A 47431-nucleotide genomic window follows, 5' to 3' on the forward strand; every position below is an offset into this window, starting at 1 on the left:
ACGAGATAGGTCCCCTGGAGGACGCGAACGGGGTACGGCGCAAGGTCACGCTCACCCAGCGGCTACGGGCAAGCATGGCGAAGGGCATGTTCGGCCCGGACACCCACATCCCGAAGCCGACGAAGGAGGAGTACCGGGAACTTTCCCACGGCGAGCACTGAAGCGCGCCCCAAAGGGGCGCTGGGGGTACCCCCCGGCCGAAGGCTGGGGGAGGAACTGCGCGACCAGCCCCCACGGGCCCGCAGCCTAACGACGACCGAGAACCACCCCTCTGCACTCATCCGGCGTTCCCCAAGCCGCCCGCAGCGCCCGTGCCTTGGTCAGCCACAGCGACAAGTCGTACTCGGCGGTGTAACCGATCGCGCCGTGCAGCTGCAGGGCAGCCGCCGCACCCGTACACGCCGCCTCGCACGAGCTGAGCTTCGCCGCGGCCACATCCGACGCCGTCATCGTCACCGCCGCCCCGAAAACCATCGGCCGCGCGAACTCCAGCGCGATCTTGACGTCGGCCAGCCGATGCCTGACCGCCTGGAACGACCCGACGGGCACGCCGGCCACCGTTCTGTCGAGCAGGGCCAGCCCCACCCCCAGCGCCTGTGCGGCCGTGGCCAGCCGGGCCCAGGTCAGTGCCTCCGCCCACGGCGGCTCCGCGCTGAGCAGTTCACCCACCGGAAAGAGCGGGGCGAGCCGGCGGGCGGGGTCCAGGGACCGGCGCAACGCCCCCGCGCCGGAGGACAGCCGCAGGCCTTCCGGCGTGGCCGCGAGCCGCACGTCCGCCGCGTCCCCGTCCAGCGCCGACCCGTACCCGTGCTGCTCGAACGCCACCGTCGCCAGCGACTCGCCCGACGCGATCCCCGGCAGGAACCGCTTGGCGAGGCCTTCCCCGTCGTCGAGCAGCACCGCCGCCGCGACCGTCTCCGCCAACGGCCCCGGCACCGCGTACCGCCCCAACTCGACGAACGCCACAGCGAGGTCGACGGGCAGGCGGCCCACTCCGCCGTACTCCTCCGGCACCGCGAGCCCGAACACCCCCGCCTCGCCGATCCGGCCCCACAGCGCCCGCCCGCTCGCCTGCTCGCCGCGGCTCCAGTCGCGTATCACCGCCGGCGTGTCCGCCGCCGTCAGCAGCGCCCGCAGGGCGCCGGCGAAGTCCCGCTGCCCGGTGTCGAGGAGGAAACGCATGTCAGCGGCGTCCCTTCGGCAGGCCGAGCAGCCGCTCGGCGATGATGTCGCGCTGGATCTCGTTGGTGCCCGCGTAGACCGGACCGGCGAGGGAGAAGACATAGCCTTCCGACCACGGCGTGTCGGCCAATTCGCCCTCCGCGCCCAGCAGGTCGAGCGCCGTCTCGTGCAGCGCCAGGTCCAGCTCCGACCAGAACACCTTGTTCAGGCTGGACTCCGGGCCGAGCGACTCGCCGTCCAGGAAGCGGGCGGCGGCCGCGTAGGTGAAGAGCTGATACGCGCGGGCGCCGGCGACGGCGTCGGCCACCCGGGTCGCGGCCCACTCCGGTTCGCCCCGCGCCTGCCAGAGCGCGCGCAACCGGTCGGCGGCGGCCAGGAACCGCCCCGGCGACCGCAGCGTCAGCCCTCGTTCGTTCCCCGCCGTCGACATCGCGATCCGCCAACCCTGGCCCGGCTCGCCGATCACGTCCTCGTCGGGCACGAACACCTCGTCCAGGAACAGCTCCGCGAAGGCCGGCTTCCCGTCGAGACGGCCGATGGGGCGCACGGTCACCCCCGGCGCGCGCAGGTCGAACATCAGGTAGGTGAGCCCCTGATGCGGCTTGGGTGCCTGCGGCTCGCTGCGGAACAGGCCGAACGCGCGGTCGGCGAAGGCCGCCCGTGACGACCACGTCTTCTGGCCGGTGAGCAGCCAGCCCCCGTCCGTCCGCACGGCCCTGGAGGTGAGGGCGGCCAGGTCGGAACCGGCTCCGGGCTCGGACCACGCCTGCGCCCAGACCACCTCTCCGGTCGCCATCGGCGGCAGCACCCGCGCGCGCTGTTCCTCGGTCCCGTGGTCGAAGAGGGTCGGCGCGAGCAGGCTGATGCCGTTCTGGCCGACCCGGCCCGGCGCGCCCGCCGCCCAGTACTCCTCCTCGAAGAACAGCCATCGCAGCAGACCCGCGTCCCGGCCGCCGTACTCCTCGGGCCAGGACACCACCGACCAGCGGTCCACGGCCAGTTCGGCCTCCCAGGCGCGGTGCGCCGCGAAGCCCTCCGCCGTCTCCAGAGAGGGGAGCGGGGCGCGCGGCACACGGGCCCGGAGCCAGGCGCGGGCCTCGGCGCGGAACTCCTCGTCCGCCGGGCTGTGGGTCAGGTCCACGGTCGCCGTCACCGTCCTTCCCTAACAAGTGTTTGGTAGGTTAGCGTGGGTCCATGACAGGCGTCGAGAGTCCGGAGTACGTGCCCGGGCACGGGCTGCTCGAGGGGCGCACCGCCGTCGTCACGGCCGCGGCCGGGGCGGGGATCGGCGGGGCGACCGCGCGCCGCTTCCTGGAGGAGGGCGCCCGCGTGCTGATCAGCGACGCCCATGCGCGGCGCCTGAAGGAGTACGCGGCCGAGCTGGCCGGCGAACATCCGGGCGCCGTGACCGCCTTCCCGTGCGACGTGACCGACGAGGTCCAGGTCCGCGGCCTCTTCGACACCGCCGTACGGGAGCACGGACGGCTGGACATCGTCGTCAACAACGCGGGGCTGGGCGGGACATCGGCCCTCGTTGACATGACGGACGACCAGTGGACCCGGGTCCTGGACGTCACCCTGAACGGCACCTTCCGGTGCTCGCGCGCCGCCCTGCGGCTCTTCCGCGAGAGCGGGCAGGGCGGAGTGATCGTCAACAACTCCTCCGTCGTCGGCTGGCGGGCCCAGGCCGGCCAGGCCCACTACGCCGCCGCCAAGGCCGGGGTGATGGCGCTGACCCGGTGCGCGGCGATCGAGGCGGCCGGGTACGGCGTGCGGGTCAACGCGGTGGCACCGAGCCTCGCCATGCATCCGCACCTGGTGAAGGTGACCTCGGCCGAGCTGCTGGAGGAGCTCACCGCCCGCGAGGCCTTCGGGCGGTACGCCGAGCCGTGGGAGGTGGCCAACGCGATCGTCTTCCTGGCGTCCGGCTACTCCTCCTACCTCACCGGCGAGGTCGTCTCCGTCAGCAGCCAGCACCCGTAGGACGAGAATGTACCCGTGCCGACCCAGAAGAAGCCCCAGGTGACCGCGGCGAGCAGGCGTGCGGCTGCCGCCGCTCCCGCTCGACGCCGCGAACTCCTCGAAACCGCCGCCGAGGTCTTCGCCGAGCAGGGCTACAACGCCACCACCGTGCGCAGCATCGCGGACCACGCGGGCATGCTCGCCGGCAGCCTCTACTACCACTTCGACTCCAAGGAATCGATGCTGGAGGAGATCCTGCAAACGTTCCTCGACGAGCTCTGGGACGGCTACGACACCGTCCTGGCCGCCGGGTTCGGTCCCCGCGAGACCCTCGAAGCCCTGGTCACCGAGTCCTTCCGGGAGATCGACCGGCACCGCGCCGCCGTCGCCATCTACCAGAAGGAGAGCAAGCAGCTGGTCGCGCAGGAGCGGTTCGGCTTCCTCGCCGAGTCGCAGCGCAGGTTCGAGAAGGCATGGCTGTCGACGCTGGAGCGTGGGGTCGCCGCGCGCGTCTTCCGCGCCGACCTCGACGTCCGCCTCACCTACCGGTTCGTGCGCGACACCGTGTGGGTCGCCGCCTCCTGGTACCGGCCCGGCGGACAGCACAGCCCGGAGGAGATCGCCCGGCAGTACCTGTCGATGGTGCTGGACGGGATCGCCGTCCGTGAGTAGCCCACCCATTCGTTGAAAGCCCCTTTCTGCCGAGGGAGTTGCCGAGATGGCCGAGGCCTACATCGTCGAAGCGGTGCGCACACCCGTCGGGCGGCGCAAGGGCGGACTGAGCGGGGTCCACCCGGCCGACCTGGGCGCCCATGTGCTGACCGCCCTGGTGGAGCGGTCGGGCGTGGACCCGGCCGCCGTCGAGGACGTCGTCTTCGGCTGCCTGGACGCGGTGGGGCCGCAGGCCGGCGACATCGCCCGGACCTGCTGGCTGGCGGCCGGGCTGCCCGAGGAGGTGCCGGGCGTCACCGTCGACCGCCAGTGCGGCTCCTCGCAGCAGGCCGTGCACTTCGCCGCGCAGGCCGTCCTGTCCGGCACCCAGGACCTGGTGGTCGCCGGCGGCGTCCAGAACATGTCCCAGATCCCCATCGCCTTCGCCTCCCGCCAGGCCGCCGAGCCGCTGGGGCTGACCGAAGGCCCCTTCCTGGGCAGCGAGGGCTGGCGGGCCCGGTACGGCAGGCAGCCCGTCAACCAGTTCGCCGGTGCCGAGATGATCGCCGCCAAGTGGGGCATCAGCCGCCGGGACCAGGAGGAGTTCGCCCTCAACTCCCACCGGAGGGCACTGCGCGCCATCGACGAGGGCCGCTTCGAGCGGGAGATCGTGCCCTACGGCCCGGTCGCGGTGGACGAGGGGCCACGCCGCGACACCTCCCTGGAGCAGATGGCCGCCCTGAAGCCGGTCGTCGACGGCGGCACCATCACCGCCGCCTGCTCCTCCCAGGTCTCCGACGGCGCCGCCGCCATGCTCCTCGCCTCCGAACGCGCGGTCCGCGAACACGGGTTGCGCCCGCGGGCCCGCGTCCACCACCTCTCCGTCCGCGGCGAGGACCCCATCCGGATGCTCTCCGCGCCTATCCCGGCCACCGCCCACGCCCTGAAGAAGACCGGGCTCACCGTCGACGCGATCGACCTCGTCGAGATCAACGAGGCCTTCGCCCCGGTCGTCCTCGCCTGGCTCAAGGAGACCGGCGCCGACCCCGCCAGGGTCAACGTCAACGGCGGCGCGATAGCCCTCGGCCACCCGCTCGGCGCCACCGGCGTCAAGCTGATGACGACCCTCCTGCACGAACTGGAGCGCACCGGCGGCCGGTACGGCCTCCAAACCATGTGCGAAGGCGGGGGGCAGGCGAACGTGACGATCATCGAGAGGTTGTGAGCCCTCACTTGAGGGCCATGAGCCGTTCCCGTGTCTCCTCCGCCTCCGCCATGGTCCGTCGCACCAGCTCCGCGCACGACGGCAGGTCGTCGATCACCCCGGCGACCTGCCCGGACGCCATCACCCCGAGATCCGTACGGCCGTCCACCATCGCCGACCTGAGCAGCATCGGCGTGTTCGCGGCCAGCAGCACCTGACTCCACGACAGTTCCTTGCCGTGCCGCAGGGCCAGGCCGTCCCGCACCATCTGCGGCCAGCTGAGCCCGGACAGCTTCCGGAACCCCGCCGCGCGCCGTATCGCGTGCAGCAGACCGCGGGCCCGGCCCGAGCGCTCCAGGGCGGCCACCAGATCGGTCCGCAGCATCCGGTGCGGCAGCCCGTCCACCGCCCTGGTCACCGTGACGTCCCTGACCGTCGCCGCCAGATACCTCGCCTTCACCGCGTCCGGCACCGGCGAGTCCGAGGTGAGCAGGAACCGGGTGCCCATCGCGATCCCCGCCGCGCCGTACGCCAGTGCCGCCACCAGCCCCCGGCCGTCGAAGAACCCCCCGGCTGCCACCACCGGTATCCGCACCGCGTCCACCACCTGCGGCAGCAGCACGCTCGTCGCCACCTCGCCGGTGTGCCCGCCGCCCTCGCCGCCCTGCACGATCACCGCGTCCGCGCCCCACGCCGCCACCTTCTCGGCGTGCCGCCGTGCCCCCACGGACGGGATCACCACCACGCCCGCCTCCTTCAGCTCGGCGATCAGCCCGGGGGAGGGGGCGAGCGCGAAGGACGCCACCCGCGCACCCCCGTCGATGATCAGCCGGACCCGGTCGCCGGCGTCGGCCGCGTCCGCCCGCAGGTTCACCCCGAACGGGGCGTCCGTACGGCACCGCACCTCGGCGATCGCGGCCCGCAGCTGGTCGAGCGTCATCGTGGCGGAGGCCAGGATGCCCAGCGCCCCGGCTTCGGCCGTCGCCGAGACCAGGCGGGGGCCCGCCACCCAGCCCATCCCCGTCTGCACGATCGGATGCCGGATCCCGGCCAGCCGGGTCAGTGCCGTCTCCATCAGCCGGCGACCTCCTTCGTCCGCGCGCCGGCCGGATCCAGCACCTCGCGGATCAGCCGCAGCTCCTCCGCGCCCGGCTCCCGGGTGTACGGCACCTCGTCCGGGACGGCCAGTTCGAAGTCCGTCGCCTCCCGTACCTGGTCGACGCTCACCCCCGGATGCAGCGCGGCCAGCCGCATGGAGCGGTCCGGGGTCTCGAAGTCGAGGACGCCCAGGTCGGTGACGACCCGCGGGATCCGGTGGAAGCGCCCCGTGCCCGGATGCGCGGCGACACGGTCGTACCCCACCCCGCACACCATGTCGACCTTCGCCACGAACACCCGCCGGGAGTGCTTCGGGACCCAGTAACTCGTCGGGTTGTTGAGGGTGTTGAGAGGCGCTCCGCGCACCCCCAGCAGCTGGCGGCGGGGCCGGGACCAGTCGCCGATGCAGGAGATGTTCTGGTTGCCGTACCGGTCGAGCTGGCTCGCGCCCATCATCACGTGCCGGCGCCCGCCGGACACCAGGGCGAGGTGCTGCCGGTAGGGCAGCCAGCCCTCGGGCGTCCCGTCCGGGCGGACCAGCAGGGCCTCGCCGTCGGTCAGGAGCAGGTCCGGCGCGAAGGTCAGCCGGGCCAGCCGGGCGCCCAGCGAGGGGATCAGGCCCATCGGGCTCGCCAGGATCTCCCCGGAGCCGCGCCAGGCCTCGGCGCAGGCGATGACGCAGTACTCGGAGCGCAGCACCTGCGCGTGCGGTGTGTCCGTCACCCCTGCCCCTCCTGCCAGTTCCGCACCGCCGACCGGTACGCGTGCTCGTCCCCGGCCAGGAACCGCCGGGAGAACTCCGCCCAGGGCGTCGTCGCGTACAGCCGCTGGAACGCCTCGTCCCGGCCGTAGTCGGGCGCGCAGGATGTGAAGTGCGCGCCGCCCGGCGCCTCCACGACCCCCGTCACGTTCAGCCGTTTGACGAGCAGCGACTGCGGGGCCGCCTCCTTCGTCAGCTCGGCCGTGTCCACGATCCGTTCGCAGGAGACGTAGGCGGCGTCCGCCGCCTCGCAGAACAGGTCGTCGAAGTAGGGGTCCGGGCCCAGGTACTGCCCGTTGCCCAGCCGGTCGGCGCGGTTGACGTGGACCAGGGCCGCGTCCAGGCGCAGGGCGGGCATCGCCACGAAGGTCTCCCCGTCGTCGTACGGCGAGGTGACGGTCCGTAGGCCGGGGTTGACCCGCAGCACGTCCGAGCCGAGCCCGGCCCGCACCGGCAGGAACGGCAGCCGGTTCGCGGCCGCGTGCAGGCCCCACATGAACATGCCCTCGTCGACCTCCGTCAGCTCCAGCGCCCCGCGTTCGCGGGCCGCGCGGTAGTGCGGTTCGAGCGGGACGGAGTCGAGGGTGACGAAGGCCGTCACCAGCCTGCGCACCCGGCCGGCCGCGACCAGCATGCCGACGTCCGGGCCGCCGTACGCGACCAGCGTCAGATCCTTGATGCCGCTCCGGAGTACCGCTCTGACCAGGGACATCGGCTTGCGCCGGGAACCCCAGCCGCCGATGCCGAGGGTCATGCCGCTGCTCAGCCGGGCGACGGCCTCGTCGGCGGTCATCGTCTTGTCAGTCACTCCCCGCACCCTCCTTCCCGAAGGTGTCGCGCACCCGGTCGGCCACCCCGCTGAGGGCGGCCTCGAAGGTGAAGCCCTGTTCGAAGCGGTAGCCGCGCCGCACGTCGACGGGGTCGATGCCGTTGATGGCGGCCTTGGCCAGGCGCAGCAGCCGGCCGTCCTTGGCGGCAATCTCCCGCGCCAGCTCCAGTGCCGCGGAGCCGAGTTCCCCGCGGGGCACGACCCGCCACACCGAGCCGTGCGCGTGCAGTTCGGCCGCGGTCGCCGTGCGCGAGGTGTAGTACAGCGTCCGCATCAGGTGCGGCGGGACCAGGCGGGCCAGGTGGGTGGCCGCGCCCAGGGCGCCCCGGTCCAGCTCCGGCAGCCCGAAGACGGCGTCCTCGCTCGCCACGATCGCGTCCGCGTTGCCGACCAGCCCTATCCCGCCGCCGAGACAGAAGCCGTGCACCGCGGCCACCACCGGGGTCTCGCACTCGTACACCGCCGCGAACGCCTCCGCGCAGCCCCGGTTGGCGCCGAGCAGCGCCGCGTTCCCGTCCGCCTGTATCTCCTTGATGTCCACGCCCGCGTTGAAGCCCCGGCCCCGCGCGGTGAGCACGACACACCGGATACCGGGGTCGCGGCCGGCCGCGCGCACCGCGTCCGCCAGCGCGAACCAGCCCCGCACCGGCAGTGCGTTCACCGGCGGGTGGTCGACCGTGACGAGGGCGATGCCCTTTTCCGGAGACGAGGTGGAGACACCCATGGACGCATCAGCTACCTTCGCAGTCAGCTGCCTTTCCACCAAACATTTGTTAGGTGTGAGGCTTCGAAGCTAGCAGCCGGTGCGGACGAGCGGGAGGCCCTGTGGATAACTCGCCGAGCGGCAGGACGGTCGTCGTCACCGGCGGTACCAGGGGGGTCGGCGCCGGGATCGCCCGCGCCTTCGCCGAGACCGGCGCCCACGTCGTGGCCTGTGCCCGCCGGCCGCCTGAACAGCCCCTCGAAGGCGTCAAGTTCACCCCTCTCGACCTGCGCGACCCGCCCGCCGTGCGCGCCTTCTTCGACGCCCTGCCCCGCCTCGACGTACTCGTCAACAACGCGGGCGGCACCCCCTACCGGCGGCTCGCCGACGCGGACGCCGAGCGGCACGCCCGGGTGATCGAGCTGAACCTCCTCACCCCGCTGACCGCCTCCCTCGCCGCGTACGAGCAGCTGCGGCGGGCCCGGGGAGCGGTGGTGATGATCGGCAGCGTCAGCGGCGGCCGCCCCTCGCCGGGCTCCGCCGCCTACGGCGCGGCCAAGGCGGGGCTGGAGAACCTCGCCCGGTCCATGGCGGTGGAGTGGGCGCCGGAGGTCCGGGTCAACACCCTCGTGGTCGGCATGGTCCGCACCGAACTGGCCGACCTCCACTACGGCGGGCAGGACGGCATCGACGCGGTCTCCCGCACCGTTCCGGCCGGCCGCCTCGCCGCCCCCTCCGACGTCGGTGCCGCCGCCGTCTTCCTCGCCTCCGAGGCGGCCGCCTACATCAGCGGGGCGAGCCTGCTCGTGCACGGAGGCGGTGAGCGGCCCGCCTTCCTCGGCGCCGCGACTGCCAACAAGCCGTTGGACAAGGAGGACTGAGATGAGCGGAATCTGTGCGGGCCGGGTCGTCGTCGTCACCGGCGCCGGGCGCGGGCTCGGCCGGGCCCACGCGCTCGCCTTCGCCGCCGAGGGCGCCCGGGTCGTCGTCAACGACCTCGGCGTCGGCCTCGACGGCGGGCCGGGGCAGGACAGCCCGGCCAGGGCCGTCGTGGACGAGATCCGGGCGGCCGGCGGCGAGGCGGTGGCGCACGGCGGCGACATCGCGACGGACACCGGCGCCCAGTCGCTGGTGGCGGCGGCCCTGGACGCGTACGGCCGCCTCGACACCCTCGTGAACAACGCCGGTTTCCTGCGCGACCGCATGCTTGTCAACCTCGCCGAGGACGACTGGGACGCGGTCGTGCGGGTGCACCTCAAGGGCCACTTCCTGCCGCTGCGGCACGCGGCCGCGCACTGGCGGGCCGAGGCCAAGGCGGGCCGCACCCCGGTGGCCCGGATCGTCAACACCAGCAGCGGCGCGGGCCTGCTGGGCTCGGTCGGGCAGGGCAGCTACAGCGCCGCCAAGGCCGGGATCATCGGTCTCACCCTGGTCGCGGCGGCCGAACTGGCCCGCTACGGCGTCCAGGTCAACGCCATCGCCCCGGCCGCCCGCACCCGGATGACCGAGCAGGCCTTCGCCACGGCCATGGCCGCCCCCGACGCCGGTTTCGACGCCATGGCCCCCGGGAACGTCTCCCCGCTCGTGGTCTGGCTGGGCTCCGCCGCGAGCACCGGAGTCACCGGGCGGGTGTTCGAGACGGAGGGCGGCCGGATCACCGTCATGGAGGGGTGGCGGCCTGGTCCGACCGCCGACAAGGGGGCCCGGTGGAGCCCCGCGGAGGCGGGGGAGGCGGCACTGAAACTGCTGGCCGAGGCGGCGGCGCCCGGGGCGGTGTACGGAGCGTGAGACCAGGGGCGCGGTTCCGGCGAGACGGGATCTAGGTGTCGCACTCCAGTACCGTCCGGCACAGTGAGCACCGGGCCCGGACCCGGCCCCGCACCGGCACCCTGATCCGCTGGTGGCAGGTCGGGCACGGGAACGAGACCCGCAGCCGGCCCCCGCTGTCGGGGGAGAAGGCGTAGGAGGCACCGGGCTGCGGGGGCGGCGCGCCGGGGGCGTGGCGGCGGTCCCGGGCGTAGCGGCGGCGGCCCGCCCAGCCGGCGGCGCTCAGCGGCGGCTGCTCCTCGTCCTGGCGGGCCCGGGTCATGCCCTTCTGGTACGCCGTGTAGGCCTGCGGGCTGGTGAACCACACCGACGGGTCCTCGTGGAAGACGAGGGCGCGCTTGGCCAGCACGTAGCCGAACTCCTCAGGGGTGAGGTAGCCGAGCTTCTGGGACGCCTCGCCGTGCTCCCGGTAGGCGTCCAGGAGCAGCCAGCCGGCCCCGAGGTAGGTGGTCGCCGTGTCCGTGAGGATCTCGTTCTCCCGGACGCCCGGGAAGGACAGGTCCAGGCGGTGCAGGTACACGTGCATCACCTCGTGGGCGAGGGCCGCGCCGATGTCCCTGCGGTGGGTGCGGAACCGGTCGTTCAGCTCGATGAAGTACTCGGGGCCCGCGGTGAGTTCGACGTTCGCCGCGTGGGTCATGTCCTTGAAGCCGACGATCATGCGGGCGTCGGGCAGGCGGAAGTGCCGGACCATCTCGCGGGCGACGCGCTGCGAGCCGAGGTGGAGGTCGTCGGTGTCGCAGAACGCGACGTCGGCGGGGAGGACGCTGGTGGCGAAGGTCTGGACGGTGTCGTACGACAGGCGCCGGTACAACGCCGTGATGGCGGCCCGCACGGTGTCCAGGTGCGGGTAGCCGTGTTCCACCGGGCCGCCGTTCGCCACGTCAGTTACCCCCACGGACGCCGCTGGAGCTGTCTTTCACAGTATGCGGGGGATGGGCGAAAACGGGGACAGAAGGCTGTTCGGACACCGCGGGCCGGTGGGGGCTGATCGCGCAGTTCCTCCCCCAGCCTTCGGCCGGGGGTACCCCCGGCGCCCCTAAAGGGGCGCTACCTGTACCGTTCCTTGATCAGTCCCCTGGAGCTCCAGCACCCACACCTCGTTCTCGCCCTCCCTCAGGACCGGGCCCGGCACGTAGAGCGACTCCTGGGGGCCCGTCGACCAGTAGCGGCCGAGGTTGAAGCCGTTGATCCAGACGAAGCCCCGGGTCCAGCCGGGGAGATCCACGCGCGCGTCCCCGGCGCCGCGGACCGTGACCGTTCCCCGGTACAGGCCCGGTGCGCCGTCCTCCGGAAGGGGGCCGAAGGACACCGCCGCCACGCCCCCCTCGAACGCGTCCAGGTCGAGTCCACGCGCGCGTACCCCGTGCAGGAACTGCCGCTCGTGCAGGATGCCCCCGGTGACGCCCTTCGGCTCGCCCGAGCGCGGGCCGTAGTTGACGCGGCCCAGGGACTCCACCCACAGCTCCACGCGCGCGGGGCCGGCGACCGGCTTCTGGAGCTGGGGTTCCTCCTCGGTGAGGACCCCGGCCCGCTCGCCGTCGACGTACACGACCGCGAGGTCGCGCAGCCCCCGCGCGGTGAGCGGGTACGGCTGGCGCGGGCCCGGCACGTCCACCTCGTAGCGGACCAGGCCCCGGGCGATGTCCAGCTCCTCGAAGGTGGGCGGGACCGGGTGGACGCGTTCGGGAGTGCCGAGGGACTCCAGGACGCCGCTGAGCGGGGCCCACGCGGTCACCTCCGCGTCCGCCGGTGAAGCGAGCACGGGCGGGGCCGGGGGCAGTTCGGGCAGCGGGGCGTCGTGGTAGCCGGCGAGGACCTCGCGGAAGCGCCAGAACTTCTCCGTGGGGCGGCCGTACTCGTCGATCGGGGCGTCGTAGTCGTAGGACGTCACGTCCGCCTCCAGCGGGCCCTCGTGGAGCTCGCCGCCGGGGCGGTTGGCGCCCGCCCAGCCGGCGAAGTTGGTGCCGCCGTGCGCCATGTAGACGTTCACCGACGCCCCGCACTCCAGGATCTCCCGCAGCGCCGCCGCCGCGTCCCCGGCGTCCCGTACGACGTGCTCGCCGCCCCAGTGGTCGAACCAGCCGCACCAGAACTCCATGCACATCAGCGGGCCGTGCGGCTGGTGGCGGCGCAGGGTCTCGAAGGCCTCGCGCGCGTGCGAGCCGAAGTTCACGGTCGCGAGCAGCCCGGGGACCGAGCCGCCGGTGAGCATGTGGTCCTCGGGGCCGTCCGAGGTGACCAGCGGCACCGTGACACCCTCGGCGCGCAGCAGGTCGGTGAGGTGGGCCAGGTAGACGGCGTCGGAGCCGTAGCTGCCGTACTCGTTCTCGACCTGCACCATGATCACCGGGCCGCCCCGGTCCAGCTGCCGGGACACGACCTCGGGCAGCAGCCGGCGGAACCAGCGGTCCGTGTACCGGAGGAACCGCTCGTCACGCGTGCGTGCCGACGCGCCCAGCTCGCCCGTCACCCAGTGCGGCAGCCCGCCGTTCTCCCACTCCGCGCAGATGTACGGCCCCGGCCGCACGATCGCCCACAGGCCCGCCTCCCGCGCCGTGTCCAGGAAGCGGCCGAGGGCCTCGACGTCGCGGAAACCGCCGGGGTGCGGCTCGTGCAGGTTCCAGGGGACGTAGGTCTCGACGCAGTTCAGCCCCATGGCGCGCAGCAGCGCCAGCCGGTGGCCCCATTGCTCCTCGTGCACCCGGAAGTAGTGCAGCGCGCCGGACAGCAGCCGTACCGGCCGGCCGTCCAGCAGGAAATCCGTTTCGCCCACCGTGAAGTCGCTCATACGCTCACCTTGGCCTGCTGGCGTGCGCCGACACCATGGACAAAGATCAGCAGCACTTGGACGGAAGATACGCACGGAAGATACGCACGGAAGGGGCGCGCAGTGCCGCAGGGAGCGCCGGTCTTCCGCACCTGGATGCGGTTCTTCACGCCCGGCGCCGTCCACCACCGGCTCGGCCTGGTCTGCCTCGGCGTCGGCCTCCAGCACGGCGCGGTGCCCGCCGTCGGACCGCGCGTGCTGGACGGGCACGTCGCCGTGGTGATCAGCTCGGGCCGGGGCTGGTACCGGATGCCCGACGGGCGCCGCACCACCGTCACCGCGCCCGCGCTGGTGTGGCTCACCCCCGGCGTCCCGCACCACTACGGCCCCGACCCGGACAGCGGCTGGGACGAGGCGTTCGTCACCTTCACCGGACCCGACACCGCGACCTACACGGAACTCGGCTACATCGAGCCCGAGCGGCCCGTGGTCCCGCTCGCGGACGCCACCGGACCCCGGGACGTCATCGCCCGTATCGCCCGCGCCGCCCGCCATGGCAACCCCCTCCTGGAGGTCGAGGCCGCCGCGGCCGTGCACGAGCTCCTCGTCGCCCTGCGACGCGCGCGTGCCGACCTCGCCCCCGACGGTGACCCGGTGCTGCACGCGCTGGCCCGGGACGCCTGCACCGGGATGACCGTCGCCGACCACGCGGCCCGGCACGGCATGACCCCGGCCGAACTGCGCACCGCCGTCCGCCGGGTCGCCGGGTGCAGCCCCAAGGACTACCTGATCGGCATCCGCCTCGGCCGTGCCCAGGAACTCCTCGCCACCACCGGACTGTCAGTCGCCGCCGTCGCCCGCCGCGTCGGCTACGACGATCCGGCCTACTTCTCCCGCCTGTTCACCCGCCGGGTCGGCACGGCCCCGGTGCGCTTTCGCGCCCAGCAGAGCCGGGCCGTGCCCGACGACTGGAACGAGGGCCTCCAGGAGGACGGCGAACCGGGTCCGCCGGCGGCCGAAACCGCCGACGGCCCTTAGGGATCACCCCGCCGCCCCCCTTAGGGTTGACGCCCATGACCACCAGCAACACCGGTACCGGTGACGTCGACCCCGCCGTCCGCGAGGAACTCGGCCGGCTGCGCGACAGCATCGACAACATCGACGCGGCCGTCGTCCACATGCTCGCCGAGCGCTTCAAGGCCACCCAGCAGGTCGGCCACCTCAAGGCGGTCCACCGGCTGCCCCCGGCCGACCCGGCCCGCGAGGCCCGGCAGATCGCCCGGCTGCGCGCCCTCGCCGAGAACGCCAAGCTCGACCCCGCCTTCGCCGAGAAGTTCCTGAACTTCATCATCGCCGAGGTGATCAGGCACCACGAGTCCATCGCCGAGGACACCGTGAACGGCCGGGAGCCGGACGGGCACTGATCCGGGGAACCCGCAGCACGCCTCGAAGAGCGTCCGGCACCGCAGGGGGACCCCGTGCGGTGACGATCACCGCAGGGCGACCCCCGCGCGGTGACGAGGCGCTCGAACAGGCGCTCCAGGCGCAAGGGGGCGCTCACCAGCGCCGTCTCGGGCCACCCCACGCCCCCGGGCCGGACATATGCCGCGTACCGCTCCCGCCCCTGTGCGTTGCCGGTGTCATCAGGCAGCATGGCCCGCATGTCCGTACTGACTCGCGACGAAGCGCAGAGCCGCGCCGAGCTCCTCGACGTCCACCGCTACACGATCGACCTCGACCTGACCACCGGGGACGAGACCTTCGACTCCCGCACCGTGATCCGGTTCACGGCCCGGTCCGACGGCGACACCTTCGTCGAGATGAAGCCCGCCGACCTGCGCGCCGTCACCCTCGACGGACAGCCCCTCGACCCCGAGACGCTCGACCTGGACCGGCTGCCCCTGAAGGACCTCACTGCCGGGGAGCACGAGCTGCGCGTCGAGGCCACCATGCGCTACTCGCGCACCGGCGAGGGCATGCACCGCTTCACGGACCCGACGGACGACGAGGCCTACGTCTACAGCCAGATGTCCATGGAGGACGCACAGCGCGTCTTCGCCGTCTTCGAACAGCCCGACCTCAAGGCTGTCTTCGAAGTGACGGTCAAGGCCCCCGAAGGCTGGACCGTACTGGCCAACGGCATCACCGAACACCTCGGCGAGGGCCGCTGGCAGGCCGCTGCCACCCCGCCGATCTCCACCTACCTCGTCGCCGTCGCCGCCGGTCCCTGGCACTCCGTGCGCACCGACCACCGCGGCTTGCCCTTCGCCATCCACTGCCGCCGGTCCCTCGCTCCCCACCTGGACGCGGACGCCGAGGAGATCTTCGAGATCACCAAACAGTGTTACGACCGCTACCACGAGAAGTTCGACGAGCCCTACCCCTTCGACTCCTATGACCAGGCCTTCGTCCCCGAATTCAACTTCGGCGCCATGGAGAATCCCGGCCTGGTCACCTTCCGCGACGAGTTCGTCTACCGCTCCGCCGTCACCGACACCGAGCGGCAGACCCGCGCGATGGTCATCGCCCACGAGATGGCCCACATGTGGTTCGGCGACCTCGTCACCCTCCGGTGGTGGGACGACATCTGGCTGAACGAGTCCTTCGCCGAGTACATGGGCTACCAGACCCTCACCGAGGCCACCCGCTACACCGACACCTGGGTCGACTTCGGGGTGGCCCGCAAGGCCTGGGGCTACGACGCCGACCAGCGCCCCTCCACCCATCCGGTCGCCCCCGAGGCCGTCGACGACACCGCCGCCGCCCTGCTCAACTTCGACGGCATCTCCTACGCCAAGGGCGCCTCCGCGCTGCGCCAGCTGGTCGCCTGGATGGGCGAGAAGGACTTCCTGGCCGGCATCAACATCCACTTCCGGCGGCACCGGTTCGGCAACGCCACCCTCGCCGACTTCATCGACTCCCTGGCCGCCGCCACCGAACGCGACGTGCACGCCTGGGCCGACACCTGGCTGCGCACGACCGGCGTCGACACCCTCACCCCGGCCCTCGCCACCGCGGCCGACGGCACCCGCACCCTCACCGTCGAGCGCACCGGCAGCCGCCCGCACCGCATCTGCGTCGGCGTCTACGACCAGGACCTCACCGACGAGGGCCGGCTCACCCTGCGCGAGCGCATCGACCTCGACGTCCCGCAGAGCACGCCCCAGGTCCTCGGCAAGCGCCCCGCCCTGCTCGTGCTCAACGACGGCGACCTGACCTACGCCAAGGTCCGCTTCGACGCCGAGTCCGCCGCCACCGTCCGCGCCCACCTGTCGGGCCTGCCCGACCCGCTGACCCGCGCGGTGGTCTGGAACGCCCTGCGGGACGCGGTCCGCGACGGCGAGCTGTCGCCGGCCGCCTACCTGGAGACCGCCCGCGCCCACCTCCCGCACGAGACCGACCTCGCCCTCGTCCAGGGCGTACTGGCCTTCACCGCCGTCCACGTCGTCGACCGGTACCTCAGGCCCGAGGACCGCCCCGCCGCCCTCGGCACCGTCTCCGCCCTGTGCCGCGACTTCATCCGGCGCACCGAGGACGGCGACAACCCCGGACTGCGCCTGATCGCGGTACGGCACTTCATCGCCGCCGCCGCCCACCCCGACACCATCGCCGCCTGGCTCGCCGAGGGCACCGTGCCCGGCGGACCCGAGCTCGACCCCGAGCTGCGCTGGCGCATCATGACCCGGCTCGCCGTCCTCGGCGCCGTCGACGAGGACCGGATCGCCGCCGAACTGGCCCGCGACCCCAGCGCCAGCGGCCAGGAGGGCGCCGCGCGCTGCCGGGCCGCGCTGCCCGACCCGGAGGCCAAGCGCGCGGCGTGGGAGGCGATGTTCAGCGGCGACGAGCTGTCCAACTACCTGTTCACGGCCACCGCCGAAGGCTTCTGGCACCCCGAACAGGCCGACCTGGTCCGGGACTACGTGCCGCGCTACTACCGGGACGCGGTCGCGGTGGCCGCCCGGCGCGGCCCCCGCATCGCCACGGTCACCGGCCGGCAGGCCTTCCCCGCGCACGCCGTCGACGCCGAGAACCTCGCCCTCGGCCGGGCCTGTCTGGCCGACGCCGAGCCGGTGACGGCCCTGCGCCGCCGCCTGGTCGACGAACTGGACGACCTGGAAAGGGCGTTGCGGGTCCGCGAGGCATAGGACCCGGGTCCGCGAGGCACAGGCTGCGGACGCACCACGAAACGGGCGCGGCCGGTCCGCAAGCACGATGCGGGGACCGGCCGCCGCTCCTAGGCTCGGTGCCGGAGAAGCACCACAGACCCAGGGAGAGACCCGTGATCGTAGTCACCGGTGCCACCGGCAACGTCGGCCGCGCCCTCGTCGCACGTCTCGTCGCCGGCGGGCAGCCCGTACGGGCGCTCACCCGCGCCCCGGAGACGGCCGGCCTGCCCGACCAGGCCGAGGTGGTGCGGTTCCGGGCGGAGGACCCGGCCCCGCTGCTCACGGGGGCGACCAAGGTCTTCCTGTACGTCCAGGGAGCGGGCGGGCGGCTGCCCGAACTCCTCGCCGCGGCCCGCACGGCCGGGGTGCGCCGGGTCGTCCTGCTCTCCTCCGGGATCGTCCGGGAGGGCGCCGACGAGACCCACCCCATCCACGTCATGCACGCCACCGCCGAGCGGCAGATCCGCGACAGCGGGCTCGCCTGGACGTTCCTGCGCCCCAACGCGTTCGCCACCAACGCCCTCCAGTGGGCGCCCCAGATCCGCGCCGGGAACACCGTGCGCGGCGTCTTCGCCGGCATGCTCACCGCACCCATCCACGAGGACGACATCGCCGCGGTCGCCGAACGCGCCCTCCTCGACGACGGCCACGAGGGCGCCGCCCACCGCCTCACCGGGCCCGCCGCCACCACCAACACCGACCAGATCGCCGCGATCGGGCGGGCCGTCGGCCGCGAGCTGACCTTCGTCGAGGTGCCGCCGCAGGAGGCCGCCCCGCTGTTCCCGGGGACCCCGCCGGAGTTCCTCCAGGGCCTGCTGGAGACCTTCGCGGCCACCGTCGGCGTGCCACCGGAGATCACCGGCACGGTCGAAGAGATCACCGGCAGCCCGGCCCGCACCTTCGGTCAGTGGGCCGCCGATCACGCGGCCGACTTCCGCTCGTGAAGTCCCTGCTCTTCGACCGGCCCCGTCAGCCCGCGGACAGGCGCAGCTCCGCCCGGCGCACCCCGCCCTCCCGCGGCCCCGCCCGCCGGTTCCCCACCTCGGCCGTCCGGGACGTCTCCGCTCCCAGCGTGAAGCCCAGGCGCTCCAGGAAGCACTCCCCGGAGCGCCAGCCCGGTGGCACCGACGCCGTCACCAGGGACACCCCGCCGGCACGCGCGAGCAGCGACTCGGCCAGCGCCCGCCCGAGGCCCCGGCCCCGCGCCCAGGGCGCCAGCAGGAACAGCCCCACCGCGACCGCGCCGGGCGCCGGATGGTTCCGCACCGCGTCCACCAGGCCCGAGACCACCCCGTCCCGCTCCAGCACCAGCAGCACCTTGTCGTCGGGTGCGGCGCCCTCGGGCAGCCCGTAGAACAGGCTCTGCACGTCCCCGGGCCCCGACGGCAGCCCGGTCGCCGCCACGAACCAGTCCTCGCAGGCCTCGAAGAGGTCCAGCAGCGGCGCCTCGTCCGCGGGCCGCGGCTCTCGCACCAGCACCCGCTCACCGGGCACGTCGATCATCCACGCGTCAACCACGCGACCGACGTTAACCCCCGGTCAGCCGTGGTCTCAACGCCCTTTCACCGCTTGCTCCGACGCGCCCGGGGCGCACCGCCCCGACAGGTTTTCCCCGCACGGCAGTACCCACTTTCGGGTTTCGATCGTTGAACTTTGGGGGCGCGCAGACCCAATCCCGTACAAGCTGGAACTCCCCCCGCGGACAACCCCTTTCGGCCGGCGCCCCGAGGAGATCCCATGAGCACGCCGCCTCTCGCATCCGGACCCCAGGGCCCCGACGCCCTGCGGCCTCTGCTGGACACCGTGCTCGACGCGCTGCGCGACGGCGGCCGGGCGCGCGGCGGGCCGCTGCCCGCGGGCGGACCGGAGGCGGTGGCCGAGCGGGTCGCGGAGGCGGTGGGGGACGTCCTCCCGGACGACGGTGACCCCGACGCCCTGCGCACCCTGGTGGCCGCCCTCGCGGAGGGCGCCGCCGACCCCGCCGACCCGCTGTGCGCGGCGCACCTGCACTGCCCGCCGCTGGCCGTCGCGACCGCCGCCGACCTCGCCGCGAGCGCGCTCAACCCGTCCCTGGACTCCTGGGACCAGGCCCCGGCGGCCGCCGCCCTGGAAGCACTGGTCACCCGCACCCTCGCCCACACCATCGGCCTCTCCGACGCGGTGGTCACCACCGGCGGCACCGAGTCCAACCAACTCGCGCTGCTCCTGGCCCGCGAGGCCCTCGGGAGCGGCCTCCGGCTGGTCTGCGGGGCCAACGCCCACCACGCGCTGCCCCGCGCCGCCTGGCTGCTCGGCCTGCCCGACCCCGTCGTGGTCCCCGCCCCGAACGGCACCCTCGACCTGGCCGCGCTCCACGACGCCCTCACCCACCTGCCCCGGCCGCTGCTGGTCGCCGCCACCGCCGGCACCACCGACGCCGGGCTCATCGACCCGCTCCCCGAGATCGCCGGGCTCTGCGCGGCCCACGGCGCCCGGCTGCACGTCGACGCCGCCTACGGGGGCGGCCTCGCCTTCAGCGACCGGCACCGGGACAAGCTCGCCGGTCTGGAACGCGCCCACACCGTCACCCTCGACCTGCACAAACTCGGCTGGCAGCCGGTCGCCGCCGGTCTCCTCGCCGTCGCCCGGCCGGGCGAGCTCGGCGTCCTCCACCACCACGCCGACTACCTCAACGCCGACGACGACACCGAGGCCGGCTACCCCGACCTGCTCGGCCGCTCCCTGCGCACCACCCGCCGCCCCGACGTCCTCAAGATCGCGGTCACCCTCAAGACCCTGGGCCGCACCGGACTCGGCGCCCTGGTCGACCAGGTGTGCGCACGCGCGCGGGAGTTCGCCGTCCTGGTCCGCGAGCACCCCGGCTTCGAGCTCTACGACCGGCCGAACATCAGCACGGTGCTGTTCCGCCCCACCGGCGCCACCGACGACGACGTCGCCGAGGTACGGCGCAGGCTGCTGCACGACGGCCGGGCGGTACTCGGCCGGGCCCGGCTCGACGGCCGGCTCTGGCTCAAGGCCACCCTCCTCAACCCCCACACCCGGCCGGACGAACTGGCCCTCCTCCTGAAACTCGTGGAAGGAACCACCCCCAGATGACCACCCCCCCACGTCACGAGCCCGAAGCACCCCGCGACCTGGTCGGCGTCGGCATCGGACCGTCCAACCTCTCCCTCGCCGCACTCGCCCACCCGCTCGCCGAACTCGACGCCGTCTTCTACGAGCAGCGTCCGGGCTTCGACTGGCACGCCGGGCTCCTGATCGACGGCGCCACCATCCAGGTCCCGTTCCTCGCCGACCTGGTGACCCTCGCCGACCCCGCGAACCCCTGGTCGTTCCTCAACTACCTCAAGGCCCGCGACCGGCTCTTCCCCTTCTACTTCGCCGAGCGCTTCCACATCCGGCGCGCCGAGTACGACGCCTACTGCCGCTGGGTCGCCGAGAGCCTGCCCGGACTGTGCTTCTCCCACCAGGTCGACGCCGTCCGCTGGAACTCCGAACGCGACCTGTTCGAGGTCGACTTCACCCGGCTCGACGCCGAGGGAGAGGCCGAGTCGCTCGGCCGTACGTACACGAGGAACGTCGTGCTCGGGGTCGGGACCGTCCCCCACGTGCCCGATCCGCTCAGACCCCTCGTGGAGTCCCCGGGCGTCCCGGTCATCCACGCGGCCGACTACCTCGACCACCGCGAGGCCTTCCTCGCCGCCGAGCACGTCACCGTCGTGGGCTCCGGGCAGTCCGGCGCCGAGGTCTTCCTCGACCTGCTGCGCAACCGGCCCGCCGGCCGCGAGAAGCTGCACTGGATCGGGCGCGGCGAGGCGTTCGCACCCATGGAGTACTCCAAGCTCGGGCTGGAGCACTTCACCCCTGACTACACCCGCTACTTCCACGCCCTCACGGAACCCGTCCGCGACCGGCTCGTCGCCGCCCAGTGGCAGTTGCACAAGGGCATCGACGCCGGCACCATCGCCGCCATCCACGACGAGCTGTACCGCCGCACGCTGCACGGCGGCTGGCCGGAAGCCGTCCTGACCCCCGGTGTCCAGGTCCGCACCGCCGGACGCGTCGCCACCACCAAGGTCGAGCTCCACCTCGAACACGTCCAGCAGGGCATCCGCTCCCGGCTCACCACCGACGCCGTCGTCCTGGCCACCGGCTACCGCGAGCGCCCCCTCGGCCGCCTGCTCGCCGGGCTCGACCCCTACCTGCGCCGGGACAACAGCGAACGCCCGCGCGTGGACGAGCGGTTCCGGCTCGTCCTCGACCCGTCGGTGACCGGAGCGGCGTACGTCCAGAACGCCGAACTCCACACCCACGGCGTCGGCGCCCCGGACCTGGGCCTGGCCGCCTGGCGCAGCGCCACCATCCTCAACACCCTGACGGGCAAGGACCCCTACCCGCTCCCCGCGCGCACGGCCTTCACCAGCTTCGGCCTGGAGCGGCCGGAGGAGAGGGTCCCGGCGCAGCAGCAGCCGCGGCAGCTCACCCCGCTGGTCGACTGAGCGCTTCGCCGACCGGTCCGAAGGGCGCTGGTCCGGGGACCGGCGCCCTTCGGGACCGCTCAGAACACCGGGGTGCCGTCGCGGGTCAGCTTCCAGTCCACCGACGCGAAGTCCTTCGGGTCCAGGACGCCCTTGGCGGTCACCCACTCGGCGATCCGGGTGCGGATCTCGGTCGACTCCGACCACAGCTCCTTGGCCGAGGCGACGTGGGGGAAGGCGCCGCCGCCGTTGGCGCGGTAGTTGTTCACCGCGAGCACGAACGGTGCGGCGTCGTCGAGGGCGGCGCCGTCGTAGGTGAGGTTCCTGATCCGCGAACCGGCCGCCTGTGCCACGTCGATGTCGTACCGCAGGCCCGAGACGTAGTCGTAGTTGTAGTCCGGGCGGCCGTTCGCGTTGGTCAGCTTCTCCACGTCGACCGCCGCGTCCGCCGCCGTCCGGACGTAGTACTCCGCCGAGTACTCCAGGTACGCCCGGATCTGCGCGCCCGTCATCAGCTTGGCGACCAGCGTGTTGTCGTACACGTACAGGCCCGACAGGTCCCGGACGGTCACGTCGCCGGCCGGGATCTCGGAGGTCCGGGAGAACGGCGAGGCCTGCGCGAGCACCGGCAGCGACGCGTACTCCGTGCCCGCGAGGGCCGCCTTGACCACGTCCTCCTGGACCTTGGTGATCAGGTCGATGATCGGGGCGTCCCGGTAGCGGGCCTCGACGGTGGTGAGGGTCTCGGTCGCGGTGCCGACGACCTGGTTGACGTACGCGACGACCTTCGCGTGCTCGTCCTTCAGGAGCCGGGTGATCTTCGGGTCGTCGGCGACCGTGTTGGAGTTCAGCAGCGAGGCCGCGACCGACTCCACCTCCCACCCGCCGTTGCTGAACACCAGCTCGATGTCGAAGAGGGAGAGGCGCTCGGCGTAGCAGAGCGGCTCGGAGAGGACGACGGTCTTGCCGGTGGCCTCGTTGACGACCTTCAGCTCGGGGATCTCCACGTGCGCGTGGCCGACCAGGACGGCGTCGATGCCGGGCACCTGCCTGGCCACGTTCGCGGCCGCGTTCTCGACGTACGGGACCTGGTCGCCGTAGGAGGAGGTGCCGGAGGAGCCGGAGTGGGCCGAGACCACGACCACGTCCGCGCCCATCGCCTTCAGCTTCGGCACCCACTTCGCGGCCTGCTCCTCAAGACCGGGGAAGGCCAGCTTGCCCTGGACGTAGGCCTTGTCCCAGATCGCGATGCCCGGGTTGGTCAGGCCGAGGACGGCGACCTTGACCGGCGGGGCGCCCGGGACGTGGAACTTCTTGATGAAGTACGGCGGGAAGGCGGGCTTCAGGGTCTTCGCGTCGACCGCGTTGGCGCCGAGCAGCGGGAAGTGCAGCTGGTCCTCGAACCTGCGCAGCGTCTCGATGCCGTAGTTGAACTCGTGGTTGCCGAGCGCCGCCGCGTCGTAGCCGATCGCGTTCATGGCCTGCGCCATCGGGTGCACCGGGCCGCCTTTGGCGGTGATCGGGTCGACCTTGGCGTAGTAGTACGCCAGCGGGGTGCCCTGGATGGTGTCACCGGCATCCAGGAGCAGGGTGTTGCGGCGGCCCTTCGCCTTGCGCACCTGGTCGACCAGGGTCGAGATGCGTGCCAGGCCCATCGCGTTGCCGGCCTTGTCGGAGTACTCCGCGTCCTTGAAGTAGTCCCAGTTGAAGACGTGCCCGTGCAGGTCGGTGGTGCCCATGACGGTGAGGGAGTACCGCCGGGGATGCCGGGCCGGCCGTACCGACGCCCGTGCCGGGGCCGCCGCCGCGCCGGCGATCGCCACGCCCGCTCCGGTCGCGGCGGACTTCTCCAGGAACTTCCGACGGTTCAAGGGCATCTTTTGCTCTCCTTGTGATCAGGTCAACGACGCGCGTAGATTCTGACCTGGTCGTGACCGTCGGCAACAGGCCTGGGAGGTTTCGATCCGGTGACCTGAGCACGCCGCATTCAACAAGTGCGAGATGCTCATAGGAGCGGCCTGCCGCACAATTCAACACTTGTCAATAGGCCTTCACCCAAAGGTTGTTGGGTCGTCATGTACGGCCAATTCTCTACCCGCCGGTAAGGCCTAGGCTCGAACCATGCGCCGAGCAAAGATCGTTTGTACTCTGGGGCCCGCCACCGACTCGTACGACCAGATCAAGGCCCTGGTCGAGGCCGGAATGGACGTCGCCCGATTCAACCTCAGCCACGGCGGCTACGCCGAGCACGAGGAGCGCTACCAGCGTGTCCGCAAGGCCTCCGACGAGACCGGTCGCAGCGTCGGAATGCTCGCCGACCTTCAAGGCCCGAAGATCCGGCTCGGCCGCTTCACCGAAGGCCCCGTACTCCTCGAACGCGGTGACACCTTCGTCATCACGGTCGAGGAGGGCGCCGAGGGCGACCGGCACCAGTGCGGAACGACGTACACGGGTCTGGCGGGTGACGTCACCCCGGGTGAGCGCGTCCTCGTCGACGACGGCAAGGTCTGCCTGGAGGTCACCCGTGTCGACGGGCCCCGGGTGCACACCACGGTGGTCGAGGGCGGCATGGTCTCCGACCACAAGGGCCTCAACCTCCCCGGCGTCGCCGTCTCCGTCCCCGCCCTGTCCGACAAGGACGAGGCCGACCTGCGGTGGGCGCTGCGCACCGGCTTCGACGTGATCGCCCTGTCCTTCGTCCGCAGCGGCCGGGACATCGAGGACGTCCACCGCATCATGGACGAGGAGGGCCGCCGCCTCCCCGTGATCGCCAAGGTCGAGAAGCCGCAGGCCGTCGAGAACATCGACTCCATCGTGGCCGCCTTCGACGGCATCATGGTCGCCCGCGGCGACCTGGGCGTGGAGATGCCGCTGGAGCAGGTGCCGATCGTCCAGAAGCGCGCCGTCAAGCTGGCCAAGCGCAACGCCAAGCCGGTCATCGTCGCCACCCAGATGCTCGACTCGATGATCGAGAACTCGCGCCCCACCCGCGCGGAGGCCTCCGACGTCGCCAACGCGGTCATCGACGGCACGGACGCGGTGATGCTCTCCGGCGAGACCAGCGTCGGCAAGTACCCGGTCGAGACCGTCCGCACCATGGCGAAGATCGTCGAGGCCGCCGAGGAGGACATCCTCGCCAAGGGGCTGCCGCCGCTGACCGAGACCAACAAGCCCCGCACCCAGGGCGGCGCGGTCGCCCGGGCCGCCGCCGAGATGGGCGACTTCCTGGGCGCGAAGTTCCTGGTCGCGTTCACCCAGTCGGGAGACACCGTCCGCCGGCTCTCCCGCTACCGCTCGCCGATCCCGCTGCTCGCCCTCACCCCGGATCCGGCCACCCGTTCCCAGCTCAACCTCACGTGGGGCGTCGAGACCTTCCTCGGCCCGCACGTCGACTCGACGGACAAGATGGTCGACCAGGTCGACGAACTGCTGCTGAAGTACGGGCGCTGCGAGCAGGGCGACATCGTGGTCATCACGGCGGGATCCCCGCCCGGCGTCTCCGGATCCACCAACATGGTCCGGGTTCACCACATCGGTGAGGACGACAGCCCCAAGTGACGTGCGAAGGGCCCCTCCGGCCGACGGAGGGGCCCTTCGGCCACGCAATTACGCGACCTTGGAATCCAAGGAAAAGTGCCCCGGGTCGGACTCGAACCGACACTGTACGGGTTTTGAATCCGTTGCCTGCTGCCAATTGGGCTACCGGGGCTCGAAGAATCCAAGGTGATCCCCGACCCTCCGCGCGTCCACCATACCGTAGCTAGGTAGGCTCTTGTCAGCAGTACCCCTGCCCTGAACGAGGAGCCCCCGTGACCGCCGCCGAGTCGCCCCAGCCAGTCGACGCACCCGACGACAAGTCGCACGTGCCTCCGATGACGACCCGTGTCGTCATCGCCGAGGACGAGGCCCTGATCCGGCTCGACCTGAAAGAGATGCTGGAGGAGGAGGGGTACACGGTCGTCGGCGAGGCGGGCGACGGCGAGCACGCCGTCGAGCTGGCCCGCGAGCACCGCCCCGACCTTGTCATCCTCGACGTCAAGATGCCCAAGCTCGACGGCATCTCGGCGGCCGAAAAGATCGCCGCGGAGTCCATCGCCCCGGTCCTGATGCTCACCGCCTTCTCGCAGCGCGACCTCGTGGAGCGGGCCCGGGACGCCGGCGCGATGGCGTACCTGGTCAAGCCGTTCAGCAAGAGCGACGTCGTCCCGGCGATCGAGATGGCCGTCTCCCGCTTCAACGAGCTGCGGCAGCTGGAGAAGGAGGTCGCCGACCTCACCCTGCGCCTGGAGACCCGCAAGCTGGTCGACCGCGCGAAGTCCGTCCTGCAGACCGAGTACGGCCTGACCGAGCCCGCCGCGTTCCGCTGGATCCAGAAGACGTCGATGGACCGCCGCATGTCGATGCAGCAGGTCGCGGAGGCGGTCATCGCGGACAGCGAGGAGAAGAAGTCCAACAAGGGCTGATGCGACGCGCACGTAGGCCCGCGCCCCGGAGAAACGGGCGCGGGCCTACGTTTTCTTGGGGGCGCTGGGGGTACCCCCGGCCGAAGGCTGGGGGAGGAACTGCGCGACCAGCCCCCACGCACCTGCAGCCGACCGACTGCCTAGTCCTCGCCCAGGTAGGCCTTACGAACCGACTCGTCGTGCAGCAGATCCTGCCCACTGCCCGACAGCACGATGTTGCCGACCTCCATGACGTGCCCCTGGTCGGCCAGCGACAGCGCCGCCTGCGCGTTCTGCTCGACCAGCAGAATCGTCGTCCCCTGCGACTTCAGCTCCACGATCGTCGCCATGATCTTCTGCATCATGATCGGCGACAGCCCCATCGACGGCTCGTCCAGCATCAGCAGCTTCGGCTGGGACATCAACGCCCGCCCCATCGCCAGCATCTGCTGCTCACCGCCCGAGAGGGTGCCCGCGGCCTGCTTGCGCCGCTCGCCCAGGATCGGGAAGAGGTCGTAGGCCCGCTGGATGTCCTTCTCGATGCCCGCCCTGTCCTTCCGGAGGAACGCACCGAGCTGGAGGTTCTCCGCGATGGTCAGGCGGGGGAAGATGTGCCGGCCCTCGGGGGAGTGGGCGAGCCCGAGCGCGACGATCTTGTGCGCCGGGACCCCGCCGAGCGGCTTGCCGTCGAAGACGACCTTCCCCGAGGAGGGCTTGAGCAGCCCCGACAGGGTACGCAGGGTCGTCGTCTTGCCGGCGCCGTTGGTGCCGATGAGGGTCACGACCTGACCGGCCTCGACGCTGAACGAGATGCCCTTGACGGCCTCGATCTTGCCGTAGGCGACCCTGAGGTCCTCGACCTCCAGCAGTGCGGTCACTGGGCCTCTCCCTTGGTGGTGCTGTCCGCCTCGGTGCTCTCCGCGCCGGCGTCCTCCGCTTCGGCCTCCTCCGCGTCGGTGGCCTCCGCGTCCGTGGCCGGGGCCGCGTCGGCGGTCTCGGCCACGGACGCGGCCTCCGCGGCCTCGACGGCGGCGGCCTCCGCCGCCCCCGGGTCGCCCTCGAAGGGCTCGCCCAGATAGGCGGCGATGACCCGGTCGTCCGCCTGTACGACGTCGGAGGTGCCCTCGACGAGCTTCTCGCCCTGGACGAGGACGGCGACCCGGTCGCACAGGTTGAAGATGAAGCGCATGTCGTGCTCGATGACGAGAACGGCGATGCCCTTGTCCCGGATGGCGAAGACCAGTTCCTCGGTGGCCCGGGTCTCCTGCGGGTTCATGCCGGCCGTCGGCTCGTCGAGCAGCAGCAGGCCCGGCTCGCTGGCCAACGCGCGGGCGATCTCCAGCTTGCGCTGCTCGCCGTAGGGCAGGTTGCGCGCGAGGTGGTCGCGCTTGGCGGCCAGGCCGATGAACTCCAGGAGCTCCATGGCCTTCGCCTCGGACTCCTTCTCGGCCTTGCGGAAGCCGGGACCGCGCAGCAGCGCGGACCACAGGCCCTCCTTGGTCCGCGTGTGGCGGCCCACGAGGACGTTCTCCAGGACGGTCATGTTGGCGAAGAGCCGGATGTTCTGGAACGTCCGGGCGATGCCCGCCTGCGTCACCAGGTGCGGCTTGGGCGGCAGCACCTTGCCCTGGTAGGAGACCGTGCCCTCGGTGGGCACGTACAGGCCGGTGAGGCAGTTGAAGAAGGTGGTCTTGCCGGCGCCGTTCGGGCCGATCAGGCCGACGATCTCGCCGCTGTTGACCGTGAAGTCCACGGACCGGACGGCGGTCAGACCACCGAAGCGCATCGTGACGTCACGGGCTTCGAGTACAGGTGTCGTCATGGTTCCTTACGCCCCTGCCTTGGTGACGGCCGGATCGTCGCTCAGCGTCGCCTGTGCCGGTACGTCGAGCTGGCCGGTCTCGTGGAACTCCAGCTGGCGGCGGCGGTTGGCGATGATGCCCTCCGGCCGGAACCGCATCAGCAGGATCAGCGCGACGCCGAAGGCGAACAGCTCGTAGTTCTGCAGGAACTGGAGCTTCTCCGGGACCAGGTAGAGCACGCTCGCGCCGAGCAGCGGGCCGCTGACGGTGCCCATGCCGCCGAGGACGACGGCGGCCAGCAGGAAGGCCGAGTTGGGCGGGGCGGCGCCGGCGAACTGGTACGGCTGCGGGTTCACGCTGTAGTTGACGTGCGCCATCACGGTGCCGGCGAGGCCCGCGAGCGAGGCGCCGAGGGCGAAGGCGATCAGCTTGACGCGGAAGCCGTTGATGCCCATGGCGGTGGCGGCGGTCTCGTCCTCGCGGATGGCGATCCAGGAGCGGCCGATACGGGAGTCGGCGGCGCGGGTGAAGACGAGCACGACGATCGCCGTGACGATGAGCATCAGGAACAGGTAGTTGGCGAACCGGCCCAGGTTGTGCCCGAGGACGTCGTGCGACTCGCCCAGGTTGAACCCGAAGATGTTCAGGTCCGGGATCTGGGTGATGCCGTTCGGGCCGCGGGTGATGTTCGGTCCGGAGTCGCCGTCGAGGTTGTTGACGGTGATCCGGAAGATCTCACCGAAGCCGAGCGTGACGATGGCCAGGTAGTCGCCGCGCAGCCGCAGGGTCGGTGCGCCGATCAGCACACCGAAGACCAGCGAGGCGGCCATGCCGGTGAGGGCCGCGGCCCAGAACGGGAAGTGCACACCGGAGAACCGGGAGTACTCCGAGCCGGAGACCAGGGCGGCCGCGTAGGCGCCGACGCCGAGGAACGCGACGTAACCGAGGTCGAGGAGACCGGTCAGGCCGACCACGATGTTCAGGCCCAGGGCGACGGTGGCGAAGATCAGGATGTTCACGCCGACGTTGGCGTTGTGGTCGTCGTTCTGGGTGAACGGGAAGGCCACGGCGGCGACGAAGGCGAGCGCCGAGGCGAACCCCTTGTGGTGGGCCGCGGTGGTCGCGAAGCGGTCGACGAGGCCGGTGTGCATCAGACCCCAGGCGGCGAAGACGAGCAGCAGCAGGTAGCCGATGAAGGTCTCGCTGGCGTCGTTGTCGATGCCGATGCCGTAGGAGAAGGCCAGCAGGCCGAGCGCGACGCCGACCGTGAGGACGAGGCGCTCGACGAGCGGCGACGCCTTGCCGGGAGCGGGCAGCTGAGGCTTGGTCAGGTAGCCGCGGAAGCCGGTGCCGGGGGCCGGGTGGGGCAGCGCGAGGGCGCCGACGACGGGCAGCGCGGAGGCCGCCATCGCCACGTAGGCGCCCGGGTCGAGGTTGACCAGGCCGCCGAGGTCCACGGCGATGGCGATGCCGGTGAACCAGCAGACGGCGAAGGCCGACAGGGTCGTCAGGAAGACCGGGGAGGTGGCGCCCGCCGGGTTCAGCCAGCGCAGCCCCTTGACGTCCCACAGGGTCAGCCCGGACAGCAGGGTGAGGACGCCGCCCACGAGGGCGAGGATCTGCAGGCCGGCCGGGTAGCCGTAGACCGTCAGGTCGCCGGGGAAGTCGGAGGTCCAGGTCCAGCTGAGGAAGGTGCTGGCGATGGTGCCCACGGCACCTACGACGATGAGCAGCCGGGCGGCGGACAGCGGCAGCGGGACGGGCCCGCGGCCGGCCGTGGCCGGGGAGTTGGTGGTGTCGGTCATGCTGCTCACGCCCTGTCCGCGACGCGTTCGCCGAGCAGACCCTGTGGTCTGAAGAGGAGTACGAGGATCAGCAGGACGAAGGCCCACACGGAGGCCCAGCCGCCGCCGCCGAGCTGCTGCATGCCGGGGATGTTGGCGATGTAGGCGGTGGCCATGGCTTCGGCGATACCGAGGACGAGGCCGCCGAGCATGGCGCCGTAGATGTTGCCGATGCCGCCGAGGACGGCCGCGGTGAACGCCTTCAGACCGGCGATGAAGCCCATGTCGTAGGAGACCGAGCCGTACTTGAGGCCGTAGGAGACACCGGCGACGGCCGCGAAGAAGCCGCCGATCGCGAAGGCGATGACGATGATGCGGTTGGTGTCGATGCCCATCAGCTGGGCGGTGTCCGGGTCCTGGGCGGTGGCCTGCATGGCGCGGCCGGTGCGGGAGAGCCGGACGAACAGGGCGAGGACCGCCATGCACAGCGGAGCGGCGATGATCAGGAAGATGTCACCGCTCTGCACGGTCACGGAGCCGATGTGCAGCGGTCCGAACGGCAGTTGCGGGAAGACCCGGGCGGTCTTGGCGTCGCCGTCGACGTGGTACCAGTTGAAGACCGCCTGCTGGAGCGCGAGCGACAGGCCGATCGCGGTGATCAGCGGGGCGAGGCGTGGTGCGCCGCGCAGCGGCCGGTAGGCGAAGCGTTCGGCGCCGACGGCGATGAGGACGGCGACCAGGGCGCCGCCGATGAGCATCGCCGGCAGGGCTACCCACATGGATATGCCGTCCGGCAGGAGAAGGTAGACCGTGAGGGCGCCGAAGCCTCCGGTCATGAAGATCTCGCCATGGGCGAAGTTGATGAGCTGGACGATGCCGTACACCATCGTGTAGCCGATGGCGATCAGACCGTACATCGAGCCGAGGAACAGCCCGTTGGCCAGCTGCTGCGGCAGGGTGTTCACCGCGTGGCCTCCATGTGGTGGGGAGCGTCAGGGGGGGCGTAGAGGGCGGGCCGCGCGGTGACGGTTGGTCTGTGCCGCGCGGCCCTGGTACTGCAATGTGCTTCGGCTGGTTACTTCGGGGTGGCCACACCGCTCTGGACGGACTTCCACGCACCGCTGACGACCTTGTAGACGGTCAGCTGCTTGTTCGTGGTGTCGCCGTACTGGTCGAACGCGATCTTGCCGGAGATGCCGTCGAAGGTGTTCTTCTGGACGGCGCCGACGATCTGGGAGCGGGCGTCGTCCGGGATCTTGCCGTCCTTCACGACGCTGCCGATGGCCTTGATGATCGCGGTGGTGGCGTCGTAGGAGTACGAGCCGTAGGTGCCGTAGTCACCGGGGTACTTCTTGGCCTTGTAGGTGGCCACGAAGTCCTTGGCGGCGGGCAGGGTGTCGACCGGGACGCCGATCGACGTGGCGAGGTCGCCCTCGGCGGACTTGCCGGCGGTCTTGATGTAGGTGTCGCTGAAGATGCCGTCGCCGCCGAACAGCGGGATGTTGGCGCCCGCGGCCTTGAGCTGCTTGGTGAGCACCTGGGCCTCGTCGTACTGGCCGCCGTAGTAGAGGATGTCGGCGCCCGAGTTCTTGATCTTGGTGACCAGGGTGGAGAAGTCGCGGTCACCGGTGTTGACGTGGTCGGTCCCGATGACCTTGCCGCCCTGCTTGACGAACTGCTCCGAGAAGATCTTCGACAGACCGGCGCCGTAGGTCTGCTTGTCGTCGACGACGAAGGCCTTCTTCTTCTTGGCGCCGTTGAAGGCGTAGTCCGCCGCGTAGGCGCCCTGGAGGGCGTCGGTGGTCGCGGTGCGGAAGTACGTCTTGAACGGGCGGGACGGGCTGGTCTGCCAGTTCTTGCCCATGGTCAGCTCGGGGTTGGTGTTGGACGGCGAGATCTCCACCAGGTTGGCGGTGGCGAAGACCTGCTGCATCTGCGTGGCCACACCGGAGTTGAGCGGGCCGACGACGCCGAGCACCGTCTTGTCCGAGACGAGCTGGGTGGCGTTCTGCTGGCCGGTGGCCGGAATCGCCTTGTCGTCCAGCGCCTTGATCTTGAAGGTGACGCCCGGGACGGTCTTGTTCTTGTTGGCGTCGTCGACGGCGATCTGGGCGCCGTACTGGATGCCGAGACCCGTGGCGGAGTTCTGGCCGGTCAGCGGGGCGTCGACGCCGATCGTGACCGTCACGTTGCCGCTGTCGCCGCTCTTGCTGTTGTCGTCGCGGGAGCCGCAGGCGGTGAGGGTCAGGGCTCCGGTGGTCAGCACGGAGGTAAGAATCACCAGAGAACGCTGTCGCACAATCGATCCTTTCCGCGGGCATGCGCCCCCTCGCAGGGAACGACGGATGCCGCGCCGGTACCGAACTCCCTATGGAGCGGTGACTGGCCGTGACTCTAAGCGCGGGTGAGGAACGTGGAGGAGAGCTTGTCCAAGGCTGTGACGCTCTTGTTATGACACGAGGTAATGCAGAGCGGTACATCGTGGGGGGAAAGCAGGAATTGAGCCCGATTCGCCCCGTCCGCATTCTGAGAACCTGCAGGACCCGGCATGATCCGTTCAGGTGTCTCGACGGTTTTGGGCATGACGCCCGGCCGTTGCTGTGGGCGACTTTCGAGACGGGCGGGAGACGCGGCGGACCCCGGGAACTGGGGTGGGACGGCGAATGCGGATTACACGCGTATTACGTAGAGTTACGCCGAGGAAAGAAAGTCAAGCCTTCGGAACTTTTTCGCATTTCTCGCGGGGCGGGCGGCGGCGCCGCCGACGGTTCGCTGCCCGCCCCGCCGTCCTCTTACCGGGCGCCGGCCTCGGCATGCGGCGCCGAGGCCTTCGTCCCGGCGGGGCGCCCATCAGGCGCCGGCGCCCCGGAGGTTGACCTCGTCGCCCGGGCGCACGTCACGCAGCAGGCAGGTCAGACGCGCGCTGCACACCCGGCGGTCCTCCTCGTCGCTGATCACGATCTCGTAGGTCGCCGTGGACCGCCCCCGGTGGACCGGCGTGGCCACGCCGGTGACCAGACCGGAGCGGGCCCCGCGGTGATGCGTGCAGTTCAGGTCGACACCGACCGCGAGCTTCGAACTGCCGCCGTGCAGCATGGCGCCGACCGAGCCCAGGGTCTCCGCCAGCACCGCGCTGGCACCGCCGTGCAGCAGCCCGTACGGCTGGGTGTTGCCTTCCACGGGCATGGTGCCGACGACCCGTTCCGCCGAAGCCTCGACGATCTGCACGCCCATCCGGTTGCCGAGGTGGCCCGCCGAGAAGAGGGCCCGCAGGTCGACGCCGAGCGAGGCGTACTCGTCGATGACCTCCTGCGGGAACTTCACGTGCTGCTGCTCGCCCATGGGCCGGCTCCGTTCGTCGTGCGGCTGTCTCTCTCGACTGAGCAAACGCTCAGTAGGCCGCCGATTCTTCCAGACGCGCCCAGCGGGCCCTCAGACGGCGGCTGTCGGGTGCGGCACACCGGCCTCCAGGCGGACCACCACGGACTTGCTGGCGGGGGTGTTGCTGATGTCCGCCGTCGAGTCGAGCGGCACCAGCACGTTGGTCTCCGGGTAGTACGCGGCCGCGCAGCCCCGGGAGGTCGGGTAGTGCACCACCCGGAAGCCCGGCGCCCGGCGCTCCACGCCGTCCTTCCACTCACCGACCAGGTCCACGTACGCCCCGTCGGCGACGCCCAGCAGCCGCGCGTCCTCCGGGTTCACCAGGACCACCCGGCGGCCGTTCCTGATGCCCCGGTAGCGGTCGTCCAGGCCGTAGATCGTGGTGTTGTACTGGTCGTGCGAGCGCAGCGTCTGCAACAGCAGCCGCCCCTCGGGCAGTTCCGGGTACTCGACCGGGGCCGCGGTGAAGTTCGCCTTGCCGGTGGCCGTCGGGAAGCGCCGCTCGTCGCGCGGGGCGTGCGGGAGCGCGAAGCCACCCGGGTGCGCCACGCGCGCGTTGAAATCGTCGAAGCCGGGGATCACGCGCGCGATACGGTCCCGGACCGTCGCGTAGTCCTTCTCGAACTCCTCCCACGGCGTGCGGCTGCTCTCGCCGAGCACCCGGCGGGCCAGCCGGCACACGATCGCCGGCTCCGACAGCAGGTGCGGGCTCGCGGGCTCCAGGCGGCCGCGCGAGGCGTGCACCATGCCCATGGAGTCCTCGACGGTGACGAACTGCTCGCCGCTGCCCTGGAGATCGCGTTCGGTCCGGCCGAGCGTCGGCAGGATCAGGGCCCGGGCGCCCGTGACGACGTGCGAGCGGTTGAGCTTCGTCGACACGTGCACGGTCAGCCGTGCCCGTCGCACCGCCGCCTCCGTGACCTCCGTGTCGGGCGTCGCGGAGACGAAGTTGCCGCCCATCGCGAAGAAGACCTTCGCCTCGCCGTCGCGCAGCGCGCGGATGGCCCGGACGACGTCGAAGCCGTGCTCGCGCGGGGGCGCGAAGCCGAACTCCTTCTCCAGGGCGTCCAGGAAGGCCGGGGCCGGCCGCTCGAAGATGCCCATCGTGCGGTCGCCCTGCACGTTCGAATGGCCGCGGACCGGGCACACGCCCGCGCCGCTCCGGCCGATGTTGCCGCGCAGCAGAAGGAAGTTGACGACCTCCCGGATGGTCGGCACCGAGTGCTTGTGCTGGGTGAGCCCCATGGCCCAGCAGACGATGGTGCGCTGCGAGGCGAGCACCATGCCGAGGGTCTTCTCGATCTCGTCGCGGGTGAGGCCGGTGGCGGTGAGCGTCTCCTGCCAGTCGGCGGCGCGGGCGGCCTCCGCGAACTCCTCGAAACCGTGGGTGTGCTCGCGCACGAACTCCTCGTCGACCGCGCCCTCGGTCTCCAGTACGAGCTTGTTGAGGAGGCGGAACAGGGCCTGGTCGCCGCCGATGCGGATCTGCAGGAAGAGGTCGGTGAGGGCGGCGCCCTTGACCATGCCCTGCGGGGTCTGCGGGTTCTTGAACCGCTCCAGGCCGGCTTCCGGGAGCGGGTTGACGCTGATGATCTTCGCGCCGTTTGCCTTGGCCTTCTCCAGCGCGGAGAGCATCCGGGGGTGGTTGGTGCCCGGGTTCTGCCCGGCGACGATGATCAGGTCGGCCTTGTACAGGTCCTCCAGCCGGACGCTGCCCTTGCCGATGCCGATCGTCTCGCTCAGCGCCGAGCCAGAGGACTCGTGGCACATGTTGGAGCAGTCCGGCAGGTTGTTCGTGCCCAGCTCGCGCGCGAACAGCTGGTACAGGAACGCGGCCTCGTTGCTGGTCCGCCCCGAGGTGTAGAAGACGGCCTCGTCGGGGGAGGAGAGGGCCGCGATCTCCTCGCCGATGATGTCGAAGGCGCGCTCCCAGCCGATCGGCTCGTAGTGCTCGGCGCCCTCGGCGAGGTACATGGGGTGGGTGAGCCGCCCCTGCTGGCCGAGCCAGTAACCGCTGCGGTGGTGCAGGTCGGCGACCGAGTGCGCGGCGAAGAACTCGGGGGTCACCCGGCGCAGGGTGGCCTCCTCGGCCACCGCCTTGGCGCCGTTCTCGCAGAACTCGGCCGTGTGCCGGTGCTCGGGCTCCGGCCAGGCGCAGCCGGGGCAGTCGAAGCCGTCCTTCTGGTTCACGCGCAGCAGCGTCAGCGCGGTGCGCTTCACGCCCATCTGCTGCTGGGCGATGCGCAGCGTGTGGCCGATGGCGGGCAGCCCGGCGGCCGCGTGCTTCGGCTCCGCGACCTGCGGCGCGTCCTGGACCGGATCCTCCTTGGGCGGCTTCGTCGCCATCGCACGCTCTCCTTCTACGCCGGCACCACTGCCCTGTGCACCCGATACTCGCACGCACCACCGACGACGATCGAGTACGGGCTGCCCGGCGGGAGCGGAAACCAATGCTTGCTTGAGACAGCCGCGCCCTTCCGGCACCCCGCCGGGCTCCGCGTCTCCGTCGGCCGGCGTGCGGCCGCCGGTGCGCTCACCGCACTCCCGGCCGCCGGCCCTCGCTGTCAGTGCGGCGTGGCAGGATCGGGGGCGTGGCAGAGACAGCAGCGAAGCAGACCGACAAGACCCCCGGCGGCCCCCGTCCCCGGCTGATGCTCATGGACGGGCACTCGCTGGCGTACCGCGCGTTCTTCGCGCTGCCCGCGGAGAACTTCACGACCGCGACGGGCCAGCCGACGAACGCGATCTACGGCTTCGCTTCGATGCTGGCCAACACCCTGCGTGACGAGGCGCCCACGCACTTCGCGGTGGCGTTCGACGTCTCGCGCAAGACCTGGCGCTCCGAGGAGTTCACCGAGTACAAGGCGAACCGCTCCAAGACCCCGGACGAGTTCAAGGGCCAGGTCGAGCTGATCGGCGAGCTGCTCGACGCCATGCACGCGCAGCGCTTCGCCGTCGAGGGCTTCGAGGCCGACGACGTCATCGCCACCCTCGCCACCCAGGCCGAGGCAGCGGGCTTCGAGGTCCTGATCGTCACCGGCGACCGCGACTCCTTCCAGCTGGTCACCGAGCACACCACGGTCCTCTACCCGACCAAGGGCGTCTCCGAGCTGACCCGGTTCACCCCGGAGAAGGTTTTCGAGAAGTACGGCTTGACGCCCGCCCAGTACCCCGACTTCGCCGCCCTGCGCGGCGACCCGTCCGACAACCTTCCCGGCATCCCGGGTGTAGGCGAGAAGACCGCCGCGAAGTGGATCAACCAGTTCGGCTCCTTCGCCGAGCTGGTGGAGCGCGTCGACGAGGTCAAGGGCAAGGCCGGCCAGAACCTCCGCGACCACCTGGAGTCCGTCAAGCTCAACCGCCGGCTCACCGAGCTGGAGCGCGGCGTGGAGCTGCCGAAGACGGTCGCCGAGCTGGAGCGCGCACCGTACGACCGCAAGAACGTCGCGATGATCCTGGACACCCTGGAGATCCGCAACCCGTCGCTGCGCGAGCGGCTCTACGCCGTCGACCCCGGCGCCGAGGAGGCCGAGTCCACGCCGGTCGCGGAGGCGGGCGTCGAGGTCGACGGCACCGTCCTCGGCACCGGCGAGCTGGCCGGCTGGCTCGCCGGGCACGGCACCGGCCCGCTGGGCGTCGCCACCGTCGACACCTGGGCGCTCGGCACCGGCTCGGTCGCCGAGGTCGCCCTGGCCGCGGCCGGGGGAGCGGCGGCCTGGTTCGACCCCGCCGAGCTGGACGAGGCCGACGAGAACGCGTGGGCGGCCTGGCTGGCCGACGCCGCCCGCCCCAAGATCTTCCACAACGCCAAGGGCGCCATGCGGGTCTTCGCCGAGCACGGCTGGACCATCGACGGCGTCACCATGGACACCGCGCTCGCCGCGTACCTGGTCAAGCCCGGCCGTCGCTCCTTCGACCTGGACGCGCTCTCCCTGGAGTACCTGCACCGCGAGCTGGCGCCGGCCGCCGCGGCCGACGGCCAGCTGGCGTTCGGCGCGGACGACGGCGCCGAGGCCGAGGCCCTGATGATCCAGGCCCGCGCGATCCTCGACCTCGGCGAGGCCTTCGAGGCCCGGCTCCAGGAGGTCGGTGCCGCGGACCTGCTGCGGGACATGGAGCTGCCCACCTCCGCCCTGCTCGCCCGGATGGAGCGGAACGGCATCGCGGCCGACCGCGCGCACCTCGAAGCAATGGAGCAGATGTTCGCGGGCGCGGTGCAGCAGGCCGTGAAGGAGGCGCACGCGGCGGCCGGCCACGAGTTCAACCTGGGCTCGCCCAAGCAGCTCCAGGAGGTCCTCTTCGGCGAGCTGGCGCTGCCGAAGACGAAGAAGACCAAGACCGGCTACACCACCGACGCGGACGCGCTCGCCTGGCTCGCCGGCCAGACGGACAACGAGCTGCCGGTGATCATGCTCCGGCACCGCGAGCAGGCCAAGCTGCGGGTCACGGTCGAGGGCCTGATCAAGACAGTCGCCGCCGACGGCCGCATCCACACCACGTTCAACCAGACGGTCGCCGCGACCGGCCGCCTCTCCTCCACCGACCCGAACCTCCAGAACATCCCGGTCCGCACCGACGAGGGCCGGGCCATCCGCCGCGGGTTCGTCGTCGGCGAGGGCTTCGAGTCGCTCATGACCGCCGACTACAGCCAGATCGAACTGCGCGTGATGGCCCACCTCTCCGAGGACGAGGGTCTGATCGAGGCGTTCACCTCCGGGGAGGACCTGCACAACACGGTCGCCTCCCAGGTGTTCGACGTCGACCGCTCGGCCGTCGACGCGGAGATGCGCCGCAAGATCAAGGCGATGTCGTACGGCCTCGCGTACGGCCTGTCCGCCTTCGGCCTCTCCCAGCAGCTGAACATCGACGCGGGCGAGGCCCGAGGCCTGATGGACACGTACTTCGAGCGCTTCGGCGGAGTCCGCGACTACCTGCGCCGCGTCGTCGACGAGGCCCGCGCCACCGGCTACACGGCGACGCTCTTCGGGCGCCGCCGCTACCTCCCCGACCTCAACAGCGACAACCGGCAGCGCCGGGAGGCGGCCGAGCGGATGGCGCTCAACGCGCCCATCCAGGGCACGGCGGCGGACATCGTCAAGATCGCCATGCTCCGAGTGGACGACGCGCTGCGCGAGGCCGGGCTGAAGTCCCGCATGCTCCTTCAGGTCCACGACGAAATCGTCCTGGAGATCGCCCCCGGCGAGCGCGACCGGGTCGAATCCCTGCTCCGCGACCAGATGTCCAACGCGGTCCACCTCCGCGCCCCTCTCGACGTATCGGTGGGCGTGGGCCCGGACTGGGAGTCGGCAGCGCACTAGCCTCCGGCGAGAGCCGACAGAGGGCATGCTGCCGAGGCGGCCGGCAGAGGGCGCGTTTCCAAGGCAGCCGACAGAGGGCGCCGCTCCCCGATCCTGGTGGAGCGGAGCCTTCCCTGTTTCCGGTCCTGCGGCGGCGGCGCCATCAGTGCCCTTCGCTTCTCCCCTCCTTCGCGTGTCTCCTCCTTCTCCTCTCCTCTCCTTCGCCTCTCTCCCCTCCTGCTTCTTCTCTCCGCTCCTGCTTCTCTCTTGTTCCTTCTTCGTCGCCGCCCTTTTTTCTCCGCCGCAACGGTGCTCAGCCACGACGGCGGCTTCCGGCGGTGCCGGACCCACGGGTTGCGCCAGGTTCGGCACCGCCGAAAAGCGCCGCTTCGGCTGCTCGTCGTTGCGGCGGACAGAAAAGAGGGCGCCGGAGCGGGCAGCGGAGCGAAGCGGGGGCGGAGAGGGAAAAAAGGGGCACGGCCCCGTCACTCGCGTGGACCCCGTCAGAACGCCCCGGCCTCCGCCACCGGCAAGGATGCGGCCATGGGTATACGTATGGTTCACCGCCGGACGCCCCAGAGCAGGCCCCCGGCCAAGGCCCGTTCCGCCTCCGCCTCCGCTCCGGTCACGGCGTCCGCGTCGGCCCCGGCCCTGGCGGTCGGCGCCAGTTCCGCCCGCATCCCCGCCGACCTCGCCGTCACCCTGCGCCGGGCGGCCACCCGATTCCGGCGCCGGCTCCGCGCCCGCCCCGACCTGCGCCGGTGGTTCGACCTCGCCCGCAGCTACCTCGCGCTGCTCCTCGCCGCGCTCCCCGGCCCCCGCCGCCCCCGCACCATGACCGTGTTCGTGGCGAGCCTCACCGAACGGCCGAAGGACTCCGCCGGACCCCGTCGGCCACCGGCACCGGACGCCACGCCCTGACCGCCACGGCGTACCCCAGCACCCCCAGCAGCAGCCCCGCGCCCGTTCCGAAGAGCACGGCGGGCAGCAGCTCCCAGGGCTTCGCCGCAGCCCCCCAGTACTCCCACCACCGCACCGCCCGCCGCACCGCCGCGAGCAGGGCGCAGCCGGTGATTCCGGCACCGGCCCACCACCGGTCCCGTACCGACAGCAGCGGCACCCCCAGCGGCTCACCTGCCGGTGCCCGCCGTACCGCGCGGACCGTGAACACGGCGACCACGGCCGCGCCGACCGCCGAACTGCCGTACTGGAGCAGGGTGTACAGCGGCATGCCCGCGACGTTCCGGCCGATCGCCGGGATCAGCCGCATCCCCCAGCGGTCGTGGTGCGTGAACGCGTCCCAGACGACGTGCGTGAGAGCGCCGAGCACGGCGGAGACGTACCACCAGGCGGTCACGGAGAGCCCGGCACGCGCGCGGGGCGCCCCGCAGCGCACCAGCGCGGCCACCCGCCCCTGCCGGGCGCGGGGCGCGAGGGCCACGAGGGGTTCCCGGACCAGCAGCCACAGCGCCACCAGCGCCCAGGCGAACAGCACGTCGACGGTGACGACACCGGTGAAGGAGTGCGTGAAGTCGCCGAACTCCATGGCATCCGGCACCGCGCTCGCCGCGTAGTAGGTGAGGTCGGGCGCGAAGGACCCCGCGACGAGCACCGCCGGCACCAGCCGCCCGCGCCCGGTTCCGTCGCCGCGCACGGCGGGCAGCACGGCGGCGGCATGGCTGAGAGTGAACGGCACCCGGGCCTCCTGGAGCGGTCGTCGGCCGGAGCGCCGAACAAGTGATCGCGTACGGCAAGTATCCGGGACACCACCATCGTTCAACGGGGGATGGCCAACTGGTGAAAATCGGGCACCGCCGGGTGTCCGTGGAAGGGAAGTTGTCGTAGGGTCGCCTGGGTCGCCACCCCGGCGTGCACGGCCGGATGCGCTACCTCACCACGCGAAAGAGGTAACAGGGGCAACCACAGCACCGGGTCGACCGTCACACCAGATACGAGCGGACAGACGGAGACGGGCGCTCAGAAGGCGCCCATGGGAGGGGTTCACCTTATGGCGGCGCAATTCGGCAGGCGGCTGCGCAAGGGAGCGGCGACGACCGCCGCGGCCGCGTTGGCGGTAGCGGCTCTGTCCGCGTCCCAGGCACCGGGCGCCACGTCCGGAGACACGGGCAGACAGGCCAACGCCGGCGCCAGCACCTCCGCGCCCGACGGAGCCGGGGCGGCCGACGGCGCCACCGGCAACTCGCCGTACTACACGGACCTGCCGCCGCTCAACAGCCCGAACCCCAGCGCGAGTCCCACGGCCCCCTCGTCGAGCATCGGCACCGCCGTCTCCCGCGGCGCGGCCGAGGCCGGCATCCCCGCCACCGTCCTCGACGCCTATCAGAAGGCCGAGGCGGAGCTGCGCAGTTCCAAGCCCGGCTGCAACCTGCCCTGGCAGCTGCTGGCCGCCATCGGCAAGGTCGAGTCCGGCCAGGCCCGCGGCGGTGACGTGGACGCCGAGGGCAACACCCTGCACCGGATCCTCGGCCCGCAGCTCGACGGCAACGGCTTCGCGCTCATCCCGGACACCGACGGCGGCAAGTACGACGGCAACAGCGAGTACGACCAGGCCGTCGGCCCCATGCAGTTCATCCCGTCGACCTGGGCGTGGGCGGGCCGCGACGGCAACGGCGACGGCGTCAAGGACCCCAACAACGTCTACGACGCGGCGCTCGCCGCCGGCCACTACCTGTGCCGCAACGGCTGGGACCTGTCCGTCCAGGCCGACATGAACAGCGCGATCCTCAGCTACAACAACTCGCAGGCCTACCTCAACCTGGTCCTGTCCTGGTACGAGTTCTACCGCAAGGGCACCCACTCGATACCGGACGGCACGGGCACCGTGCCCTCGCACCGCAGCGACGGCTCGACCGGCTCCGGCTCCGGCTCCGGCTCCGGGGCCCACGGCGCCGGTTCCGGCGGGTCCACGACGAAGCCGGGCAGGACCACGCCGAAGCCCGCCGAGCCCACGCCGAGCACCCCGAGCACGTCGCCGAGCCTGCCGCCCACGGCCACCGACACCGTCGACCACCTGGAGGACGCGGGCACCGCCACGCTCACCGCGATGGCGGGCGACGCGTTCGGCAAGCAGATCAGCACGCGCGCGGAGACCAAGGCAGGCCGGGTCGTCGCCAAGGTCCGGGTCCGCTTCACCATCGTCGGGGACACGGACGCGACCTTCAGCGGCGGTGAGAACACCGCCACGGTCGCCACCGACAGCAAGGGGGTCGCCGTCGCGCCGGCACTCCAGGCGGGCGAGAAGACCGGCGACTTCACGGTCCACGCCAGCGTGGTCGGCCGCACGGTCAAGGGCGTCGACTACGACGCGACCGTCACCGCGCGCGCCGCCGACGACCTCGCCCTCGTCAACACCACCGCGCTGACCTGCACCCCGGGCGGTGAGTTCGCCGACCAGGTGCAGGCGAAGGCCACCTACCAGGGCGCCGCCGCCGACAAGGTCGCCGCCACCGCCACGCTCGTCAAGTCGGCGGACGACGCCGGCGAGAACGACAAGGGCCCGTACTTCAAGGACGCGAACGGCAACGCCGTCCGCACCCTCACGGACCTCCAGACGGACGCGAACGGCCTGCTCGCCCTGCCCAAGCTGTACGCGGACGACACCACCGGCACGTTCCTGCTCCGCATCACCACCACCGGCGGCGCCACTCTCACCGTGGAGCTGACGGTCGCCGCGGCCGACCCCTCGTCGAGCCCGTCGCCGAGCTCCTCGCCGAGCGCCTCCGCATCCGCGTCGGCCTCCGCCTCCGCCTCCCCGAGCGCTTCCGCCTCCTCCTGATCCACCGTCGCACCACCACGAGGGCGCCCTCCCGCCGACGCGGGACGGCGCCCTCGTCGTCGTCCGACCTGTTCTCATCTCACCCTCCCGTTGCTACGGTGCCCGGACCTGACGAACCATCAGGAAGCCGCCGGCCGTAGGGAGGCCCCGCATGCGCGCCCTGATCGCCGCCGCGAGTGGTCTCGTCCTCGCGGTCGTCCTGGTCGTGACGATCAGCGCCCTGGGGGCGCCGGACGGAAAGACGTCCCCCGAGCCGCTGCTCACCACGGTGCCGTCCCACCCGTAACCGCCGCCCCGGGAGGCCGAGATGCGCCGCAAGGCCAGTCTGGTCCTGCTCGCCTGTGCCGTGTTCTTCGCCGCGCTGTCCCCGCTGCTGCGCTGGTACGCCTTCCCGCGGCTCGCCAAGATCCCGGCGAACCAGTACCAGGCCATGGTCCTGGTGGCGAAGAACGCCACGCTCCTCGACTACGGCACGATGAAGGCGAAGAAGGTCCCCCGGGTCACCATCGTGCAGACCCTCAAGGGCAACGTGGCGGCCGCGAAGAGGATCGAGAGGACCGCGGGCCGGGACGTCGTCGTCTGGGACGGCCTGTCCTACGTCCAGGGACCCGACGGCAAGATGGTCTCCGAGATCCCCGAACGCTACATCTTCGACGCCCACAGCCAGGAACCCGTGCACGCCACCGGCGAGATGGTCGACGGTGACCCGGTGACCCGGGACGGCATCGAGTTCAAGTTCCCGTTCCTGACCGAGAAACGGGACTACGAGTACTTCGACGCGCAGACCCGCACCACCAACCCCATCCACTACAAGGGGACGCAGACCTTCAGGGGGGTCAAGGTCTACTACTTCGAGCAGACCATCCCGTGGACCAAGGTATCCCTGCCCAAGAAGATGCCGGTGCAGGGCATCACCCCGGAGTCGGTCGCGAAGACAGGCACCACCCGCTGGTACACCACCGTCCGCAGGTTCTGGGTCGAGCCGGTCACCGGCGCGCCCGTGTACGGCGAGGAGATCCACAAGGAGGAGCTGCGCGGCGGCACCCTGCTGGGCGGCCGCGCCAAGGTGACGGCCTTCGCCGGCGACGTGAAGATGCGCGAGGACTACATCGAGAGCACGGTCGCCCTGGTCAAGCACAACCGCACCCTCGTGCTCATGCTGACCTCCTACCTCCCCTGGGGGTTCCTGTCCCTCGGCGTCGCGCTGCTCGCCCTCTCCCTCTGCCTGGAGGCCCGCGGCCGCCGCCCCGCCGACCCGGCACCGGCCGACGCCCCGGTCCCGGAACCGGTCAGCGCCTGAGCCGCGCGTTGGTGTGCCGGGTCGGCTCGGCCGTGGCGGGATCCTCGGGCCAGGGATGCTTCGGATACCGCCCGCGCAGCTCGGCCCGTACGCCCTTGTAGCCGTCCTTCCAGAACGAGGCGAGGTCGGCGGTGACGGCGACGGGCCGCCCGGCCGGCGACAGCAGATGCACCAGCACCGGCACCCCGGCCACCGCGGGCGACTCCTGCAAGCCGAACATCTCCTGCAACTTGACGGCGAGCACCGGCTGTTCGGGATTCCCGTAGTCGACCCGGATCCGCGACCCGCTCGGTACGGCGATCCGCTCCGGCGCCAGTTCGTCCAGCCGTCCCGCCTCACCGCCCGCCCACGGCAGCAGCCGGCGCAGCGCCTCCCCGGCGTCGATCCGGCCGAGCCCGGCCCGCCGACGGGCCCGGCCGAGCTCCGGCTCCAGCCATTCGTCCACGCGCGCGTGCAGCGCGTCGTCGGACACGTCCGGCCAGGGCGCACCGAGACGCAGCCGGAGGAAGGCGAGCCGCTGCCGAAGCGCGACGGCGTCGGGCGTCCACCGCAGCAGGCCGAGCCCCTCGCGCCGCAGCCCGTCGAGCAGCGCGTCGCGTACGAGGACGGGGTCGGCGTCACGCAGCGGCCGCACCGCGAGCCCGATCGCCCCGAGCCGTTCCACGCGCCGCGCGACGACGTCACCGTCGGCCCAGTGCACCTCGTCCCGCTCGTCCAGCAATGCTCCGGCCGCCACGCGCGCGACCTCCTCGTCCACCGCCGCCGCGAGCTGCACACGCGCGTGCCCCTTCCCGAGGGGCCGGTCGGCGACGGCGACGGCGAGCCAGGGCGTGGACCGCAGCGCTGAGCCCTCCCGGAGTTCGGCACGGGTCCCGGAGACCATGAGGTAGGAACCGCCGTCCGCCCGGCCGACCCGCTCCGGAAAGGCGAGGGCGGCGACGAGCCCGGCGACCTGATCGTCGGGAGTGCCCGGCCCGAACTCGGCCGCGCCTGCTGACCGGCCGGCATGGGCGGGCGGGTGGGAAATGTCGTCGAAGACGGCCCGCAGTCGCCGGACCTCCGCACGCCACCTCCCGGAATAGGCGTCACCCCCACGCCGCACACTGCGCAGAGCAGCGCCCAGATCGTCGCCGTACTCCCGAGGAACCTCCTCGCTCAACAAGGCGACCACCTCCGCGGCCCGCTCCACCCCCACCACCCCGGCACCGTCCACCAGCGCCCGCCCCAGCCGGGGGTGCAGCCCCAGCCGCGCCAACCGCACCCCCCTCTCCGTGGCGCGGCCGACGGGGTCAACCGCCCCGACCGCCGTCAGCAGCTCCCGCGCCGCCCCCATCGCTCCGCCTGGCGGTGGATCCAGCAGCGCCAGCCCCGTGGCCCCGGGATCGCCCCAGCAGGCCGTCTGGAGGGCGAAGGCGGTCAGGTCGGCCACCTTGATCTCCGGTGCCGGAAAGGCCGGCAGGCGGGTGTCCTCTGCCTCGGACCAGCACCGGTACACCGCGCCGGGCGCCTCACGCCCGGCGCGCCCCGCCCGCTGCCGCCCGGCCGCGCGTGACGCCCGCACCGTCGTCAGAGCGCTCAGCCCGCGCGCGTGGTCGACCCGCGGCTCCCGCGCGAGCCCGGAGTCGACCACCACCCGGACGCCCGGGACGGTCAGCGAGGACTCCGCCACCGATGTGGTGAGGACCACCCGGCGCCGTGCGCCGGGCGCCAGCACCGCGTCCTGGACGGCCGCCGGTGCCCGGCCGTGCACCTGGAGCACCTCGGTGTCCCCGAGGTCCCCCAGCTGCCCGGCCACGCGCACGATCTCGCCGACCCCGGGCAGGAAGCACAGCACGTCCCCGGAGCACTCGGCCAGAGCCCGCCTCACGACCGACGCCACGTGTGTCAGCAGCAGGGGGTCGACGCGCATCCCGTGCGGCGGCCGCACCGGACGCGCCGGCGGCGCCCACACCACGTCCACGGGGTACGAGACACCGGCCGCCTCGACCACCGGCGCGTCGCCCAGGAGCCGCGCCCAGCCCTCGGCGTCCGTCGTCGCCGACGCGGCGACCAGGCGCAGCTCCGGCCGCAGGGTCTCGCGCACGTCCAGGAGGAAGGCCGCCACCGTGTCGGCGTCCAGATGGCGTTCGTGGCACTCGTCGAGGACCACGACGTCGACGCCGGACAGCTCCTGGTCGCGTTGCAGGCGCTGCAACAGCACGCCGGTCGTGACGACCTCCACGCGTGCGTGGCGCCCCACGACCCGCTCGCCGCGCACGGTGTAGCCGATGCTCCGCCCGACCTGCTCGCCGAGCAGCCAGGCCATCCGGCGGGCCGCCGCACGGGCGGCGATCCGGCGCGGCTCGGCCACCACCACCCGCCGCGCCGGCCCGTCGCCCAGCAGCCCGGCCAGTGCCAACGGCACCAGCGTCGTCTTGCCGGTGCCGGGCGGTGCCACGAGGACGGCGCTGCCGTGCCCCTCCAGGGCGTCGTGCAGACCGGGCAGGGCCTGCCGTACGGGCAGCGCGTCCAGGGCGTCGTAACGGATCACGCACCTAGTGTCGTACGGCCCCGGAAACGCCCCGCACGCGCGCGTGCGTTTCCTTCAGTGCCCGGTCCGGCTCGCGGCGATCAGTCGCGTTCGCACACGAAGATCGCCGTCCCCGGGAGCAGATTGCCCCGCAGCGGGGACCAGCCGCCCCATTCGGACGTGTTCCAGGCCGGCCATTCCGGCTCCACCAGGTCGACGAGCCGGAAACCCGTGGAGGCGATGTCCCGGACCCGGTCGCCGAGCGTGCGGTGGTGCTCGACGTACACCGCGTGGCCGTCCTCGTCCTGCTCGACGTAGGGCGTCCGGTCGAAGTAGGAGGCCGAGACCGAGAGCCCCTCGGGGCCGGGCTCGTCCGGGAACGCCCAGCGGATCGGGTGCGTCACCGAGAAGACGAACCGCCCGCCCGGCCGCAGCACGCGGCGCACCTCGCGCAGCACCAGCCGCGGGTCGGCGACGAACGGGAGCGCGCCGTACGCCGAGCACACGAGGTCGAAGGAGGCGTCCGCGAAGGGCAGCGCGCCCGCGTCCGCACAGACCAGGGGAAACGATCCGCCGATGCGCAGCGCGTGCTGGAGCTGGCGGTGCGAGAGGTCCAGGGCGACCGGCCGGGCGCCCTGGGCGGCCAGCCAGCGCGCGCACTGGGCCGCGCCGGCGCCGATCTCAAGGACGTCCTTGCCCTTCAGCTCCTCCGGCGGGCCCAGCAGCTCCGCCTCCACCTCGTCGAGGCCCTCGGGGCCCCACACGAAACGGTCGTCGCCGAGGAACGTGCCGTGCTCGACCTGGTACTCGTCGGCGTTGCGGTCCCACCAGCCCCGGTTGGCCCGGCTGCTCTCCGCGACCCCGGCGGCACGCCGGGTGGCTTCCGGTTCGGCCTCGGCGCCGGTCGTCGCACCGGTCTGGTCGAGGTCGAACGAATCGGGCTCTTGGATGATCGGCTCCCTCGTCGTACTCTTCCGTGCAACCCCGTCACGGGCGTGTCACGGACGGGGTGGGTCAGGCCTGCGTGGCCTCGTGGGACGGTTCTTGTGCCGGGTATGCGGCGATCCGCCCCGGGTGTGCGCCTTCGCGCATTGACCCTGCCCGGCTGCCCCCGTATGCTACAAGTTGCGCTGCGGGCCTGCGCACCTCAGACGTAGCAGGCTGCGCTCGCATCTGTTGTATGTCCCCTCGGTTCTCGAGGCGCCACCAGTGGTTTTGTGTGGCGCTTCCTTGGCTGTCCGGCTTCTTCAGAGCGAAACGGGCTCCCGGCGTAAGCAGTACCTACGACTTCAATGTCCGTACCGGAGCCCTTTCCCACATGACGAGCAGCACCGAGACCACCGCCACCACCCCGCAGGTAGCGGTCAACGACATCGGTAACGAGGAAGCCTTCCTCGCCGCGATCGACGAGACGATCAAGTACTTCAACGACGGCGACATCGTCGACGGCGTCATCGTGAAGGTCGACCGGGACGAGGTCCTGCTCGACA

General features: G+C 71.9%; 38 protein-coding genes, 1 tRNA gene and 1 pseudogene. 19 read left to right on the forward strand and 21 right to left on the reverse strand.

The features are described 5' to 3' along the window. Window positions 1-246: 246 nt before the first annotated feature. Together JF597_RS31785 and JF597_RS31790 are read right to left on the reverse strand one after the other, a co-directional pair. Complete coding sequence (locus tag JF597_RS31785) at window positions 247-1182, reverse strand: acyl-CoA dehydrogenase family protein (RefSeq protein ID WP_294003228.1); 936 nt, start codon at window positions 1180-1182, stop codon at window positions 247-249. Window position 1183: 1 nt separating this feature from the next. Then, window positions 1184-2323 (reverse strand): acyl-CoA dehydrogenase family protein, encoded by a 1140-nt coding sequence (locus tag JF597_RS31790; RefSeq protein WP_294003275.1) that lies wholly within the window; start codon window positions 2321-2323, stop codon window positions 1184-1186. A gap of 53 nt (window positions 2324-2376) precedes the next feature. Between JF597_RS31790 and JF597_RS31795 the strand changes: the two genes are divergently transcribed. The 3 genes from JF597_RS31795 to JF597_RS31805 are packed head-to-tail and all read left to right on the forward strand — an operon-like array spanning window position 2377 to window position 5020. Continuing rightward, a complete protein-coding gene (locus tag JF597_RS31795) occupies window positions 2377-3165 on the forward strand; it encodes an SDR family oxidoreductase (RefSeq protein ID WP_294003229.1) in 789 nt (262 codons plus the stop codon). Window positions 3166-3180: 15 nt separating this feature from the next. Continuing rightward, window positions 3181-3816, forward strand: a complete 636-nt coding sequence (locus tag JF597_RS31800) for a TetR/AcrR family transcriptional regulator (RefSeq protein WP_294003230.1) — start codon at window positions 3181-3183, stop codon at window positions 3814-3816. Window positions 3817-3862: 46 nt separating this feature from the next. Next, window positions 3863-5020 (forward strand): acetyl-CoA C-acetyltransferase, encoded by a 1158-nt coding sequence (locus JF597_RS31805; protein WP_294003231.1) that lies wholly within the window; start codon window positions 3863-3865, stop codon window positions 5018-5020. 4 nt (window positions 5021-5024) lie between these two features. On the opposite strand, the gene JF597_RS31810 is transcribed toward JF597_RS31805, so the two are convergent. Genes JF597_RS31810 through JF597_RS31825 form a run of 4 tightly spaced genes read right to left on the reverse strand, consistent with a single transcriptional unit; the run spans window position 5025 to window position 8410 of the window. Further along, window positions 5025-6074 (reverse strand): nitronate monooxygenase, encoded by a 1050-nt coding sequence (locus JF597_RS31810; protein ID WP_294003232.1) that lies wholly within the window; start codon window positions 6072-6074, stop codon window positions 5025-5027. Further along, on the reverse strand, window positions 6074-6820 hold the full coding sequence (locus JF597_RS31815) for a CoA-transferase (protein WP_294003233.1): 747 nt from the start codon (window positions 6818-6820) through the stop codon (window positions 6074-6076). The genes JF597_RS31810 and JF597_RS31815 overlap by 1 nt, the downstream gene beginning before the upstream one ends. Beyond that, a complete protein-coding gene (locus tag JF597_RS31820; RefSeq protein WP_294003234.1) occupies window positions 6817-7665 on the reverse strand; it encodes a CoA-transferase in 849 nt (282 codons plus the stop codon). The genes JF597_RS31815 and JF597_RS31820 overlap by 4 nt, the downstream gene beginning before the upstream one ends. Next, complete coding sequence (locus tag JF597_RS31825; RefSeq protein ID WP_294003235.1) at window positions 7658-8410, reverse strand: enoyl-CoA hydratase family protein; 753 nt, start codon at window positions 8408-8410, stop codon at window positions 7658-7660. The genes JF597_RS31820 and JF597_RS31825 overlap by 8 nt, the downstream gene beginning before the upstream one ends. Window positions 8411-8511: 101 nt before the next feature. Between JF597_RS31825 and JF597_RS31830 the strand changes: the two genes are divergently transcribed. Beyond that, entirely contained in the window at window positions 8512-9270 is a 759-nt protein-coding gene (locus tag JF597_RS31830; RefSeq protein ID WP_294003236.1) for an SDR family oxidoreductase, read from the forward strand. Between the two features lies 1 nt (window position 9271). Beyond that, a complete protein-coding gene (locus JF597_RS31835; protein WP_294003237.1) occupies window positions 9272-10177 on the forward strand; it encodes an SDR family oxidoreductase in 906 nt (301 codons plus the stop codon). Window positions 10178-10208: 31 nt separating this feature from the next. Here the strand turns inward: JF597_RS31835 and JF597_RS31840 are convergent, their stop codons facing one another. Together JF597_RS31840 and JF597_RS31845 are read right to left on the reverse strand one after the other, a co-directional pair. After that, complete coding sequence (locus JF597_RS31840) at window positions 10209-11099, reverse strand: hypothetical protein (RefSeq protein WP_294003277.1); 891 nt, start codon at window positions 11097-11099, stop codon at window positions 10209-10211. A 156-nt stretch (window positions 11100-11255) separates the two neighbouring features. Further along, window positions 11256-13007 carry a beta-galactosidase family protein gene (locus tag JF597_RS31845; protein WP_294003238.1) on the reverse strand — a complete coding sequence of 584 codons (1752 nt, stop codon included), beginning with the start codon at window positions 13005-13007 and terminating at the stop codon, window positions 11256-11258. Between the two features lie 135 nt (window positions 13008-13142). On the opposite strand from JF597_RS31845, the gene JF597_RS31850 reads away from it, so the two are divergent. From JF597_RS31850 to JF597_RS31865, 4 genes are all read left to right on the forward strand, one after another. Then, window positions 13143-14024, forward strand: coding sequence for an AraC family transcriptional regulator (locus JF597_RS31850; protein ID WP_294003279.1), 882 nt, complete (start codon window positions 13143-13145; stop codon window positions 14022-14024). Window positions 14025-14059: 35 nt separating this feature from the next. Continuing rightward, window positions 14060-14410 (forward strand): chorismate mutase, encoded by a 351-nt coding sequence (locus JF597_RS31855; protein WP_294003239.1) that lies wholly within the window; start codon window positions 14060-14062, stop codon window positions 14408-14410. Between the two features lie 237 nt (window positions 14411-14647). Then, window positions 14648-17131, forward strand: coding sequence for an aminopeptidase N (gene pepN / locus JF597_RS31860; protein WP_294003240.1), 2484 nt, complete (start codon window positions 14648-14650; stop codon window positions 17129-17131). Between the two features lie 134 nt (window positions 17132-17265). Next, a complete protein-coding gene (locus JF597_RS31865) occupies window positions 17266-18096 on the forward strand; it encodes an NAD(P)H-binding protein (RefSeq protein WP_294003241.1) in 831 nt (276 codons plus the stop codon). Window positions 18097-18121: 25 nt separating this feature from the next. Here the strand turns inward: JF597_RS31865 and JF597_RS31870 are convergent, their stop codons facing one another. Next, entirely contained in the window at window positions 18122-18670 is a 549-nt protein-coding gene (locus JF597_RS31870) for a GNAT family N-acetyltransferase (protein ID WP_294003242.1), read from the reverse strand. Window positions 18671-18889: 219 nt separating this feature from the next. Here JF597_RS31870 and JF597_RS31875 point away from each other — a divergent pair, with 219 nt between their 5' ends. Together JF597_RS31875 and JF597_RS31880 are read left to right on the forward strand one after the other, a co-directional pair. Next, window positions 18890-20248, forward strand: coding sequence for an aminotransferase class V-fold PLP-dependent enzyme (locus JF597_RS31875; protein WP_294003243.1), 1359 nt, complete (start codon window positions 18890-18892; stop codon window positions 20246-20248). Beyond that, a complete protein-coding gene (locus tag JF597_RS31880) occupies window positions 20245-21651 on the forward strand; it encodes a SidA/IucD/PvdA family monooxygenase (protein ID WP_294003244.1) in 1407 nt (468 codons plus the stop codon). Before JF597_RS31875 ends, JF597_RS31880 begins: the two co-directional genes overlap by 4 nt. 59 nt (window positions 21652-21710) lie before the next feature. Here JF597_RS31880 and JF597_RS31885 read toward each other — a convergent pair whose 3' ends face one another. Beyond that, a complete protein-coding gene (locus JF597_RS31885) occupies window positions 21711-23507 on the reverse strand; it encodes a 5'-nucleotidase C-terminal domain-containing protein (protein ID WP_294003246.1) in 1797 nt (598 codons plus the stop codon). A 244-nt stretch (window positions 23508-23751) separates the two neighbouring features. On the opposite strand from JF597_RS31885, the gene pyk reads away from it, so the two are divergent. After that, entirely contained in the window at window positions 23752-25188 is a 1437-nt protein-coding gene (pyk, locus tag JF597_RS31890) for a pyruvate kinase (protein ID WP_294003248.1), read from the forward strand. Window positions 25189-25264: 76 nt separating this feature from the next. Here pyk and JF597_RS31895 read toward each other — a convergent pair. Next, window positions 25265-25339, reverse strand: a tRNA-Leu gene (locus tag JF597_RS31895). A 100-nt stretch (window positions 25340-25439) separates the two neighbouring features. On the opposite strand from JF597_RS31895, the gene JF597_RS31900 reads away from it, so the two are divergent. Continuing rightward, window positions 25440-26093: a response regulator gene (locus JF597_RS31900; protein ID WP_294003251.1), complete on the forward strand. Its 654-nt coding sequence runs from the start codon at window positions 25440-25442 to the stop codon at window positions 26091-26093. Window positions 26094-26233: 140 nt separating this feature from the next. On the opposite strand, the gene JF597_RS31905 is transcribed toward JF597_RS31900, so the two are convergent. The 7 genes from JF597_RS31905 to JF597_RS31935 form a co-directional block, all read right to left on the reverse strand. Further along, complete coding sequence (locus JF597_RS31905) at window positions 26234-26950, reverse strand: ABC transporter ATP-binding protein (protein ID WP_294003253.1); 717 nt, start codon at window positions 26948-26950, stop codon at window positions 26234-26236. Further along, the gene (locus tag JF597_RS31910) at window positions 26947-27894 is read right to left on the reverse strand and encodes an ABC transporter ATP-binding protein (protein ID WP_294003254.1); all 948 of its coding nucleotides are present in this window, start codon (window positions 27892-27894) and stop codon (window positions 26947-26949) included. The genes JF597_RS31905 and JF597_RS31910 overlap by 4 nt, the downstream gene beginning before the upstream one ends. A gap of 6 nt (window positions 27895-27900) precedes the next feature. Beyond that, on the reverse strand, window positions 27901-29679 hold the full coding sequence (locus JF597_RS31915) for a branched-chain amino acid ABC transporter permease (protein WP_294003281.1): 1779 nt from the start codon (window positions 29677-29679) through the stop codon (window positions 27901-27903). A 5-nt stretch (window positions 29680-29684) separates the two neighbouring features. Further along, window positions 29685-30623: a branched-chain amino acid ABC transporter permease gene (locus tag JF597_RS31920; protein WP_294003256.1), complete on the reverse strand. Its 939-nt coding sequence runs from the start codon at window positions 30621-30623 to the stop codon at window positions 29685-29687. A gap of 110 nt (window positions 30624-30733) precedes the next feature. Next, window positions 30734-31942 (reverse strand): branched-chain amino acid ABC transporter substrate-binding protein, encoded by a 1209-nt coding sequence (locus tag JF597_RS31925; RefSeq protein ID WP_294003283.1) that lies wholly within the window; start codon window positions 31940-31942, stop codon window positions 30734-30736. Window positions 31943-32508: 566 nt separating this feature from the next. Beyond that, window positions 32509-33000: a hotdog fold thioesterase gene (locus JF597_RS31930; RefSeq protein WP_294003258.1), complete on the reverse strand. Its 492-nt coding sequence runs from the start codon at window positions 32998-33000 to the stop codon at window positions 32509-32511. 90 nt (window positions 33001-33090) lie between these two features. Then, window positions 33091-35385, reverse strand: coding sequence for an FdhF/YdeP family oxidoreductase (locus JF597_RS31935; RefSeq protein WP_294003260.1), 2295 nt, complete (start codon window positions 35383-35385; stop codon window positions 33091-33093). A gap of 245 nt (window positions 35386-35630) precedes the next feature. Between JF597_RS31935 and polA the strand changes: the two genes are divergently transcribed. After that, window positions 35631-38357, forward strand: a complete 2727-nt coding sequence (polA, locus tag JF597_RS31940) for a DNA polymerase I (RefSeq protein WP_294003262.1) — start codon at window positions 35631-35633, stop codon at window positions 38355-38357. Between the two features lie 522 nt (window positions 38358-38879). Beyond that, window positions 38880-39257 carry a hypothetical protein gene (locus JF597_RS31945; RefSeq protein WP_294003264.1) on the forward strand — a complete coding sequence of 126 codons (378 nt, stop codon included), beginning with the start codon at window positions 38880-38882 and terminating at the stop codon, window positions 39255-39257. On the opposite strand, the gene JF597_RS31950 is transcribed toward JF597_RS31945, so the two are convergent. Further along, complete coding sequence (locus JF597_RS31950; protein WP_294003265.1) at window positions 39193-40032, reverse strand: DUF4184 family protein; 840 nt, start codon at window positions 40030-40032, stop codon at window positions 39193-39195. The two genes, JF597_RS31945 and JF597_RS31950, sit on opposite strands and share 65 nt — an antisense overlap. A gap of 312 nt (window positions 40033-40344) precedes the next feature. Between JF597_RS31950 and JF597_RS31955 the strand changes: the two genes are divergently transcribed. From JF597_RS31955 to JF597_RS31965, 3 genes are all read left to right on the forward strand, one after another. Continuing rightward, window positions 40345-42132 (forward strand): lytic transglycosylase domain-containing protein, encoded by a 1788-nt coding sequence (locus tag JF597_RS31955; RefSeq protein WP_294003267.1) that lies wholly within the window; start codon window positions 40345-40347, stop codon window positions 42130-42132. A 151-nt stretch (window positions 42133-42283) separates the two neighbouring features. Further along, complete coding sequence (locus JF597_RS31960; protein WP_294003269.1) at window positions 42284-42418, forward strand: SPW_0924 family protein; 135 nt, start codon at window positions 42284-42286, stop codon at window positions 42416-42418. A 21-nt stretch (window positions 42419-42439) separates the two neighbouring features. Beyond that, window positions 42440-43432: a DUF3068 domain-containing protein gene (locus tag JF597_RS31965; protein WP_294003271.1), complete on the forward strand. Its 993-nt coding sequence runs from the start codon at window positions 42440-42442 to the stop codon at window positions 43430-43432. On the opposite strand, the gene hrpB is transcribed toward JF597_RS31965, so the two are convergent. Both hrpB and JF597_RS31975 read right to left on the reverse strand, forming a co-directional pair. Beyond that, window positions 43422-45962 carry an ATP-dependent helicase HrpB gene (gene hrpB / locus JF597_RS31970; protein ID WP_294003273.1) on the reverse strand — a complete coding sequence of 847 codons (2541 nt, stop codon included), beginning with the start codon at window positions 45960-45962 and terminating at the stop codon, window positions 43422-43424. The two genes, JF597_RS31965 and hrpB, sit on opposite strands and share 11 nt — an antisense overlap. Before the next feature lie 80 nt (window positions 45963-46042). Further along, window positions 46043-46891, reverse strand: a complete 849-nt coding sequence (locus JF597_RS31975; RefSeq protein WP_294003285.1) for a class I SAM-dependent methyltransferase — start codon at window positions 46889-46891, stop codon at window positions 46043-46045. A 368-nt stretch (window positions 46892-47259) separates the two neighbouring features. Between JF597_RS31975 and rpsA the strand changes: the two are divergent. Then, window positions 47260-47431 (forward strand): annotated as a pseudogene (gene rpsA, locus JF597_RS31980) (30S ribosomal protein S1); the annotation flags it as partial.

This window comes from Streptomyces sp., from assembly GCF_019510245.1.
Taxonomy (GTDB): domain Bacteria; phylum Actinomycetota; class Actinomycetes; order Streptomycetales; family Streptomycetaceae; genus Streptomyces.

What these genes read in the sequence shown, in the direction of transcription:
- JF597_RS31875 (WP_294003243.1), top strand. Translation starts at nt 18,890, where the DNA reads ATGAGCACGCCGCCTCTCGCATCCGGACCCCAGGGCCCCGACGCCCTG.
- JF597_RS31955 (WP_294003267.1), top strand. Translation starts at nt 40,345, where the DNA reads ATGGCGGCGCAATTCGGCAGGCGGCTGCGCAAGGGAGCGGCGACGACC.
- pepN (WP_294003240.1), top strand. Translation starts at nt 14,648, where the DNA reads ATGTCCGTACTGACTCGCGACGAAGCGCAGAGCCGCGCCGAGCTCCTC.
- JF597_RS31825 (WP_294003235.1), bottom strand. Translation starts at nt 8,410, where the DNA reads ATGGGTGTCTCCACCTCGTCTCCGGAAAAGGGCATCGCCCTCGTCACG.
- JF597_RS31810 (WP_294003232.1), bottom strand. Translation starts at nt 6,074, where the DNA reads ATGGAGACGGCACTGACCCGGCTGGCCGGGATCCGGCATCCGATCGTG.
- JF597_RS31880 (WP_294003244.1), top strand. Translation starts at nt 20,245, where the DNA reads ATGACCACCCCCCCACGTCACGAGCCCGAAGCACCCCGCGACCTGGTC.
- JF597_RS31855 (WP_294003239.1), top strand. Translation starts at nt 14,060, where the DNA reads ATGACCACCAGCAACACCGGTACCGGTGACGTCGACCCCGCCGTCCGC.
- JF597_RS31850 (WP_294003279.1), top strand. Translation starts at nt 13,143, where the DNA reads ATGCGGTTCTTCACGCCCGGCGCCGTCCACCACCGGCTCGGCCTGGTC.
- pyk (WP_294003248.1), top strand. Translation starts at nt 23,752, where the DNA reads ATGCGCCGAGCAAAGATCGTTTGTACTCTGGGGCCCGCCACCGACTCG.
- JF597_RS31965 (WP_294003271.1), top strand. Translation starts at nt 42,440, where the DNA reads ATGCGCCGCAAGGCCAGTCTGGTCCTGCTCGCCTGTGCCGTGTTCTTC.
- JF597_RS31935 (WP_294003260.1), bottom strand. Translation starts at nt 35,385, where the DNA reads ATGGCGACGAAGCCGCCCAAGGAGGATCCGGTCCAGGACGCGCCGCAG.
- JF597_RS31960 (WP_294003269.1), top strand. Translation starts at nt 42,284, where the DNA reads ATGCGCGCCCTGATCGCCGCCGCGAGTGGTCTCGTCCTCGCGGTCGTC.
- JF597_RS31915 (WP_294003281.1), bottom strand. Translation starts at nt 29,679, where the DNA reads ATGACCGACACCACCAACTCCCCGGCCACGGCCGGCCGCGGGCCCGTC.
- JF597_RS31835 (WP_294003237.1), top strand. Translation starts at nt 9,272, where the DNA reads ATGAGCGGAATCTGTGCGGGCCGGGTCGTCGTCGTCACCGGCGCCGGG.
- JF597_RS31930 (WP_294003258.1), bottom strand. Translation starts at nt 33,000, where the DNA reads ATGGGCGAGCAGCAGCACGTGAAGTTCCCGCAGGAGGTCATCGACGAG.
- JF597_RS31805 (WP_294003231.1), top strand. Translation starts at nt 3,863, where the DNA reads ATGGCCGAGGCCTACATCGTCGAAGCGGTGCGCACACCCGTCGGGCGG.
- JF597_RS31845 (WP_294003238.1), bottom strand. Translation starts at nt 13,007, where the DNA reads ATGAGCGACTTCACGGTGGGCGAAACGGATTTCCTGCTGGACGGCCGG.
- JF597_RS31885 (WP_294003246.1), bottom strand. Translation starts at nt 23,507, where the DNA reads ATGCCCTTGAACCGTCGGAAGTTCCTGGAGAAGTCCGCCGCGACCGGA.
- JF597_RS31795 (WP_294003229.1), top strand. Translation starts at nt 2,377, where the DNA reads ATGACAGGCGTCGAGAGTCCGGAGTACGTGCCCGGGCACGGGCTGCTC.
- JF597_RS31785 (WP_294003228.1), bottom strand. Translation starts at nt 1,182, where the DNA reads ATGCGTTTCCTCCTCGACACCGGGCAGCGGGACTTCGCCGGCGCCCTG.
- JF597_RS31910 (WP_294003254.1), bottom strand. Translation starts at nt 27,894, where the DNA reads ATGACGACACCTGTACTCGAAGCCCGTGACGTCACGATGCGCTTCGGT.
- JF597_RS31945 (WP_294003264.1), top strand. Translation starts at nt 38,880, where the DNA reads ATGGGTATACGTATGGTTCACCGCCGGACGCCCCAGAGCAGGCCCCCG.